Below are 57250 nucleotides of genomic sequence, written 5' to 3' on the forward strand. Positions count from 1 at the left end.
CTGGCGGCAGCATAATCAGGGCGGAAATCCACTTAAGCAGACGCCCGAAACTGTTCAGACAATCCGAACCACCTCTGGCCACCTCCGTTATCGCCGAAGGAAATGCGAAGGGCATAAGTTTTTACTTCTTGGTGGCAGTCCCCGCATTTGTAGACCGGATGCTGGTTAAGGATTTTCGTGTTCCATTGAAAATCGGCAGAACTCAGAAGGGCGCGGAAGGTACGCTCACCTTCGCATTGTCGGCAATGTAGACGTATATCGGAATACGAGACTTTCCGTCTATATGATCCACCGCTTGCGGAGATTCTTTCCCAGAAGTCATGTACTGGCTTGTTTACCGAAGGGTGCGTTCGTTCGAGAAATGCCTTTAGGGAGAGAGATTGCTCTGCCTCATTTATATTCTTTGCTGCCGCTTCTTTATCGGTATCGTCCATCTTATCGTGATCTCTCAAACGTCTGCTGTCTTTTACATGACCAATATTCCGTTAAGTGGGACGAAGCAAGCCAATGGCTCATTTCGTCACCAGTTCGTGGCGACAACTGGGATGACTTGTTTTCAGGTTGCTACCGAGCATAAAATCGTAATAGCCGCTAGATCAAACAGGAGCAGATGCGGTTCTGGTATGCCGCAGCATGCTTTTGAACTGAATCGGGTAGCCTGAGTATCTTGCAAGATGTAGGCGGTAGTGCCACGCCGTGTTGGCGGGGGTGAATTTAAAGCTGTGGTTGCACGCTTACTTTCTCACCAAACATTTCCCGTGCCTGCAACTCAGCCGCTTTCGGCACTAGGATGCGGCGAATGTAGTCGGTCGGTGACCTTTCTCGGAACTGGTTTAGCACCATTGCGCGTTCGATACGGCTGACTGCTACATTGTCGACCTGGTCTTTTCGGCTCCAAAATGCCGCATCGATCGAAAGAACCTGTTGCTTTTCAGCGTACGTCAGCGCTCTGCCTCGCGATTTGGCATTGATATCGTACCCGCCAGTAATCCGCCACTCGCGTTCCCGATAGTAAGCCAAGTCATCTTTCGCATGCTCGTTGTCAGTCGGATAGAATAGAGATTGCGTAAGCGTGAGCACACCGATCATCGAATTGAACGGAGCATTTCTGAACCCAAGATAGTTGAGGATCTCGCGAATGGTTTTCGCTGGCACCTCGGTGGACTGAACGATTTCCCCGTTGTCTCCCGAATTGCTGAGATTGAGAGTATAATCTTCGCGAACGCTCGTTACGTGCTCCGTACCAAGTAATTTCATTGCTTGCTCAGGATCGCTGAGTTGAGCGAGCTGGTGTAGTTGTTTGACCAAATATTGGGTATGGCCAAGATGACTCACCATAATAGCGCCAGTCAACGTTAATAGGTCTTCGGCGCTGCGAGCTTGAGGAACGTAGATCACTGGCATGGCACCTTCTCGCCGCAAGTCTTCTAGCTCAAACTCGAGGGCGAATGGGCCGAACATTTTGGAATGAGAACCTAGCTCGTTTTCTGAAAGCTCCGTGAATGAGATGCGAGTCTGCGGTAAAAGAATCGGCGACGGGCTTCCTATGCTGACAGGCGTTTCCCAGCGCACGATTTCTGGGGCAAGTAAGAGGCCGATTTCTTTGATAGAACGCAGAATTTCAATACCCTTCGAGGTGATGACTTCAGGGGCGTCATTTGGTCGAGGGCGTGGGAAGCTGTGATAGAAGAAGCGGCGTTCAGATGGGTTCATCCGTGTTTCCTCAATGTAAAACTTGGTCCACGTTCAACAGCGCAATGAATGAAAGTCAATCGAGCGGACCAGTGATTAGTAGCAATTATATTATATCTCCGATTCCGAGTATGGATTAGATACGGCTTTACGAGCTGCCTTGAAATCTTCGGGTTGAGGTGATTTCTACGGGAAATCACAAATTCCCTTGCAAATTCTGAACATCCCCCCCGTTCCCCACTTGATCCGCAAAAATCACTTCATCTTTTCCACACCCTTTCCGCCCATGCGATAATCCTGCCACCTTCCGTCGCAACGGATGGCCGGAGCCCACGGAGCTTTGGCCGGCGGAAGGCGGTGAGGTTTGGCGCGCGGGGCCGCATCGCGGGTCAGACGCTTGCGTTAGTATCATCCCGGCCAGCATGGACGCCCGTCAGCCAGAAGTGGAGCTGACAGAAAGGCTAGTCGTGCGAAGGCCGGAACCGGTGGCCCGGCCTGGCCGGCCCCGGCGGCGTTTGCTGTGTGTCGCACTGCCCGGCGGGCTGGCCGGTCTGCGCGGTTCGCATCCCACTTGCAACGCCGGCCTGACAAGTCCCCGGGCGCATCTGGCGGGTTGCCTCGCCATGATGCCCAGGGGAGAGGGCGGGTTCGGCCCCAGCAAGCCGAACAGGACGAAACCGCGCCAGGGCTTGAGGTGATGCGTTCGCAGGAGGAGTTGCCCGCCCGTGCCCGGAAGGCATGGGCCTCCGTCACCGGCGGGGCGCGGGAGACTGCGCCAATGCCACTTCTTCCACCACCACGGGCCAGCCGCCCGCGCCCCGCACTCCGGTTTGACCCCAAACCCCGGACTGCCCCGAACTGCCCCATACCGCCGGCGAAAAAATTTTCGCGCGCGGGGTTTTGGCGTGTCCCCCACCGTCGTCATCCTGGGGCTTGACCCTGGGACCCATTCCGCGATCTCTCCCAGCAATGTGTTGTCCGGATGGATCACGGAATGGATCCTCGGCTCGGGGGCCGAGGATGACGATTGAAAGGCCCGGGATGCCGACGGGCAGGATCCCTCAACCCCGTCATACCGGATCGGGGTCCGGCATGACGGAAATCGGGAGGCGTCCGACAATCACGGAAACAGCGTGTAGGACCGCTCGATCTGGTCTTCGCTGGCGCTGTCGTCATTGCCCTCATAGGTCGGGTCGATTTCGTAGCGCTTGAGCACGAACTGGCCTTCCGCAAACGCCCATGTTCCCGCCGACCAGGCATCGCCCAGCCCGCGCCATTTGGCAAAACTGTTCAGCGTCTGCGTGTCAGCCTCAAAGCCGGAATTGACCAGCGTCGCCGTGGTTGAATACCCGGTCACTTTTGGCGGATTTTTCAGCTCGGTCTGGGTCTCGTCGCCATCGGCATAGTCGATCTCGTACGTCGGCTGGGCAAATGTCATCAGCGACAGATCGCCATTTTCCGGCTTGAAAACATAGGCCTGCACCACATTGTAGGCACCGGCCATGCAAAACAGCTGGTACAGCGTGGCGTGGCTGTCCGGATCATCCGCACCGGCCCAGTCGGGTTTCCACGACAGCGCAATCGCCGCGTCGGCAAAGCCGTCGTCATCTCCAAATGGCGAGCTCTCGTCGCATTGTCCGGGCAGGGCGCTCAGCATGAAGCCGCGCGCAACGCCAATCGCCGTGGTGTCGGTATCATCGGCAAGTGCAGGCGCTGCAAGACACGACAGGCAGACCGCACTCCACAGTGCATGTTTCATGGCCAATCCTCCGGCGTCCGTGCGGCGCTGATCCCAGATCACCCCGCAATCATGCGCTCCGCCCCGGAATTTGGCAATATCGCCCGCAGGCCCCGCCTCAGGCCGCCTTGGTGACGTGGTATTCCTTGATCGCCACCATGTCGATCATCTTCCAGCGCTCCGCCTCGTAGCCGAGCGAGAACTGGTCGGCGGCCAGGAACACCGGGTCGCCGTCGAGATCGCGGGCAATGTCGCCGCGATGGGTGGTCACGAAGCGTTCGAGATCGGCCTTGTCGGCCGACGAGATCCAGCGGCAGACCGAGAACCGCGCCATTTCGAAACTCACCGGCAGCCCGTATTCCGCGTGCAGCCGCTCCTTCAGCACGTCAAGCTGCAAGGCGCCGACCACGCCGACAATCGCCGGCGATCCGTCCTCGGGCGAAAACAGCTGCACCACGCCTTCCTCGGCCATCTGCTGCAGCGCCTCTTTCAGCTTTTTCGCCTTCATCGCATCCTCAAGCCGCACCCGGCGCAGGATTTCCGGCGCAAAGTTCGGCACCCCCTGGAAAACCAGCGCTTCGCCCTCGGTCAGCGTGTCGCCGATCCGCAAGGTTCCGTGGTTGGGGATGCCGACCACATCGCCGGCATAGGCCGTGTCGGCGATCTGCCGCTGCGAGGCGAAGAAGAACTGCGGCGCCGACAGGCTCATCGGCTTGCCGGTGCGCGCCAGCCGCGCCTTCATGCCGCGCTCGAGCTTGCCCGAGCACACCCGCACAAAGGCAATGCGGTCGCGGTGATTGGGGTCCATATTGGCCTGGATCTTGAACACGAACGCCGTCATCTTCGGGTCGGTGGCTTCCACCGTCCGCGTGTCGGCCACCTGCGCCCGCGGCGGCGGCGCCAGCTCGCCCAGCGCGTTGATCAGATCGCGCACGCCAAACGCCTTCAGCGCCGAGCCGAAATAGACCGGCGTCAGATGCCCTTCGCGAAACGCTTCCAGATCAAACGGCCGGCAAGCTTCCACCGCCAGTGTCGCTTCCTCGATAAAGGTTTCGCGCTCGTTCTCCGGCAACAATCCGGCAACGGCGTCGGACTCCGGCCCGTTGACCGGCGTCAGTTCGGTTTCCTTGTCGGATTTGCGGATCGCCGATTTGGCCAGGTGATAGGTGCCCGCAAACGACCGGCCCTGTCCGATCGGCCAGGTCATCGGCGCGGTGTCAAGCGCCAGCTTCTGCTCGACCTCGTCAAGAATTTCAAACGGATTGCGTGCCTCGCGGTCCATCTTGTTGACAAACGTGATGATCGGAATGTCGCGCAAGCGGCAGACCTCGAACAGCTTCAGCGTCCGCGGCTCGATGCCTTTCGCCGCATCGATCACCATCACCGCCGCATCCACCGCCGTCAGCGTCCGGTAGGTGTCATCGGCAAAGTCTTCATGGCCCGGCGTGTCGAGCAGGTTGAAGACGTGGTTGTCATACTCGAACGTCATCACCGAGGTGACCACCGAGATGCCGCGCTCGCGCTCGATCTTCATCCAGTCCGAGCGGGTCTGGATCCGGTCCTTCTTGGCTTTCACTTCGCCGGCCAGCTGGATCGCACCGCCGAACAGCAGAAGCTTTTCGGTCAGCGTCGTCTTGCCCGCATCCGGGTGCGAGATGATGGCGAAGGTGCGGCGGCGGCCGACTTCCTCGGCAAGTGGTTCGGGCATCGTCTGACAATTCCTGTTGATTGCGCTGCCTTCTATCGTCTTGCCGCCCGCCATGCAATTGACCTCGGCCCGCCAAGCGTAAAAGCTTGGCCGATGACCCACCCCGTTTCCCCCTCCGGGCCCGCCCCGGAACTCCGCATTGTCCGCCTGCCGCATGGCGAAGGCCTTGACCTTCCGGCCTATGAGACCCCGGGCTCGGCAGGCATGGATCTGCGCGCCGCGGTTGGCGAGGATGCGCCGCAGGAGATCGCCCCGGGCGGCCGCTTCGCGGTGCCCACCGGGCTGGTCATGGAAATCCCGCAAGGCTTCGAAGGTCAGGTCAGGCCCCGCTCCGGTCTGGCGCTCAAATCCGGCATCACCTGCCTCAACACGCCCGGCACCATCGACAGCGATTACCGCGGCGAGGTCAAGGTGATCCTCGCCAATCTCGGTGCCGAACCTTTTACCGTCAGCCGCGGCATGCGCATCGCCCAGCTGGTCATAGCGCCGGTGGTGCAGGCCCGTGTCACTGTTCATGACAGCGTGAGTGAAACCGTCCGCGGCACCGGCGGTTTCGGCTCGACAGGAACCCGATGAACCGGCCGCTCACCGTCATCGACATGCACACCGGCGGCGAGCCGTTGCGCATCGTCACCGGCGGTTACCCGGACTTGCCAAAAGGCACCATTCTCGAAAAACGCGCCTATGTTCGCGATCACCTCGATCATCTGCGCAGGATCCTGATGTTCGAGCCGCGTGGCCACGCTGACATGTATGGCGCGCTGCTGGTCGAGCCCGATCTGCCCGGCGCCGACCTGGCGGTGCTGTTCATTCACAATGAGGGCTACTCCACCATGTGCGGCCACGCCATCATCGCGCTGGGGCGTTATGCGGTGGACCAGGGGCTGGTCCCGCCGGGCAGGGACCTAACGCAGGTCAACATCGAGTGCCCCTGCGGGCTGGTCCGTGCCGAAGTCACCATGCGTGACGGCAAACCCGCAGAGGTCGGTTTCGAGAGCGTGCCGTCCTTCCTGTTCGCCCGCGATCAGGCGCTCACGCTCGATCATTGCGGCAAGGTCAATTTCGACATTGCCTATGGCGGCGCATTTTATGCGCTGGCCGATGCAAGCCAGTTCGGTCTCGAGTTCGGCCGCGACCCCGTCTCGGCTTTCGTCGAGGCGGCCGACGCGCTGACCAAGGCTGCGCAGGCGGCAATTCCGCTCAGCCATCCCGATGCCGATGATCTGGCCTTTCTCTACGGCACCATCCTCACCGATGGCCGTGATACCTATTCTGATGTGCCGACCCGCAATGTCTGCGTCTTCGCCGACCGGCAGGTCGACCGCTCGCCCACCGGCTCCGGCGTCACCGCCCGGCTCGCAGCCATGCACGCCCGCGGCCAGATCGCGGCCGGCCAGGCGCGGGTCTTCGAAAGCATCACCGGCAGCCGGTTTTCGGGCTCGGTCGCCTCGGTGACGACATGCGGACCGCATCCGGCGGTCAGCGCAAATGTCTCGGGCCGCGCATTCTATTCCGGCAAGGCCGAATTCATTGTCGAGGATGATGATCCGCTGGCGGCGGGGTTTCTCGTCCGCTGACGGCGTCCGCCTCGGGTTGGAATTATTTTTCACGCCCAGCTTCATCCGGGGTATTATATTGCGCGAGACCGGCTGCGCTTTCGGCGGAGATGGCTCGTCTGCGCACGCTGTGCTGTCTAAAGTCACGGCAACACACAAGGAGCCTTTCCATGTCCGCCAATTCAGCTGAAACGCCCGGCCGCGGCCGCGTCTACGATTCAATCATCGACACCATCGGCAGCACGCCGATCGTCCGTCTCTCCAGACTGGCCGCCGCCGACGGCGTCAAAGCCGAAATCCTTGCCAAGCTGGAGTTTTTCAATCCGCTTGCCTCGGTCAAGGACCGGATCGGCGTCGCCATGATCGAGACGATGGAAGCCGAAGGCCGGATAGCGCCGGGCAAGACCACGCTGGTCGAGCCGACCTCGGGCAACACCGGCATCGCGCTCGCATTCGCCGCCGCCGCCAAGGGCTACCGGCTGATCCTGACCATGCCCGAAACCATGTCGGTCGAGCGCCGCAAGATGCTGGCCCTGCTTGGCGCCGAACTGGTGCTGACCGAAGGCCCCAAGGGCATGAAGGGCGCCATTGCCCGGGCCGAGGAACTGCTTGGCGAAATCCCGGATTCGGTGATGCCGCAGCAATTCGAAAATCTGGCCAATCCGGAAATCCACCGCAAGACCACTGCCGAGGAAATCTGGAACGACACCAGGGGCGGGGTCGATATCCTGGTCTCGGGCATCGGTACCGGCGGCACCATCACCGGCGTTGGCCAGGTGTTGAAGGCCAAAAAGCCGGGCGTGCAGGTCGTGGCGGTGGAACCGGCAGATTCACCGGTGCTGTCGGGCGGCAATCCCGGACCGCACAAGATCCAGGGCATTGGCGCCGGTTTCGCCCCCGGCGTGCTCGATACGAAAATCTATGACGAGATCGCCAAGGTGACCAATGACGAGGCCTTCGACATGGCCCGCCGGGTGGCAAAACTTGAAGGCGTTCCGGTCGGCATTTCCTCAGGCGCGGCACTCGCTGCCGCCGTCAGGATCGGCCAGCGGCCGGAAAACGCCGGCAAGCAGATCGTCGTCATCATCCCGTCCTTCGCCGAGCGCTATCTCTCGACCGCGCTGTTCGACGGCCTGGGTGACTGAAGCCTGTTCCGTCCTGTCTCGGAGCAAGCATACTCGAGGTATGGTTGGGCCGGAGGGCGTCAAAACACGCTGATCCGGTTCGCGCCTGCCCCGGCAGACCCGCCTCACGCCGCCGTGGACACCCGTTCGGTGCCGATGCGGTAGGAGATCGCCTCGGCCAGGTGGATACGGCCGACGGTTTGCGCGCCGTCGAGATCGGCCAGCGTTCGCGCCACCTTGAGAATGCGGTGATAGGCGCGCGCCGAAAACCGCATTTTCTCGGCCGCATCGCTGAGCAGCGCCTGTCCGCCCGCATCCGGCTGGGCGACTTGTTCGACCAGCGAGGTGGAGCATTGTGAATTGGTGCGGATATCGGCACGGCCAAGCTCGCGGTAGCGGTCCTGCTGCATGGTTCGCGCCCGCGCCACCCTGGCTGCCACATCGGCGCTTGCCTCGGTCGGCTGCGGCTTGATCAGATCCTGCGCGGTCACCGCGGGCACATCGATGCGGATGTCGATCCGGTCCATCAGCGGCCCCGAAATCCGCCCCTGGTAATCGGCCTGGCAGCGCGGGCCGCGGGCGCAGGAGTGGCCTGGCTCGCCGGCCATGCCGCAGCGGCAGGGGTTCATCGCCGCGATCAGCTGGATATTGGCCGGGTAGCTGACCCGGTGATTGGCCCGCGCAATCACGCTTTCACCATTCTCCAGCGGCTGCCTGAGTGAATCGAGCACCTGCGGGGTGAATTCGGGGAATTCGTCGAGAAACAGGATGCCGTTATGTGCCAGCGACACCTCGCCGGGACGGGCGCGCAGGCCACCGCCAACCATCGCCGCCATCGAGGCCGAATGATGCGGCGCGCGGAACGGCCGCCGGTCCGACAGCTTGCCGCCCGCCAGTTGCCCGGCGATCGAATGGATCATCGAGACTTCCAGAAGTTCAGGGGCTGACAGCGGCGGCAGGATCGACGGCAAGCGCGCCGCCAGCATCGATTTGCCGGATCCTGGAGGCCCAACCATGATCAAATTGTGCCCCCCGGCCGCCGCCACCTCAATGGCCCGCTTGGCGGTCTCCTGGCCCTTGATGTCCGTGAGGTCCGGCATGTTGGCGGGCGCCGCCCGCATCGCAGGCACCGGGCGTCCCAGCACCTGCGTGCCGCGGAAATGATTGGCAATGGCGATCAGCGAGCGCGGCGCGATGATGTCGATTTCCTCGCCGGCCCAGGCCGCTTCCGGCCCGCTTCCTGCCGGGCAGATCAACCCCTTGCCCAGTGCATTGGCGCCGATTGCCGCGGGCAGGGCGCCGGCAACGTTGGCAATGGTGCCGTCAAGTGAGAGTTCGCCCAGCACCACGTAGCCATCAAGCGCATCACCCGGAATGGCGCCAAGGGCCGCCATTAGTCCGAGCGCGATCGGCAGGTCGAAATGCGAGCCTTCCTTGGGCAGATCCGCCGGCGCCAGGTTGACGGTCACTTTCTTGGCCGGCAGCGACAGCCCGGAGGCATGAAGCGCGGCCTGCACCCGTTCGCGGCTTTCGGCCACCGCCTTGTCGGGCAGCCCGACGATGTGCATGTTCACCTTGCCCGGCGCGATCATCACCTGAACATCGACCGGCACCGCCTCGATGCCCTGGAATGAAACCGTGCTGACCCGCGCAACCATGTTTCCGGCCCCCTCATGTTGCCTTCCCATCCGCGCCCGGCACTCAAGTGTTTCCCGTTATGCGCGATCCGGAATGAATTGAAACACGACATGCGGAATAAAACAAGAACAATACGACAACGATTACACCAAATAGGTGAGAAGTGGTTGTGCCGGGTTGTGGGGAGGAGGCCCGATTGAGGTGTTCCTGTGCAATGTATCCGAAACAGATCAGTCTCTGTGCACAGCGCGTGTCCGCTTGGCACAACTAGAAATAGGCAAGCGAAATCCGGCGTTGCGGAGTGAATCCATTTTTGCGAGTCATGGGTCCAAATTATTATGATCAATTGATTCGCCAAGGAAAAATCATCATGCAGTCTGGACGAGTTGAAGCCTTTGTTCTCTCTGGCGTTGCGGCACTTGCGCTGTCTGTCTCCCCTGTAATGGCAGGCGACGCGGCCGCCACCTCCGACTGGCAGGGCTTTTATCTCGGCCTCGCATTGGGCGGCGCTCACAGTGCGGCCAAGCCTGACACCGGTGTCGTCTATGGTACGGGCTACTTTAATGATGCTGGGGGTGCGAGCGATCGGGATCAGATCAACCCGATCCTGCAACGGCGAATTGACGGGCAGGATCTGACCGGATCCGTGCTGGCCGGATATGATTTCCAGTCTGGCAACTTTACATACGGCTTGGAGGGTGATCTCACCTTCATGGGGTTTTCCCAGACCCAAAGCGCCGGCCCGGTGAATTACGATACCGCCCCGGCCAGCACATTCACCACCCGAACCACCATTGAATCCGATTTTCTGCTCAGCCTGCGCCCGAAGCTCGGTTACGTCAGCGGCCCGTTCCAGTTCTATGTGTCCGCTGGCCCGTCGGTCAGCCGGTTCAAGATGACCCATCACTATTCCGACACCCATAACGGCGGCAGCAGCGTGACATTCTCTGACAGCAAGACCGCGCTGGGCGTTTCAAGCAGCATTGGCGTGGGCTACATGCTGTCCGATGGCTGGGTGCTGCGCAGCGACTATGTGTTCAGCTACTATCCGGACATTGCCGGCGGCAGTTCCGAGCTCAACGGCGACGGCAAGACTGATTTCACCTATGGGTCTGATTTCCAGTCGCACAATCTGCGTCTGGCCCTGATCAAGCGCTTCTGAGCCGCCCGTCAGCGGCTCTTCGATGACAATTTGCGCGATGTGCACATGATTGTTGCCCGGGCGGGGTACAAATTCAGCGGAATCTGAATTACCTCAATGCATGGTCCGGGCGCTGCCCGGTGAATTCGGCACTAGACCGGATACCGTCTTGCAGTCAGTCCGGCGCGGAGCAGTAGAATGGCCTTTCTCGAAAATGGCGAGCATCTTTTTGTCATTGACCTGACCTACATCACGGCGCTCGAGAACATTGACCCGCTGGTGGCACCCCATATGGCTTTCATTGAGCGCAACTATGCGGCAGGCCTGTTCCTGGCTTCGGGCGCCAAGGTTCCGCGTACCGGTGGCGTCATCATTGCCCGCGGCCGCTCGGTCAAGGATATCGAGGAACTGATCACCGCCGACCCGTTTCACATGGCAGGCGTGGCCCACTACAAGATCACCGAGTTCGAGCCCGGCAGTGTCGCCGCCGCGCTGAAATAGCCGGTTTGCCGCGCGCTGCGGGCCTTAGCGGCGCTTTGATTCCACAGCATCCCAGAACAGTGCAGCCACGTCCGCGCCGCCGAAATTCCTGATTTCGCGAAGCCCGGTGGGCGAGGTCACGTTGATCTCGGTCATCAGGTCGCCGATGATGTCGATACCGACCAGAATGAAGCCGCGCTGTTTCAGCGACGGGCCGATGCGGGCGCAGATTTCCTTCTCGCGCTCGGTCAGTTCGCTGTGCTCGGCACGGCCGCCGGCATGCATGTTGGAGCGCGCATCCGTCTCCGCCGGCACCCGGTTGATCGCGCCGACAGGCTCGCCGTCGATCAGGATGATGCGCTTGTCGCCGGCGCGCACCGAGGAGAGGTATTCCTGGGCGATGAACGGCTCGCGGTACATCTGCGCGAACATTTCCAGAAGCGAGGCGAGATTGCGGTCGTCGGGTTTGATGTGGAACACCCCGGCGCCGCCATTGCCATAAAGCGGCTTGAGGATCATGTCGCCGACCTCGGCGCGGAAATCATTGATCGTCGCCGGATCACGGCTGATCAGGGTCTTCGGCATCAGGTCGGGAAATTCGGTAACGAAGATCTTCTCCGGCGAGTTGCGAACCCAGGCCGGATCATTGACCACCAGCGTTTTCGGGTGAACCCGCTCCAGGAGGTGCGTCGAGGTGATGTAGGCCATGTCAAACGGCGGGTCCTGCCTGAGCAGCACCACATCCATGTCGGCGAGGTTGATCTTTTCCTGCGGTCCGAGCTCGAAATGATCGCCCTCGACATCACGCAGGATCATCGGTTCGGCAACCGCCTGCACAACCCCGTCGCGCATCGACAGCTGGTCCGGCGTGTAGTGAAACAGCTTGTAGCCGCGGTTCTGCGCCTCCAGCGACATGGCGAAGGTGGAATCGCCGGCAATCTTGATCGAGCGCACATGGTCCATCTGGACCGCAACATTCCGGATCTTGCTCATGGGTAGGGTGTCTCCGCCAATCTGATGCACTCACATAGGGCGTGGGTGGGGGGGATTGCAACGGGGGAGGCGGATGGAATTGGGGAAGGCATGGAGGCGCCGCAGGATGAATTGGTGGGACAAAGGTCAAGCGACGGGCAACTCGTCTGCGTGACACCCGACGGTTCCCGGACATCCTCAAAGCAAGGCCAAGAATCCAGAACGCTTGCGAAAGCTGTCAACGGATGGCGTGCGGAAAAATGCCGGTTACCGGTTTGTGTAGGTGTATCTACCTTGAATAAAAGCCGAGGAATTGTGTGGGTATGTGAATAAAGCGTGAATAGTCGCATTATCAATTGTCTTCTGGTTGACCGGCCAGCTGTTTGGATTGAGTGATATTCAGAACAAAAGAATTGATTACCATGCATACTTAGAAACAGAAAGCAGTTCTGACTATATGGGAGTTGGTTATGAACAAGCACCGAGTGAATGCTTGGGTGAAGAGGGCCATCAGGAAACAGCTGCAGGCTGATACGGGCAACCACGCCCTCAACCAGTATCAGCCGGGCCTGTCGGAAAACCTGGAAACGGAATACGGGATGAACGCTGCGATGCGTCACGGTTCCCACGCCTATATCAACGCGGAATTCAGCAATGCGGACGAGCCCGAACCCATCATGCCTCCATTGCTGGGCCACGAGACAAAGGCCGAAAAGACGGCTGGCGGTATGGCCGGCATTGTCAAGAAGCGATTTGGCCTTGGTATCCTGCTCGCGCTGGTGCTCGTGGGCTGGGATACAGGTTCCGCAAAGGCAGCGTTCCATCTGCAGGACTTCGATACGGACGGGAATCCGGAAGCTGTGAGCTACCAGGAACTCCGTCTTTTCCTGACCTACAATCTGAACATGAGTATCGCGGAATTTGACGCAGCCGGAAATCAGAACGGCGTGCTGGATGGAGCCGAGGTCGATGCATACAACCGCGTCCTGGATGCAAACATCGATGATGCCTTGGGAGCGTTTTTCTACTCCGATGAAGAGGACCGGATTCTCACATCGGGCAAGACGGTCCCTCTCGACACGGTGCTGGGAAATTTCAACCTCAAACGGAAGAACGCACCGAAGCCTCTCACGCCGGAGGAAATTGCAGAAAAGGAAAAGGCTGCCCGGCTGGCCAAGACACGACGGTTTGTCCGCGACAATCACGGCCTTTACATCCGTGGTAGCGGCAAGGACGTCTCGATCCGCGAGAGCGCACTGGATGCCGCGGGGGCCAAGGTGACCTATACCAACAACAATGTAACCGACATTGATGTCGGCCGTATCAAGGGAGCCGTCGGCTATCTGTTTTCAGGTACGTTGAAACCCGGCAAGGCAAAGTCCGGTGGCGGCCCTGTTCTGGATTCCTATTCATACGGCGGTTCAATTGAGTTGGACCGGTTCTTTGATAGCCGCGGCAGGGCGTTCGAGAAGGATGCGCTGACGCTCCGGCTGGGCGGAGATCTGCAGTTTTCGGGGATCATGCCCGGCAACATTCCAACCCAGTACCTAACGAACTGGGTCCGCTATCAAACCGACACGAGGTTCGAGGAGCAGACATACGGTCTGGAGACGATATATGAACCCTACATCGGCGTGTTCAACAGGTTGTACTCCCTTGATAACAACCTGAAGCTCATCGCGCGCTTTACCCCCACGCTGCGCTCCGACTACACGATTGTCGGAAAGGATCCCAACAGCCGTTTCCTGGTTGATAGGTTCTGGAACTTGGGATTCGGCGCAAGCTTTCGGCTTGACCTGACCGACGATGACAAGACGCTCGCCTATTTCACCACGACCTATGAAAACTATTGGGACGTTCTGGGTGGAATCGGGCGGACATACTCTTGGGAAAACCAGCTTTCGTTCCCCTTGGCGCGGGACAGTGGCCTGGATGTTGCCCTTACCGCAACGCATACCCTCTCCAGGAAGGCTGCCACCGGAAAGAGGGACGACCGGTTCGAGTTGGGTCTCGGAGTGAAATTCTGACGCAAGAAGCCGGTCTTGGTTGAGCTTGCGGAAGGTTCAACAAGCCTGTGTGTTGATGAACGGCACAGCTCAACTGATCGTCCGGATCGATCAGGCGCGTTCGGCGATAGATGTCCCTCGGTGGTCTTGCCGTGCCGCAGGCGGGACATGAGTTGCCCCGCCTGCGGTTGTTGTTCCAAGGCATCACTCGGCTGGAAGCCGGAGCGTTGCCAGATCTGTTCCGACGATGACATTGCCCTCGAAACCTGCACCCTTGGCGGCATCCGCATAATCGGCTTGTGTCAGCCCGCCGCCCGGAACCTTGTAGGGCCCCTGGTTCTTGGCGCCGAGAGGCGGGATCAGGTGGGTCAGCATCAGGTGCTTGACGCCTGCTCGCTGGGACATCGCGCCAAGGTCGGATGATGTCGCCTGGCGGTAGAAGACCGGGGGCGGAAAGCCGCTGTCCTTGTCCGGCCCCATCACCGGATGAATGGTCGAGTGCACCACCACATCGGCGCCATTGGCCAGGGCTTCGACTGCGGCCGAAGTGGACGAGTCCCGTGGCGGAGCGGGCAGATCATTGCCGGCGTCTCCGCCGATGACGACGCTGCCGGCCGGGGTGTCGACACGGTAGGACGCATGTCCGGCGATGTGACGTGAGGTGACCGCTGAAACCACGACGTCGCCCGAGCGCCAGACTTCCTGACCCTCTGGCGTGCCGTCAAAGGTGCTTACGTTGAGCAAATCTGCAGGGCCGCCCGGCAGTCGCTTCGGGTTCTCCGCCAGGCGCTGGGCAATCTCGCCCGAGGCAATGTAGGAATCGCCCAGATGCGCCGCGAGATTGGCGCAGCTTGCCACGTGGCCCGGCTCGGCTTCGACATCCGCACTGCAGACCAGATCGAGTTTCGGACCGGCTGACCCGAAATGCCACCGGACCTGTACCATATCGGCCAGTCCGTCGGTGTGATCGGAGTGGATATGGGTCAGGAAGACGGCCTTGATCTTGCCGACGGGCACGTTGAGCTTGGACAATTGCTGGAGTGTGCCGCGCCCGGCATCGAACTGCAGCATCACGTCCGAACACCCGTTGGCGTCATCGCCATAGCGGACCAGTGTTCCCGCACCTGCCTGCCCATTGAACACCGGCGGGCCTCCCTGCGTGCCGGTCAGGGTGACTTCGAGACATGGAGCCGCGTTTGCCGCGATCCCGCCAGCCATCAGTCCTGCCTACACTCCGAAGACGCCGAAGATATGCCTAGGTAACAACATCATATTCCTCCCAATCGTTCGCCCGGTTGAAAGTCCGGGCAGGCCGATCTTATCAATTTGTTCAAAAAAACGATATTAATTTTCAATATGGATCAATGTCGAAATTATTAGAGGAAACGGAAAATTTTGCGAACGAAGGCGCCGACCGGAATGTCGGGTCACATGCTGCTTTCGCGGCGGTTGGGGCGTATGGCCTCGAAATGGACCAAGGGTTGGTTGGGCAGGTCAGGCTGGTTCGTCAGAACGCATCCTCAAGATGCACCGGCCAGCTCCACGGGCTGACGACGACGATGTCGTGACGCCAGGACAGCCGCGCCGAGTCCTTCTGCCGGCTGATGAACAATTCCCCTGCCGCCGCGATCCGCCGTTGCGCCGGATAGCTTACCGCATCGACGCCTGAAGCCAGGTCGCGGCGCGCCTTGACCTCGACAAAGGCGATCAGATCGCCCTTGCGCGCCACCAGGTCGATTTCACCCACCGGGGTGCGGTAACGAAGCGCCTTGATGCTGTAGCCCTTGAGCAGCAGGGCCAGCGCGGCAAACCATTCCGCACGGCGGCCCTTGCGCTCCAAGCGCCGTTTTCGAGCAAGCCTGTCGTCCGCGCTCACGCCTCACCTTTCGCGGTGAGGTCCTTCATGTCCAGAAGCCGCTGGTAGAGATCCTTGCGCGGCAATCCGGTCAGCCGTGCGGCTTCCGTCGCAGCCTTGCCGGCTGGCAGATCGGCCGCAAGCTTTACCAGCAGCGCGTCGACATCATCGTCCGATGGCACTGGTGTCGAGCCGGGGCCTATCACCAGTACGATCTCGCCGCGCACATTCTCGTCCTGGTACGAGGCGGCAAGCTCGCCCAGCGTGCCGCGCCGGATTTCCTCGTAAGCCTTGGTCAGCTCCCGGCAGACGGCAGCCGGACGATCAGTGCCAAGCACGTCGGCAGCGGACTTCAGCGAGGCCGCCAGCCGGTTAGGGCTTTCAAAGAACATCAGTGTCGCCTCGGTGGTGGCGAAGCCCGCATATCGGTCACGCCGTGCCTTGTCCTTGGACGGGAGAAATCCTGCAAACAGGAACGTGTCGCTGGGCAGGCCCGAGGCGACAAGTGCCGCCATCGGCGCCGAGGCCCCGGGGATCGGAATGACCGGGACACCGGCTTCAATCGCGGTCTGCGAGATCCGGTAACCGGGGTCGGAGACCAGCGGCGTGCCGGCATCGGAAATCAGCGCCACGCTCTTGCCCGCTTCCAGCGCCTCCATCAGCTTCGGCCCGACGCGCTCGGCATTGTGTTCGTGATAGGCATAGGGCCGCGTGACGATACCGAAGCGGTCGAGCAACACCCGGCTGACGCGTGTGTCCTCGCAGGCGATGATATCGGCGCCGGCGAGCGTCTCCAGCCCGCGAATGGTCATGTCGCCCAGGTTGCCGATCGGGGTGGAAACCAGATAGAGGCCCGGCTCGAGCGGCCGCGCGGCGATCTCGTGCATACCGATGCGGAAAGACCGCGCCGGTTGGTCAGTGGCCACGGCTTCGCCGGTCTCTGCGTCGCCCGGAGCTTTGGTTTTCTTGCGTGTCATCGCTGCCCTGCCGCTTGCTTGAATGTGTGCCACGCAAACAAGCCAAGTTTCCGTCTCACGCCGGTGTAGCAGAGTTTTCAAAAAGGGTGTGAGAGGCATCCGGCCGGAAATTCAGCAGCGGTCATGGCCTTGAGGCCGGCCAGTTGTGGCGTGAGCCCGGTATGGGCCGGATGTTGTGCCCGGTTCGCCCATGGCACTGAACCGATTTTCGGTTATGCAGCACTCCTGACAGTTTTCGCCCCATCGCAGTGCCATTGCCGACAACAACCAAGAGGCGTCCATGAGACCATCCCTGAGACAGAAAGCCATCGCAATCTGCGACGCCAAGATTGCGCAAAAGGGTGAGGGCGTCGGACTGTCCTTCTATGCATTCTTTGCAAACAGGAACGACGATCCGGAGCTGCTGATGGAAGCTGCGACCTGGTGGATCAAGACCCACCGGCTGGATCATTTCGAAAAGGCGGCCAAGATCCGGAGCATGCTGCTGGACCGGCAGTAAAATCGCGGCAGACCGGGATTTTCACCACAAACTTCTGTAAGTCTGAGGCACACGTAATGAAAGATGGGACCTGAATTCTCATGAGTGTTTTGCTGAAACTGGCGGATGATATCTGGCTCGCTGAGGGGGAAATCGTCGATTTCTACGGATTTCCCTACCCGACACGCAGTGTTGTGGTCCGGCTTCCCGACGGCGGGCTGTGGGTGTGGTCGCCAATTGCCCTGAGCGCTGAATTGAAGGCTCAAATTGAAGAGCTGGGCACACCTGCGCATCTGGTCAGCCCCAACAAGATCCATCATCTCTATTTGCAGGACTGGAAAGCCGCCTATCCCGAAGCCCGGTTGTGGGGGCCGCAATCGACGATCAGCAAGCGCACCGACCTGGAATTCGAGGCGCCGCTTGAAAACCACTCGCCCCAAGCCTGGCAGGGCGCGTTCGATCAGGCCTGGTTCCACGGATCAAGGTTCCTCGACGAGATCGTTTTCTTTCACTCCCAATCAGAGACGGCGATCCTTGCCGACATGTCTGAGAATTTCTCCGACGAGTTCCTGCGCAAGCATTGGTCTGGCTGGAAACGCTGGATTGCGCGTGTATGGGGCATTGTAGAGGGGAAGGGCTACGCCCCGCTGGAGGTGCGCTGGTCGTTTCTATCCAGAGGTCCATTGCGCGCCGCGCGCGACAAGGTTCTGGGCTGGAATCCCAGGCGGGTGATCATGGCACATGGCAAATGGCAGGACAGCGATGGCAGAAACTATCTGGCCAGGGCTTTCGAATGGATTGGCTGACGCGCGTGGGATCCCGTGGGTGAAGATGGTCCAGTCAGAGCATCTGACTGATCAGGCCGGTGGCTGACAGCAGCGTCAAAAGCAGCAGGCAGGCGTTCTTGTACAAATGCTCGTAAGCCGGGCGAAACAGCCAGATCCCGGCAAAGACACCGAGCAGCACCACCGGCGACATCAGCACACCGCGCCAGACCGCCTGTGTGGTCATCACGTCGTAGGCGACCAGCCAGACCAGCGACGTCACCATGCTGATGCACAGGAACATCACCAGCGAGGCCCGCATCTGTTTTGGCGGCGTGTCGCCCGCCAGAACATAGAGCGCGATCACCATGCCGCCGACGGAGGCGAGCCCGGTCGCGATCCCGGCAGTCAGTCCGCTGGCATAAAGACCCTTCGGGGTTGCCAGGAATTTCGGCCTCAGCCTGAAGAATTGCGCCAGCGTCAATGCCAGGATGAGGCTCAGCGCCAGTTTCTTGGACAGTGCGACGTCGATATTCGTGGTGGCAAGCAGGCCGATGGGCATGCCGATGGCCGAGCAGATCACCAGCCCCCAGACAATCTTCATGTTGGCATGTGCCATGCCGCCCCTGAACATGGCGAGGCTTGCCGCACCCTCGAGCAGGTAGCACATCGGGATCAGTTCGACCGGTGGAATGAGGATGGCCACGCCAGCCATGACCACCGCCGAAAGGCCAAACCCGGCAAAGCCCCTGATCAGGCCGGCGGTGAAAACCACAGCCAGAACGATTGCCAGGTCAGTCAGGGCAAGCCCGGTCTCGTAGGTCAGGGTGGTAATCAAGAGGCGGCCGGTTCCATTGCGCGTGTGACCGCGACCATAAAGGATAACAGTTCGGTTTGGGTCAGATATTTCCGCACCTGGGTGATCCGGATGCACTCGGGCTGGCCCGCGCCTCGGAAACCTAAATTTAATATGCCTTATGTATCAATTGAGAAATGTCACAGGTAGCTCTTGGAGATTATACAGATGACGGCGTCTTGAAGTGTTGAAAACAGCATTCTCTCACTTGAGGCGTTTGGTGTCCGTTCCTTCGGGCAACACTGAGCTGCTCAAGGCTCAGTTCAAGGTTTTCTCAAGCCACGTCCCGTTGATGTACAGCATCATCATCATCAACGCATGGGCGCTCGCCTTTACGTTCTGGTCAGCGGCGCCGGTGTGGCTGTCGGTCCATATTCCAGCCTTCCTGACATTGATATGTGCCGGCCGCCTGGTTCTGTGGTGGCGCTCGAGGCACAAGGTGCCGACCCCGGAGCAAGCCCACAAGGCGTTAACCCGGACCAACCAGTTTGCCTTCCTGCTGACCTCCGGACTCACCATCTGGGCCTTGTCGCTCTATCCCTATGGCGATGCCTACATGCAGGGCAATATCGCCTTTTTCCTCGCCATTACCGGCCTCGGCGTCATCATCTGCTTTCAGCCGTTGCCGTCGACCGCCTTCATCGTCGCAATTGTCCTCAACACCGCGTTTGTTTCCTATTTCAGCCTTGCCGGCATCACCGCGTTCGTCGGTATGGCGCTCAACCTGTTGCTGGTCTCGATCGGCCTGCTGCTGATGCTGATGGTGCAGTTCAGGCATTTTTCCGGCGCAGTCAGTGCCCAGACCAAGCTTGAGGCAGCCAACCGGGAAAACGCCCGTTTAGCCAATCTTGACAGCCTGACCGGTCTTGCCAATCGCCGTCAGTTCTTCACCCAGCTTGACACCTTGTTCTCTGAAGCCGGGGGACGGCGGCTCGCCGTTGGCGTTATCGATCTGGATGGCTTCAAGCCGATCAATGACCTCTATGGACACAAGGTTGGTGATGCCTTGCTGCGCGAAGTCGGGCAACGTCTTTCTGACCTCGCGGAAAGCAAAACCTTCATTTCCCGGCTAGGCGGTGACGAATTCGCCCTGACCGTGGCCGATTGCCCCGATGATGCCCGGCTGCTGAGCCTGGGCGAACAGATCTGTGCGGCATTGCGCACTCCGTTCGTGCTGCAGGATGCGACCGTGCAGATTTCCGGATCGATCGGATTGTCGGTCTATCCGCAACAGGCGACCGATGTGCAGCAGCTTTATGAACGGGCCGATTACGCCCTTTACCAGAGCAAGCGCACCAACCGCGGTCACGCGCTTTTGTTCAGCACCGAGCACGTTCTCGCCATCGAGGAAAACCACCGCCTCGAGCAGGTGTTGAGCAAGGCGGATCTCGAGACGGAACTTGCCGTCTTCTTCCAGCCCATCATCGACATCCGGAATCAGAAAACGATGGCTTTTGAAGCCCTCGCGCGCTGGAGCAGCCCGGTATTGGGGCGCGTGTCGCCGGGCGACTTCATACCGGTTGCCGAGCGCATCGGGCTGATCAGCGAGCTGACATGCGTGTTGCTCAAGAAGGCGCTTGCCGCAGCCTGTCATTGGCCGGAGGACGTCGGGCTTTCCTTCAATCTGTCGACCCATGACATCAGCTCGTCCGACGGTGTGGCGACCATTGCCGGCATTATCCTGTCGAGCGGAATCGATCCCAGGCGGATCGATTTCGAGATCACGGAAACGGCGATGATGTATGATTTCAAGCAGGCCAAGGCGTCAATCGAAACCATCAAGGGGCTTGGCTGCGGCATAGCGCTCGACGATTTCGGGACCGGCTATTCCAGCCTCAGCCAGCTGCATGCCCTGCCTCTGACCAAGATCAAGATCGACCGCAGCTTCGTTTCCGGCCTGCACGAGAACCCGGCCAGCTACAAGATCGTGAAGTCGCTGCTGGCGCTCAGTTCCGACATGGGACTGGGTTGCGTCATAGAAGGAGTCGAGACCAGGGAAGAACTCGATGCTTTGGAAAAACTCGGCGGGATCCTGGTCCAGGGCTATTTCTATTCTCCCCCTGTTCCCGAAACGGAAATTGCCAGATTTCTCCCCGCCGACAGCCAGATCCGCAAGGCAGGATAGGCCGCAGGTTCGCCACCCAAACGCATCGCCCGTAGATTTTTTTGCAGGACAAGCCAAGCCGGGCCGGCCGGCAACGTTAGCGCTGTCCGTCGCAAACTGAATGGACAGATGGCCCCGGCTCAGGCCGAGCGCACCTCGGAGACCGGTTGGGACCGGGCGATGAACTTGACCACTTCCGGTATCAGCAGCGCGGGCGCCGGCCGGGAATAATAGAACCCCTGAATGGCGTCACAGCCCATATCCCGGATCACGGCCACTTCTTCGCCGGTCTCTGCTCCCTCGATCACGATGTTGAAGCCAAGCCCGCGGCTGAGCTCGAGAATCCCGCGCAGAACCTTCTGCTTGCGCAGGTCCGTGTCGATGTCGGAGATGAAGCTCCTGTCGACCTTCAGCTGGTCGAACGGCAAGCGATTGAGATAGCCCAGCGATGAATAACCGGTGCCGAAATCGTCAAGCGACAGCAGCACGCCGAGCTCCCGGATCGCCGAGAGAACCTTTTCGATCCGCTGTTCGCTCTGGTCGACAAACACCCCTTCGGTGATTTCGATGCAGATCTCGTTGCCTGACAGGTTGTGACGTTTGAGCGCGTCTTTCACCACCGCAACAAAGTTAGGCTGCCAAAGCTGGATTGGCGAGACGTTCACCGAGATGTGCTTGAAATCGAATTTTTTCTCGCGCCATTTCGCCGCCTGTTCGCACGCCAGGTCAAGGATAAGCGTGCCCAGGTCGACAATCTGGCCGCTGTTCTCGGCTATCGGAATGAAGAGTCCCGGCGGAACTGGCCCTTCCACCGGATGGGTCCATCGGGCGAGGGCTTCGACACCGGCCAGCTGGTTTGTTGACGGGTCGATCTGCGGCTGGAAATGGATCTCTATTTCGCGTTCGTGAATCGCCAGCCGAAGCATGCGCTCCATCCGGATGTTGTTCTGAAACTCGTCATACAATTTCGAGGAGAAGAACACGGCCCGGTCACCCTTGGCCTTTGCCTTGCGCAAGGCCAGCCCGGCATTGCGGTGGGCTTCATCCGCATCCTTGGCGTCATGTTTCAGCAAGACGATCCCCGCAGATCCGGTGACGCGAAATTCGCCGGCGCTGAGCTGAACTGGTTGATGAACCGCTGTCAGCATTTTCCGGGCAAGTTCGGAAACGTCCTCGGCCGGCCTGCCATCACCGATCAGAACCGTGAAATGATCTCCGGACAGACGGGCGATCCGCACTCCGTCTCCCGCGGCCTCCTTGATCCTCGTGGCAACCGTCTTGAGCAGGTCGTCCCCGGTTTTCTGCCCGTAGGCATCGTTGATCTGCCTGAACTTGTCGAGATCGAGGTGCACAAGTGTCCATTTGCGTTTGCCTGAAAGGCTTTCGGCCAGGGCGGTATCGAGATCGTTGAGATACCGGCCCCGGTTGGAGAGCCCGGTCAGCGTGTCGGTATAGGCGAGATGGGCAAGCTTGCTCTGCAGCGCCACGACCCGTTCGAGCCCCTGGGCCAGCGCGCCGATCTCGTCGCCTCTGCTCCTGTAGGGCACCGCGCCGCTCGGAGCGCCGGCTGCCAGGTCATCGGCATATTTTGCCAAAACCCGCAGCGGTTTGAGTTCTGCGCCCATGCTGAACGCACCGAAGGCGGCGACAAGTGCAAGGATGAGGCTGCTCGCAATGATGATTTGCAAGCTCAATTCATTCTTTGCCGCGACCAGGTCATCGACCCAGCCGACATCGACGGCAAGAGCCCCGGCTATGGCGCCGGAGGCGGCCTGGATCGGTGTCAGATAGGCCAGCCGCATACGCCCCATCACCGGCACTTCACCAAGGTGCGGCCGGTTGTTGATCAGGTTGTCATAGGCAGGATGCATGATGCCGATCGACATCGGCGGCGGCATCGAGCCGTCCGGTTTCCGGAAAGTCGTGGCAAAACGGTCAAACGCCTGGGTCTCGGCATTGAGCCTGAACAGGTTGGCCGCCCCCTGGTTGATGGCCCCGATTTCCTTGAGAAGCGCATCGTGTGCTTCCCGGAAGGAAAGGGCCTTGGCGGTGTCGCTTCCCTTGAGGCGAAGCGCCTGCGGCCGTCCGTCCTCATCGCGGACGGCGGCAAATTCAGACGCCAGGCGGTCGGCAAACAACGCCGCTGCAGCCCGCGCCGCCCGGTCGATGCGGACCGAAGAGTTCGCCGCCGTTACCTCGTAGAGCTTGAAGTAACCCAGGGTTGCAGTAATCAGAATTGAAACAGAAACGATCAGGACGAGTAGGGACGTCACTCTGCCGGTTGTCCCTTTTAGAAATGAAAACAGTATGGACATATTAGATTGTCCTAACAATAAATCTAAATAATACAGGAATTTCTAGCGGTTAAAGCTTGCGCGAAAGTGAAGAGATAAGATTCAATTTTTAACGATTGTTATGGTGACGAGTCTACTTGATTCTGCAAGCTTGTTCATCCGGCTATGCTGCAGGAGCGCGCCGTCAGTCGGAAGAAATGCTTTTCGTAAATCTCGGAGCCTGCTCCCGGCAGGCCGGATTGGGCATATTTCAAGCCGGTTGCGGGGATGGAAACAACAATTGCTGACGGGACTGTCAGAACGCCAGATCGGCCACCACCGCATCAAGCACCAGCATCCCGGCAGGCGTGCAGCGGATCCGGTCCGCATCCATTTGTTCGATCATGCCGTGATGGATCAGGAAATCGGTGCGATCGGGATCAAGGCCGCGGCCGGCCAGTGCGCCCCAGCGCTTCAGGTTGATGCCTTCGCGCAGCCTCAGCCCCATCAGCAGCAGCTCGTCCGCCTGTTCCGAGGCGGTCAGCTCGGTGGTCTCGATCATGCCATGGCCGTTTTCCGCCACCAGCTTGAGCCATGTCTCCGGCGTGCGCTCGGTCGCCGTGGCGATCTTGCCGGTTTTGGTGGACAGCCGGCCATGCGCGCCGGGACCGATCCCGGCATAGTCGCCATAGCGCCAGTAGGTCAGGTTGTGGCGGCTCTCGGCGCCGGGCCGGGCATGGTTGGAGACTTCATAGGCCGGCAGCCCGTGGCTTTCGCACACCTGCCGGGTCAATTCATAAAGCTCGGCCGACAGTTCGCCATCCGGCACGATCAGCTTGCCGGCCTTGTGCAGGCCGTAAAAAGGTGTGCCTTCCTCGATCGTCAGCTGGTAGAGCGACAAATGATCGGCGGCCAGCGAAATCGCCTCTTTGAGTTCGGACGCCCAGGCTGCGGCCGTCTGGTCCGGACGCGCGTAGATCAGGTCGAACGACATGCGCGGGAAGATGTCACGCGCCAGGCCAATCGCCTTCAGCGCGTCGGCCCGGTCATGCAACCGCCCAAGCCGCTTGAGATCGGGGTCGTTGAGCGCCTGCACGCCCATCGAGACCCGGTTGACCCCTGCCTGCCGGTAGCCGCGAAACCGGCCCGCCTCGACGCTTGATGGGTTGGCTTCGAGCGTGATCTCGATGCCGTCGGGCACCGACCAGGCATCGCGCACGGCATCAAGGATGGCGCCGACAGTATTCGGTGACATCAGCGACGGCGTTCCCCCGCCGAAGAAGATGCTGGTGACAACCCGCGGGCCGGAGAGGGCCCGCATCGCCGCGATTTCACGGGTGAAGGCAGCGACATAGGCCTGCTGGTCAATCCCGGCGTGGCGGACGTGGCTGTTGAAATCGCAATAGGGGCATTTGGCGGCGCAGAACGGCCAATGCAGATAGACGCCGAAACCGGGTTTTCCGGTGTCGGGCAGGATCGCGCCGGACGCGTTTGCGTCAGTGGGGAGGGATGGTGTGGTCACGTTGCAGGTACACCGAGGCGCTGCTCCGCAAACAGCTTGAAGGCGCGCGCCCGGTGCGAAAGGGCTGTCGCCTGGCCGGGTTTCCAGCCGTGCTTTTCCTCGGCCGGCATCTCGCCGAAAGTGCGGCTATGGCCATCGGGGCGGAACATCGGATCATAGCCGAAGCCGAGAGAGCCGCGGGCCGGCCAGACCAGCACGCCCGGCGCCTCGCCGCGGAAGAAGCTGACCTCGCCTTCCGGCGTTGCCAGGCACAAGACGCTGACGAAGCGGCCGGTGCGCTGCGCATCGCTGTCCGCGCCGCGCGCCTGAAGCGCATCCTCGACCTTCTGCATGGCGACGGTGAAATCGCGGCTGCCGTCTTCAAGCGTCGCCCAGTCGGCGGTGTACACGCCCGGCGCGCCGCCGAGCGCGTCGACCACCAGTCCGGAATCATCCGACAATGCAATCAGCCCGGACGCCGTTGCCGCGGCAAGCGCCTTGGTTGCGGCATTGGCCTCGAAGGTGTCACCGGTTTCCTCGGGCTCGGGCAGGCCAAGTTCGGCCGCCGAGGTCACCTCGACTCCGAGCGGGCCGCACAGGTCGCGGATCTCCGAGATCTTGCCGGCATTGTGGCTGGCGACCAGGAGCTTGGTCAGGGGCGCGTTCGACATGTCTGTTACAGCGGTCCTGCGACCGCTTCCTTCTGCATGGTGACCAGATCTGCGATGCCGTTCTTGGCCAGTTCCAGGAGCTCCAGCAACTGCGCTTGCGTGAACGGCTCGGCTTCGGCCGTGCCCTGGATCTCGACGATCCCGCCCGATCCGGTCATGACGAAATTCGCATCCGTCTCGGCTGCCGAATCCTCGAGATAATCAAGATCGATCACCGGCTGGGAAGCGAAGATCCCGCACGACACTGCCGCGACATGATCCTTGAGCACCCGCTCGGTGCGCACCATGGCGCGCGCTTCCATCCATTTCAGGCAGTCGTGCAACGCGATCCATGCACCCGTGATTGCAGCCGTGCGGGTGCCGCCATCGGCCTGGATGACATCGCAATCGATGGTGATCTGGCGTTCGCCGAGTTCCTGCAGGTTGACCACGGCACGAAGCGAGCGGCCGATCAGGCGCTGGATTTCGAGCGTCCGGCCACCTTGCTTGCCCGCGGTCGCTTCACGGCGCATGCGATCGCCGGTCGAGCGCGGCAGCATGCCGTACTCAGCCGTAACCCAGCCCTTTCCGCCGTTGCGCAACCATGGTGGAACCCGCTCTTCGAGGCTCGCGGTGCAAAGCACATGGGTGTCGCCGAACTTGACCAGGCAGGAGCCTTCTGCGTGCTTGGATACGTTACGTTCAAAGCTGACCGCCCGCATTTTGTCTGTGTTCCGTCCCGAGGGCCGCATCGTGTCTCTCCTGATTTCAGTGTTGCCGCCTTCTATCGGCGCGCGCAGCACGATGCAAAGAAAAAGCGTTTCTCTCTCCTCTATTGCATAACGGTCCGTCAATCCGGAGCCCGGCTTGCGCTGCCCCTTCCGTGTTGATGCGCAAATCCCTATATTCCGGCTAGGCACCGTTACCGGTGGCCTGTAGGACAATACGCATGACCATGACAAAGACATGACCATGAATACGCCATCCATACCGGCTGATCTTGTCGGAGCGCTTGATGAACGCTCGCGGGAGATTTTCCGCGCGCTTGTGGAAAGCTACATGGAATCCGGCGATCCGCTCGGCTCCCGCAGCCTCTCGCGCATGTTGCCGATGTCGCTGTCGCCAGCTTCCATCCGCAATGTCATGAGCGATCTCGAGGACCTGGGACTGATCTATGCGCCCCATGTCAGCGCTGGCCGGTTGCCCACCCAGAAGGGCCTGCGGTTTTTCGTCGACGCCTTCATGCAGGTTGGTGACCTGCAGCCGGAGATGCGCCAGACAATCGAGCGCCAGGTTCATTCGGAAGATGCCAGCCGTCCGGTTGAGACACTGCTGACCGAGGCCAGCCAGATGCTGTCGGGCATGACCCGCGGCGCCGGCCTCGTCATTGCCGCCAAGCAGGATTCGACCATCCGCCACATCGAGTTCATCCGGCTTGATCAGAAACGGGCGCTGGTGGTGCTGGTCGGCGGCAATGATCAGGTCGAGAACCGGGTGATGGAACTGCCGGACGGGGTTACCGCCGGGCAATTGACCGAGGCCGCGAATTTCCTCAATGCCCATCTTGCCGGCCGGACAATGAGTGAGGTGCGCAGCGAACTTGAGCGGATCACTGCCGAGGTCCGTTCCGAACTCGATGTGCTGTCGCGGGATCTGGTCGAGCGCGGCCTGGCCGTCTGGGCCGGCAGCCGCGACAGTGCGAACGCGGCACGGCTGATCGTGCGTGGCCGCGGCAACCTGCTGGAAGGCCTTTCTGCGGGCGAGGAACTCGATCGCCTCAAGCTGCTGTTTGACGAACTTGAACGCAAGGAAAGCCTGATCGAACTGATGACGCTGGCCGAAGAGGGATCCGGTGTCCGCATTTTCATCGGCTCGGAGAACAAGCTGTTTTCGCTGTCGGGGTCGTCGCTGATCGTGGCGCCCTGGCGTGATGGCGAGGACAAGGTCGTCGGCGCTGTCGGCATCATCGGTCCGACACGGCTCAACTATGCCCGCATCGTTCCGATGGTCGATTACACGGCGCAACTGGTCTCACGCCTGGTGCGCAAATAGCGCCAGTGTGAAACCGGACGGGATATCGGGCATACTGACCCGATATATATGCATATCTTCCGATTTTCGCAGCGTGGATTGCGCGTCAGATCGATTGTCAGGCGGTGTTGGGCCTTGATTTTTACCACCCGAACGTCGATATGCGAGGCATATCCCCGGGTCACATCTGGAATTGGTGACCCTATGACATCCATCACAACAGTCAGGACATGCACAACATGAGCGATGAAAGCCAGGGCCGCGAACAGGATAACCCGCAGGCAGACGCCGCACCCAAGGCTGATGAGGCTGCCAACCAGGCGCAGGCACAAGAACAAGGACAGGAACTGGATCCGATGCAGGTGCTTATGGCCGAAGTTGCCGATCTCAAGGATCAGCGGCTGCGCATGGCAGCCGAGATGGAGAACCTGCGCCGGCGCACGGCCCGCGAGATCAAGGATGCAAAGAGCTACGCCATATCCGGGTTCGCCCGTGACATGCTGCAGGTCTCTGACAATCTTCAGCGCGCCCTTGCCGCCGTGCCGGAACAGGCCGACAGTGCCGCCGACAACGGTCTCAAGACCCTGGTCGAGGGCGTCGAGCTGACCGAGCGGGCCATGCTGGCAACGCTTGAGCGCCACGGCGTGCGCAAGCTCGAGCCGATGGGCCAGAAGTTCGACCCGAACTATCATCAGGCAATGTACGAAGTCCCCAACACCGAAGTGCCCAACAACACCGTTGTTGAGGTGGTTCAGCCCGGTTACGTGATCGGTGACCGGATGTTGCGTCCGGCCATGGTCGGCGTCTCCAAGGGTGGCCCGAAGGAGGTGGCGCAGCCCGAATCCGACGGACCGGATCCGGCATCCGGCTACGACGTTTAAAACCGTGCCCGGCGGGGAAAGGAAGCTCCCATGACCCCGCTTGAAGGTCTCGATTATGCCGGTGTCGCGGTTTTTGCCGCCACCGGCGCTCTGGCCGCTTCGCGCAAGCAGCTCGACATGATCGGATTTGTCTTCCTGGCAGCCGTCACCGGTATCGGCGGCGGCACGTTCCGCGACATCGTGCTTGGCGCCACGCCGGTCTTCTGGGTCGCAAAACCGGCCTATCTGGTTGTTTGCGTGCTGGTCGCGGTGATCGTCTATTTCACCGCCCACCTGGTCGAATCCCGCTACCGCCTGCTGCTCTGGCTCGATGCCATCGGCCTTTCGGCCTACGCGGTGATGGGGGCTGCGAAGGGGCTTGCACTGAGCGGTTCCCCGATCGTTGCCCTGGTCACCGGCATGATGACCGCGACCCTGGGCGGCATCCTGCGTGATCTTCTCTCTGGTGAGCCTTCAGTGCTGATGCGTCCGGAAATCTATGTCTCCGCAGCGCTTGTCGGCGCCGGCGGCTTTGTTGCCGCGAGCCTGCTTGGGGCCCCGTTGATCGTGGCCTCCGGGGTTGGCGTTTTCGCGGCCTTTGCAGTGCGTGGCGGCGCGATCCGCTACAGCTGGGCGTTCTCGCCCTACCGTTCACGCGCCGGCCGGCCGCCCGAAGACGTGATGTGAGACCGGCAGGTTTCAGTTGAACCCGGCGTCGCGCGCGGCGTCCTTGAGCGACAACTGCGGCCGCGGCCCGATCTGCTGGATCACCAGCCCGGCGGCAAGGCTGCCAAGTCTTCCACACTCATCCAGCGGCTTGCCATTGGCATAGCCATGCAGGAAGCCCGCGGCATAGAGATCGCCCGCACCGGTGGTATCGACAACCTCGTCGATGTCGATGGCGTCGATGTCATGACGCTCGTCACCGCGCACAATCACCGATCCGTGCTCGGAGCGGGTGATGGCGGCGAGCTTGCAGTCCTTGCGCAGCAGCGACACCGCATGTTCGAAATTGTCGGTCTCGTAGAGCGACTTGGCTTCTTCCGCATTGGCGAACACGATGTCGATCGTGCCCGAGCGCATCAGCTCGAGGAATTCCGCGCGGTAGCGGCCGACGCAGAACGGGTCCGACAGCGTCATCGACATTTCGCGACCGTGCTTGTGACCGATTTCGGCGCACAGGCGGATGGCGTCCTTCGCCCGCGGCGGATCCCACAGATAGCCTTCGAAATAGGTGACCTTCGAATCGGCCACCACATCGGCTTCGATGTCCTCGGGCCCAAGTTCGACGCAGGCACCGAGATAGGTGTTCATCGAGCGTTCGCCATCGGGCGTGACAAAGATCATCGAGCGCGCGGTCGGCGGCGTGCCGTCAAGCGGCTTGGTGTCGAAATGCACGCCCAGGGCGCGGATGTCATGGCTGAAGATCTTGCCGAGCTGGTCGGCCGAGACCTTGCCGAAATAGGCTGACCGGCTACCGAAACTGGCAAGTCCCGCCGCCGTGTTGCCCGCACTGCCGCCCGAGGCCTCGATTGCCGGGCCCATGCGCGAATACAGGAGTTCGGCGCGCTCGGCATCGATCAGGTTCATCGCACCCTTGATAATCTCGTTGTCGACAAGAAAACTCTCGTCGCACCGTGCGATGATATCGACAATTGCATTGCCGATGCAAAGAACATCAAATTTGCTCATAAGGGTACTTACCTGTTGGCGGACAAGGGTTCGGGGGTGTCTTAAAGCTTTTCCGCCGGATTGGAAGGCTGAAATGACGGCAGGAGAGCCAACTGGCGGGTAATGAAGGCCACGCGCTCGCCGACCGGAAGGCGGGGAACCTCCACCAAGTCATAGCCGGCGGCGAGGTATGCTTCCACATTGGCCTGGTAATCACGGGCCGCGAACGCGAAATCGTGCCGCCGTTCCTCATCGGTTGTGAAGATCTCCTTCCACGGCGGGCAGACGAAAACCGGGCTGTCGAATGTCCGGGTGGCGGCCGCCTCAAGCATTGCGGGTGGCACGGGTTGCCCGATCACCGTCGCGTAGGCGATCGCCTCGATAAAACTGCGGTCAAAAAACACGGCTTCGTTGGCCCCGTCGCTGATCCGGTCGAATGCCATGATCGAGCGCTCGAAGAGCAACTCCATGAATGCACCCCGGTCCAGCCATGGCAGCGCCGTGCCGTTTGAACCCACTTGTTCGGAGACGATCTGGCGGCCTGCCTCCGGCACAGTGGCGTATCCCTCCGCCATAAGCGCAGCGATCAGTGTGGATTTGCCGGCGCCGGAAGCGCCGGTGATCACGAATTTCGGCATCGCGTCTTGCCCTTTGGAAAGCCGGGCGCACCAGGCAGGACGCGCAAGGGCCGCAGCATCAGGCCTTGTCTTTCCCCGGATCCGCCATCCGCCGCTTGAGCTCGTAAAGCGCCTCGAGCGCATCGCGTGGCGTCATTTCATCCGGGTTCAGTGCCGAGAGATAGGCATCGGACTCCGACGGTCCGCTGGCCGTCTTGGCTTGCTCCCGTGCCACCGGCACGGCAAACAGCGGCAGATCGTCGACAAGCCGTGCCGCCGGGTTTTCCCGCTCGCTGGTCTCAAGCAATTGCAGCACCTCGCGGGCGCGCGCCACCACGGCATCGGGCAGGCCTGCAAGTCGCGCCACCTGGATGCCGTAAGACCGGTCGGCAGCACCTGCGCCAACCTCGTGCAGGAACACCACTTCGCCCTCCCATTCCTTGACCTTCATGGTGGCGTTGGAAAGCCGCGGCAGCTTTTCCGACAATGCGGTGAGTTCATGGAAATGCGTGGCGAACAGGCCGCGGCAGCGGTTTTGTGCATGCAGATGCTCGACTGCCGCCCAGGCAATCGACAACCCGTCGAAGGTCGCCGTGCCGCGGCCGATCTCGTCGAGGATCACCAGCGAATGCGGACCGGCCTGGTTGAGAATGGCCGCGGTCTCCACCATTTCGACCATGAAGGTCGAGCGCCCGCGCGCCAGGTCATCCGATGCCCCGACCCGGGAGAACAGCCGGTCGACCACGCCGATATGGGCCGCTCCCGCAGGCACGAACGACCCCATCTGCGCCAGGATGGCAATCAGCGCGTTCTGTCTCAGGAAGGTCGACTTGCCGCCCATGTTGGGACCGGTCAGCAGCCAGATTGCGCCGCCGTCATCGCTTTCGGTCGGTGGCGACAGGTTGCAGTCATTGGCCACAAAAGGCTGCGCCGCCTGTTTTCGCAGCGCCTGCTCGACCACCGGATGCCGTCCGGCGACGATCTCGAAGGCGAGGCTGTCATCGACCTTAGGCCGCGCATAGCCCTGTTCCTGGGCGAGCTCGGCGAGGGCGGCGGTCACGTCGATCACCGACAGTGCATCCGCCGCCGCCTTGATTGCATCGGCGTGGGCGACAGCCATTGTCACCAGTTCGTCAAAGGCGGCAAGCTCGATGCTCAGCGCTTCGCCGGCAGCATTGGCAATGCGGGTTTCCAGGTCGGAAAGTTCTGTGGTGGTGAACCGCATGGCGTTGGCCATCGATTGCCGGTGGATGAACCGCGCCTTGGCCTCGTCGCTTTCCGTCAGCGGCCCGGCATTGAGCGCCGTCACCTCGATGAAATAGCCCAGCACATTGTTGTGCTTGATCTTCAGCGAACGAACCCCGGTCTCCTCGGCGTAGGAGAGCTGCAGCCCGGCAATCACCCGGCGTGACTGGTCCCTGAGCGCCCTGAGTTCATCCAGTTCCGGGGAGTGCCCGGCCCGCACGAAACCACCGTCACGCTTGAGCAGCGGCAACTCGTCGTCGAGCGCCGCAGCCAGCCGCGCGCCGATCTCGCCGGGAACCGCCCTGAGCGCGGTGACCGCCTTTTGCAGGTGCGCCGGCGTCTCCTCGCCGCCAAACAGCGCGGCGATGTCGTTCGCAGCCTGAAGCCCTGCCTGGATCGCACCGAGATCGCGGGGGCCGCCGCGGTTGAGCGCCAGCCGCGACAGGGCGCGCGGCATGTCGGCCACCCCCTTGAGCGCGCGGCGCAACTGGTCGGTCAGTGCCGGATTGGCGATCAGGTGCGAGACGCCGTCGAGCCGCGCATTGATGGCAACCGGATCGGTCAGCGGCGCCATCAGCCATTCGGCAAGCTTGCGTCCTCCACCGCCGGTGACCGTGCGGTCGACCGCCTTGATCAGGCTGCCCTGCCTGTCGCCCGAAAGCGTGCGCACCAGCTCGAGGCTGGCCCGCGTCGCCGGGTCGATGAACATCCGCGCCCCGTCGCTTTCACGCTCCGGCCGTCCAAGCGGCGGCCGCTCGGAAATCTGGGTTTTCTCGACATAGGCAATGACTGCCGCCGCCGCCGCCAGTTCGGCGCGGGAAAAACTGCCGAAGCCGTCGAGCGAGCCGACCTCGAAGAACCGGGCAATCCGGCCCTCGGCAGAGGCACTGTCAAACAGCACCGCAGGCTGCGGCGCTGCCACCCGGCCGATCTGGTCGATCAGCGGCCGGATCTCGGGATCGTGAAACACGTTGTCGGCCAGGATCAGTTCGCGCGGTTCAACCCGGGCGATATCGGCCATCAGCCGCGCCAGCCGGCTCTCGCCGACGTGGAAAGCTCCTGTGGAAATATCGATCCAGGCAAGGCCATACTGCGCTTCGCCCGCTCCCTTGACCCGTGCCAGGGCCATCAGGAAATTCGACTGCGACGGATCGAGCAGCTTTTCCTCGGTCAGCGTGCCCGGTGTCACCAGCCGGGTCACGTCGCGCCGCACCACCGATTTGGAACCGCGTTTCTTGGCCTCCGCCGGGTCCTCGGTCTGCTCGCAGACGGCGACCCGGAACCCCAGCGAGATCAGTTTCTGCAGGTAATCATCCGCCGCGTGCACCGGCACGCCGCACATCGGAATGTCCTTGCCCAGGTGCTGGCCGCGCTTGGTCAGGGTGATGCCGAGCGCCCGGGATGCATCGACCGCATCCTCGAAGAACAGCTCGTAAAAATCACCCATCCGGTAGAACAGCAGCGAGTCCGGATTGTTCGCCTTGATCTCGATGAATTGCTCCATCATCGGCGTCGCCGAGGCGCGGCTTTCGGCTGTCGCGAGTTGGGCGGTCGTCAGTATGGCAGAGTTTAGCGGGGATTCGGCGTTCAAGAGGAAATGCCTGTCTTGGTTTTTCAATCGTTTGCGATGTAAGCTTTACCGGATGCGCGGCTTTACAGCCCGCCGCCGCCACCCTAACGGTGGGGGTGTGTCAAAGACAACAGGTACGAGGCGCCATACACAAGGTCGCCCACAACGGGATGGAAAATATGCCAGGGACGGACAAGTCAGATCGCTCGATTTCAGCAGTGACCGATCAGGAGGCGCTCGACTTTCACGCCCGTGGCCGGCCCGGCAAGCTTGAAATCAATCCGACCAAGCCGATGGCGACGCAGCGCGACCTGTCGCTGGCCTATTCGCCCGGCGTCGCGGTGCCGGTCAAGGCCATCGCCGAGGATCCGTCCCGCGCCTTCGATTACACTGCCAAGGGCAACCTGGTGGCAGTGATTTCCAACGGCACCGCCATTCTCGGGATGGGCAATCTCGGCGCACTCGCCTCCAAGCCGGTGATGGAAGGCAAGGCGGTGTTGTTCAAGCGCTTTGCCGATGTCGATTCCATCGACCTTGAAGTCGACACCGAGAACGTCGAGGAATTCATCAACTCTGTCCGCTACCTCGGCCCCAGCTTCGGCGGCATCAACCTCGAGGACATCAAGGCGCCGGATTGCTTCATCATCGAGCAGCGGTTGCGTGAGCTCATGGACATTCCGGTGTTCCATGACGACCAGCACGGCACCGCCATCATTGCCGTCGCCGGCCTGATCAACGCGCTGCATCTGACCAACCGGGATCTCAAGACCACCAAGCTCGTCTGCAATGGCGCGGGTGCCGCGGCCATCGCCTGCGTCGAACTGGTCAAGGCGATGGGTTTCTCGCCCCAGAACATCACCCTGTGCGACACCAAGGGCGTGATCTACAAGGGCCGCACCGAAGGCATGAACCAGTGGAAATCGGGGCATGCGGTCGATACCAAGGCGCGCTCGCTGGCTGACGCCATGGAGGGGGCCGACGTTGTTTTCGGGCTTTCCGCCAAGGGCGCGCTGACGCCAGAGATGATCGCCTCGATGGCCAAGAATCCGATCATTTTCGCCATGGCCAACCCGGATCCGGAAATCACGCCGGAAGAGGTCGCCTCGATCCGCAACGACGCCATCATGGCGACCGGCCGCTCGGATTATCCCAACCAGGTCAACAATGTCCTGGGCTTTCCCTACATCTTCCGCGGTGCGCTCGACGTCCGCGCCACGACCATCAACGAGGACATGAAGATTGCCGCCGCCAATGCGCTGGCCGAGCTTGCGCGCGAGGACGTGCCCGACGATGTTGCCGCCGCCTACCAGGGCGTGCGTCCGCGCTTCGGTCCGCAATACATCATTCCCGTGCCGTTCGACCCGCGGCTGATCTCCGCCATTCCGGTCGCCGTCGCCAAGGCCGCGATGGATTCGGGCGTGGCGCAGAAGCCGATCCTCAACATGGATGCCTATGCCCAGGAGCTCTCGGCCCGGCGCGACCCGATCGCCTCGACGCTGCAGCGGCTCTATGAACGCGTCCGCCGCCATCCGCGCCGTGTCGTCTTTGCCGAGGGCGAGGAAGAACAGGTCATGCGCGCCGCCGTCTCCTATGTGAACCAGCGGCTTGGCACTGCCTGCCTGCTGGGCCGCGAGGAGCAGATGCGCGAAACCGCCAAGCTCGCCGGCATCGATCTCGACCGCCCCGGCATCGAACTGGTCAATGCCCGCGTCTCGCGCCGCGTCGAGGCCTACACCGACTATCTCTATGCAAGGCTGCAGCGCAAAGGCTACCTGCATCGCGATTGCCAGCGGCTGATCAACACCGACCGCAACCATTTCGGCGCCTGCATGGTCGCTCTCGGCGACGCCGATGCGATGGTGACCGGCACCACCCGCAATTACTCCACGGCACTCGAGGACATCCGCCGCTGCGTTGACGTCAAGCTGGGACACCGGATGATCGGCGTGTCGCTGGCGCTCTGCCGCGGCCGCACCGTGTTTGTCGCCGACACCGCCGTCATCGACATGCCGAACTCGGAGGAACTGGCCGATATCGCCGAGGAAGCCGCGGGGATGGCCCGGCGGCTTGGCTACGAGCCGCGGGTGGCGATGTTGGCCTATTCCACCTTCGGTCATCCGACCGGCGAACGCTCCGAGCGGGTGCGCGACGCGGTCAAGATCCTCGACAAGCGCCGGGTCGATTTCGAGTATGATGGCGAGATGGCCGCAGACGTGGCGCTCAACGCCACGGTGCTCGAGCAATATCCGTTCTGCCGCCTGTCGGGCACCGCCAACGTGCTGGTCATGCCGGCGTTCCATTCGGCCTCGATCTCGACCAAGATGCTGCAGGAACTCGGCGGCTCAACCGTCATCGGCCCGCTGCTGGTCGGCCTCGACAAGTCGATCCAGATCGTCTCGATGGGCGCCAAGGATTCCGACATCGTCAACATGGCCGCAATCGCAGCCTACAACGCTTCAAGCTGAGTGTTCATGGGCTTGGCAAAGCCGCAGCAGCTCACTTTGCTGCGGCGGCATCAAGGTAACGTTCGAACGCCTTGAGCGTGACCTCCGAGACATGATGCTCCAGTCCTTCCGCGTCCATTTCGGCGGTTTCAGGGGGGACGCCGACGGCAACAAGCAGGTCGACAACTGTACGGTGCCGCGCCCGGACACGATCCGCAAGCTCTGCGCCCTCATCGGTCAGGAAAACACCGCGATAGGGGCGGGAGACTGCCAGCCCTTCGCGCTTCAGCCGAGCCACGGCCTTGGTGGCAGTCGGATGGGTGACACCCATGCGGCTGGCAATATCGGTGATCCGGGCTTCGCCCATTTCCTCGATCAGGTCGCTGATCATTTCCGCATAGTCTTCAAGGATCGCCATGGCCTGCGCCGCGCGCGCCTGCTGGAACCGCTCAGGCTGAATCGGGGGAGGTGCGGCGCCTTCTGCGTCTTTTGTCATTCTGTCTGCTCCTCCTCTGTAATACGGCTTTTAAACCGCAAACTCAGAATACAGGCATGGCTACATTTTGCAAAGAAGATGCAACTTTTGTCGCCGGAATTGGGGCTGGTCGACGGTCAACTGAACCTTGTTGACACAAATGAAGCCAAGGCTATAAAATATTTACTTCGCACCATATCTAAGGTTGGTGCACGGTATCAAGGATTGTAAGGATGAGTTCGACCATAACGGGACGGACACAAGCGGCATTTGCGGATGTTCTCGCAGGTAAGGGCCGACGTGGCGCATGGCTGTTCGCCGGGCCGGCTGTCGTTGCCTCGGTTGCCTATATGGACCCTGGCAACTACGCCACCAACATTCAGGCCGGCGCCGGCTATGGCTATGGATTGCTATGGGTGGTTCTGGTTGCCAACCTGATTGCGATGTTGTTTCAGGCGCTTTCGGCCCGGCTTGGGATTGTTACCGGACGAAACCTTGCCGAGTTGTGCCGGGAGCATTTTCCGGCACCCGTTGTCTGGATAATGTGGATCGTCAGTGAAATCGCCGCCATGGCCACCGATCTCGCCGAATTTCTCGGTGGTGCGATAGGGCTTTCGCTGCTGTTTGGTATGCCGCTGATGGCCGGCATGGTGGTCACCGCGATCGTCACCTACGGTATTTTGCTATTCGAGGCGCGGGGGTTCAGAACCATGGAGCTGATCATCGGGGCCCTCGTCTCCATCATCGGCCTGAGCTTTATCATCGAGATCTTCATTGCGCCGATTGCGTGGGGAGATGCTGTTCACGGCATGGTGACGCCGCAGCTGGCAGATATCAATGCGCTGACCATTGCCGTGGGGATTATCGGTGCGACGGTCATGCCGCATGCAATCTACCTTCATTCGGGTCTGACGCAGGATCGGGTGGCCATCCCCGATCAGGCTGCGCGCCGCAAGGTCGTGCACTTTTCCAATGTCGAAGTCGTGCTGGCGCTTGCGGTTGCAGGCATGGTCAACATGGCGATGGTGATGATGGCCGCGAGCGCATTCCATGCCGGCCACAGCGAAGTGGCTGAAATCGAGACCGCCTATCACCTGCTCACTCCGTTGCTCGGAGGTGCAGCAGCCAGCGTTTTTCTCGTCTCGCTGATTGCGTCGGGCGTCTCGAGTTCGGTGGTTGGCACGATGGCCGGACAGATGATCATGCAGGGCTTTACCACCTGGCGCCTGCCGGTCTGGTTCCGCAGGCTGGTGACCATGATCCCGGCTTTCGTGGTCGTGGCGCTGGGCGTCAATGCGACCAGCGCGCTGGTGATGAGCCAGGTGGTGCTCAGCATCGCGCTGCCGGTTCCGATGGTGGCTTTGATCCTGTTTGCTGGTCGCAAGGATATCATGGGAGAGTTTGCGACCGGGCCTCTGCTGCGCCTATTGGCAATTCTCGGAGCGACGATCGTGCTGCTGCTGAACTTCGTGCTTTTGGCGCAGGTTTTCGGCATCGACCTGCCGGGTTTCGCGACAGGCTAACAGGGCTGCCCAGCGGAAACTCCGCTGCCGCAGTGTCCCAGGCCGGACAGGCCGTGTCAGCCGTAAAGCCGCAACGGTTCAGGGCTCGCGACGCCCTCTTCCCCGGCAAGCGGCTTGCGCACGAACCAGAGCGGCTTTTGTCCGCCGTCGAGCCGTTCCGGCTTGACCGGCTGACTTGAAAAGAACTCGTCCACCGCGCGCGAGGCACCGGGCCATTTCGGTTCGGCGTAGTCATCGAACACCACAATGCCGCCCGGGACCAGTTGGTCGTAAAGCACATCGAGGCAGTCGAGATGCGATTTATAGATGTCGCAATCGATGAACATGAAGCAGTATTGGCGCACCGGCATCTTGGGCAAGGTGTCGGAAAAGAAGCCCTTCACCACGTGCCCGTTGACGCCATAGGCGTCGAAATAGGCAATCAGCCGCTCGGGCACGTCGGATGCGTGCCTGAACTTTCGCCGGATCTTGAACCGGAAGCGGAACAGGCCGAGGTCGGCGTCGAGTATCCGGTCAGACGGAAACCCTTCGAAGCTGTCGCAGGCGAAAAGCGCCTTTGAGGGCGCCAAATCATGCATCCTGCGGCCCATTAGCCGCGTGGTGCTGCCACGGTAAACCCCGCATTCGATAACATCGCCTTCAAGCTTCAGGCTCTCTTCGAGAAGTTCGATCAGCGGGCTCTGACGGCAGTCGGCATCGAGCCTGCGCCAGTAATCGGCGCGGCCTGCTTCTGTCTCCATTTCCCTGGCGATCATGTCGTCGAGGCGGATCCGTAGCCGGTCAACCCGCTTCATGGCCGTCTCGCGGCTGGTGCAGACCAGTCTCCAGGCTGCCGGTTGTTTTGCAAATGCTGCACGAACTCAAACCTTCACATCGCTTTCATGGACTTGCAGCAGACGCAGCGGATTGGTTCCGTGCTGGATCGCATACATCAGGACACCCCAGAGTGGCTGTTTATGGTTAATTATCTTTTAAATACAGACAGTCAGCCGACGGAATCCGGCCTGTGAAACGCGCAGGCGGGAGATGCCCGTGCATCGATTGCGCACAAACCGTCGATAACCCGGCCACTGCCCTAGCCCTCGTTGCCTGATTTTGATATTTCACCCTTGAACTCCCGGGGGGCGGGATTGAGCTTGGGTCCTGAATTCAGGCGAGGGGACAATCGGCGGGTTGCTTGAAAGAGTTGGCAGCTCCGGGACAAGGCTTGGCAATGCACAGTGAAAAGCCATTCAAGACATACCTGATCAATCTTGATCGGGCGGTCGATCGCTTCAGGTTCATGGATACGCAGCTTCGCGATATCGGGATCGACTATGAACGCATCGCGGCCGTCGACCGGATGAAGATCGATGCATCCGTTTCCGAATTTGATGCCACCGGTTACAGGCTGCTGCATGGCCGCGCTTTCCACGATGGCGAGATTGCCTGTTATCTCAGCCATATCGCCTGCCTGCGTGCCTTCCTTGCCAGCTCTGCCGATCACGCATTGATCCTGGAGGATGATTGCCGGCTTCCCGCCGATCTTTCGGCCATTGTCCATGCTGCCATCGCCAATGGCGGCGAATGGGATATCTTAAGGCTGTCGACGGTGAATTCCGGGATCCGGATCCCGTACCGCAAATTCGATGAGACCCATTCCTTCGCCATCGCCCTGACGCGCGAGAAGGGTGCCGGCGGTTACGTGGTCAACCGCCGCTGCGCCGAGGTTTTCCTCAAGCGGCTGCTGCCGATACGTGTCGCCTGGGACATCGCGTTCGACATCGAATACCTGATGGGGCTGCGATCCGTCTTCGTCGAGCCGGTGCCGATTGACCAGAACACCGGCATGGAAACCCAGATCCAGTTCACGGCCAAGCGCGTCAAGCTTTCGCCCGTCCGTTACCTGACGGTCTTCCCCTATCGTGCCCATCTCGAGATCAACCGGTTTTTCCGCCGTGGCCTGCGGTTGCTTGGCAAGAAACTCGGCCGAAACACAGGTTGAGGCCATCACCGGTTGAAGGTGGTCGCCTCAAGCGTTGCTCTCCGTGAGACGCAGCCGGCTGCTCAGGCGGCAAACCGCGAGGCGTCGGCGCCGTAGTGATTGATATAGCGGCCGTTGATCTGCTTGACCGGCAGGATTACCAGCACGTCGGTGGTTCCGAAGGCCGGGTCAACCACCGCTTCTTCCGAAACCAGCGCACCGATCCGCAAATAGCCTTTGACCAGCGGCGGCATCGCCGCAAGTGCAGCCCGCGGATTGATCGCCTCGACCGGCATCATGTCTATCGACAGGCCACGCCCGGCAACGGCCCTGACGGCCCAGTCGTCACTGGCCGCGGCGGTCTGGTTGAGAAACGACAGCGCCAGTGCATGCGCATATGGCTGGTTGCCGGGAAACGAGGCGCACCCGAACATCACGTCGATGCCATGGGCAAGCGCATAGGCCCAGTTGCCCTGCCACAGCGCTTCCAGTGTGCGGCGGGTGCGGTAGCTGCTCAGCACGCAGGACCGGCCGAGTTCAAGGAACCGCTTGTCCGGATTGCGCGCGGCCAGATCGACCACGTCGAATTCGCTTTGCGAATAGAACCCGTCATGGCGGGCGGCGACTTCCTGCCTGAGCAGCCGGTAGGTGCCGACGATCTGCTCTTCGACATCGCCCGTCAGCGCGGTGTCGAGCACCAGAAGGTGATCGCAATAGCGGTCTATGCTGTCGAAATCGCGTTTCAGCTGCATGGCGTCTTCGGGAAGGCGGGCGCCCATTTCCTCGACGAACACCCGGTAGCGCAGCGCCTGCGCAGCCTCGACTTCGCTGCGCGTGGCGGCAAGCCGCACTTCCAGTGATCCGATGCGGCCGAGAACCTGGCTTGCCGGCTTGTAGTCGGCAAACTCAGCGAGGAATGGTTTGGACAGGGGCCGATGCACGTGTGTTTCCATGGTAATCTCCCGCTTGGTGATGTCGGGGTTCAACCACGATTCTGCGACATCCGAGTGACATTTGCCATCCCGCATGTGGTAATTTGGGGGTGATTTTGTGTCCGGGACACAGTGGCCCCGCCGGTGCCGCCCGCATTGCGCTGCGAAACAGGCCCGGCTTCGCACTCCGGACGGCGGACATCACCCCGTTGCGCGCAATCTCTTTCCGGCGGTCATCGTCACCAGTTGCAGAAGCCACTCCGGATCGACCGGTTTCTCTGCATGTCCGTCAGCCCCGGCAGCCAGCAGGTCGTCGCGGGTCGAGGCCTGGCCATCGGCGGTCAGCACGATGATCGGCAGACGGGCGAGCTGGCCCGCGGCTTCCTCTGCGCGGATCTTCTCGATGGCGCTGCGTCCATCGAGTTCCGGCATCGACAAATCGGTGATGACCAGATCGTAGCTTGCCACGCCGCCGGCTCGGTCCATCGCCTGGGTGACGAGCTCGCGGCCGTTGACCACAACGCTCACACGGTGGCCCTGACGGGCGAGGTTGGTGCGCACCACGAGCGCATTGACCGGGTCGTCCTCGGCAAGAAGGATGTCCAGCGTCGGATTGTCGGAAGAGCGTTCCAGCATCACCGGCCTCGGTTTGCTGTACAGCCGGTCACGATCCTCGCGGTCGTCGCGCCGGGTCAGCACATTGATCAGCGAGGCCCTGCGCACCGGCCGCACCAGCCAGGCGTTGGCGCCGTGGCCGGAATGGCTTTCCAGGTCGCGGCTGTCTTCCGGTGCGATCACCAGTGTGCGTTCGATCCCGGCCGGCAATTCCGTCGGTGCCGCCGCCAGCAGGCTGTCTGCACGGTCGGCAAGCCTGCGGTCGACCACGATGTCGCTGAGCTCTGCACCGGAGCGGTACAGGCGGGTCAATGCCGCGATCATGCTGTCCGCGTCATCGGCGGATTCCGCGATGCCGCCGAGATCCCGGATGGTCCACAAAAGCGCGGTCGAGACCGGGCCGCGCGGCGCGATCACCAGCACGGCGCGGTCGGCCAGCGGGCCGCGCACCGGCGGACCGTTTTCCGGGACCGCCAGTTCCTTGACCGGCACGGTGAAGCGAAAGGTGCTGCCCTGGCCGGCTGCCGACGTCACGCCGATTTCCCCGCCGAGCGCCTCGACGATGCGGGCTGAAATGGATAGCCCCAGGCCGGCCCCGCCATGCTTGCGGGTGGGGCCGTTGCTGGCGCGTTCGAATTCGCCGAAAATACGCGCCTGGTCGGCTTCCTTCAGCCCCGGGCCGGTGTCGGAAACGATGAAGGCCAGTTGCCCGTCTTCGCGCGTCACCTCGATCAGCACGCCGCCGGTCTCGGTGAACTTGATGGCGTTGCCGACAAGGTTGAACAGCACCTGTCTCAACCGGCCGATATCGGAGGTGATCTCGCGCGGCGCCTCGGGTGCGATATGGACCGCGATCTCGATGCCTTTTTCATGGGCACGCGAGGCCATCAGTTCCGAAACCCCATTGACCAAATCGTCGAGATTGCCCTTCTCATGCCGCAGGTGCAGCCGGCCCGCTTCGATCGACGTCACATCGAGCAGATCCTCGATCAGCGCCAGCAGCGCCATGCCGGATTCGCTCGCAGTCTTCAGATAGCTTGCCTGTTCCGGCGTTGTCTGGGTTTGCTCGAGCAGATGTGTCATGCCGAGAATGCCGTTGAGCGGTGTGCGGATTTCATGGCTGACGGTGGCCAGGAAACGCGATTTGGCGTGGTTGGCAGCTTCCGCCTTCTCGCGCGAATCCACCAGTTCGGCCTCGGTGCGTCTTGCAGCGGTGATGTTGCGGCCAATGCATTGCCGGGTCAGCGCGCCGGAGACGGGATCGCGGGCCGTGGTTTCGTGCCAGGTCCAGATCGTTTGTTCGCAGCCTTCGCCAAGCAGCAGCTCGGGCGCACCGCTGTCGGTGGCTTCCACCGGTTCGATGCCGGCCATGGCGAGCGTCAGGCCAACCGGATTGTCAAACCCTGTCGCCGATCTGAATGTTTCGTTGGCATAGATGATCTGGCCGTTGAGACCGCAGACAACCACCATGTCGCCCAAGGCATCAAATAGGCTGGCAAGCTGGTCGGAAAACTCGCCCAGTTCCCATCGCCGGTCGATCTCGTGTTCGGAATACCCGCTCGTATGCGGTTTGGGATGTGCAGGGCCTGCCGCCGCCGGGCTGCGGAACGAACGCCGCAGCAGGGGGGCCGCCGCGAAGATGGCAATGCCTGCGACCGAGGCCATCAGCAGCGCCGGTGCGTTGAAGGCCACGGAGACCGCCGCCGCGGTCAGCGCGGTGGCAACCGCGAACAATGGCCGCGCGGCAGACAATGGCTGCGAGGCGGATTGAACAGAGCTCTCCTGTGCCCGCTCCCTGTCCACGAAAACGTCGGGAACCGGGTATCTCTCCACCGGATCGGCGTGCAGCGTGCCCGAAGGTGCCGCCGTCTGATCGCTCAGGGCTTGCTGGAGGGTTTGTTGAAGTCGAAGCGGTTCTGTCATCATGGACCCGTGATACCACGGGCCCCGTGAGCAAAGACTTCAGCGAAAATGTCAAATTTTAGCGATTGCGCATCAGGCCTTTTTCAGGTCGACAACCACCCGTCCACGGACCTTGCCGTCGATGATCGAATGGGCCGCGTCGATGATGCCGTCAAAGCCGATTTCGGTCGACAGCGCCTCGAGCTTGCCGAGATCGAGATCCGTGACCAGGCGCGACCAGGCTTCCTGTCTCAGCGCCAGCGGCGCCATGACGGAATCGATGCCAAGCAGCGATACGCCGCGCAGGATGAACGGCGCCACCGATGTCGGCAGATCCATGCCCTGAGCCAGGCCGCAGGCAGTCACCGCACCGCCATAGGAGGTCATCGACAGGACGTTGGCCAGCGTGTGGCTGCCCACGGCATCCACCGCACCGGCCCAGCGCTCCTTGGCAAGCGGCTTGGCCGGACCCGAGAGTTCATCGCGGTGGATGACTTCGGAAGCGCCCAGGCTTTTGAGGAAATCGGCTTCCTCGGTGCGCCCGGTCGAGGCGATGACTTCGTAGCCGAGCTTGCCCAGCACGGCGATTGCCACGGTGCCGACGCCGCCATTGGCGCCGGTGACCACCACGGGACCACGTCCGGGGGTGATGCCGTGGCGCTCGAGCGCCATCACCGACAGCATGGCTGTGTAACCTGCAGTACCGATCGCCATCGCCGAGCGGCCATCCATGCCTTCGGGCATCGGGATCAGCCAATCGCCCTTCAGCCGCGCATAGGCGGCATAGGTGCCTGTGTGCACCTCGCCGACACCGAAGCCGTTGAGGATCACCTTGTCGCCGGCCTTGAAGCGTTCGTTTTCGGAGCTGACCACCGTGCCGGCACAGTCGATGCCCGGAACCATCGGCCAGCGCCGCACCACCGGTCCCTTGCCGGTGATCGCCAGGCCGTCCTTGTAGTTGACGGTGGTCCAATCGACCTCGACGACCACGTCGCCTTCCATCAGATCATCAAGGCCGAGCTCGGTTACATTGACCGACATAACCTTGTTTTCGTCACGGGTGAGCAGAATGCCCTTGAAACGGTCTTGCATGGAAACTCCTCTACTGATGTTGATTCAGACTGGCCCGCCCGGCCCTCAAGATCAAGGGCCGCACGCGGGGTGGATTTTCAGGTTGGCTTTTTCCGCTCGTTCACGGTTGCAATCACCTCGTCGAGCACGATCAGGCCTGCACCGATGCTGATGAAGCTGTCGGCCAGGTTGAAGACCGCAAACGACCAGTTCTCGGTGTGAAACAGGATATAGTCGACCACATGGCCATAGACCGCCCGGTCGATCAGGTTGCCGAGCGCCCCGCCGATGATCAGCGCATAGCCCAGGTGGGCAATGCCGCGCCCTGCCGGTGTGCGCCACCACAGGTAAAGCACGAACACGATCACCAGCGCCGTCAGCGCCAGCAGCGCCGTATCGGGCAATCCGCCCAGCATCGAAAACGCGATCCCCTCGTTCCAGGTCCGGTAGAGCGCGAACATCGGCATTACCGGTACCAGTTCGTGAAACGGCAGCCGCGTTTCGACCAGCCACTTGATTCCCTGGTCCAGCGCCACGGCGCCGCCGACAAGCCAGGCCATGGGGATGATCCGGCTCAGCGCGGATGGTTTGGGCAGGCTCTGGTTCATGCGCCGGGCTCGCCAAGTTCGAGCAGGTGCCTGCGCGCCTCGAACAGCATCACCCCGGTGGCAATCGCCAGGTTGAGCGAATCCGCCCGGCCGGTCTGCGGGATGCGGGCAAGCTTGCCACAGGCCTTGGCCAGCGTATCGGGCAGGCCTTGTTGCTCATTGCCCATCAGCAGCACCACCGGCTGGCCCTTGTAGCCGATGGTCCGGTAGTCGACGCTGCCCTTGAGGTGACTGCCAACCACCAGCGCGGAGGATTTCTTCGACCAGCTCAGGAACTCGGATTCCGTGGCCCGCACCAGAGGAACCGCGAACACCGATCCCATGGTGGCGCGCACGGTTTCCATCGAGAACGGATCGACCGTTTCGCCGATCAGGATCACGCCAGATGCGCCGGCAGCGTCGGCAGTGCGGATGATGGTGCCCAGGTTGCCCGGATCGCGGACCCGGTCGAGCGCAATCCAGGTGTCGTCCCTGGTCGGCGTTATGCCGCCAAGCGGCGCCAGTTTCTGGTCGAAGACCGCAATAACCGCCTGCGGATTGTCACGCCGCGTGATCGCGGTCAGCACCTTTTCGCTGACTTCCAGCACCAGCCCTCCACGTGCCACCGTCAGCGCCGCGATCTTCTCGACCTGTTCCTTGCCGCGCTGGTTCTTGGCGTAGATCAGCGTCCGGATGGCCCAGCCGAGGTCGATTGCGTCGATCACCAGCTTCAGCCCTTCGGCGAGAAACGTACCGGTCTCGTCGCGGTGCTTCTTCATCGACAGCGCGCGGATGTCCTTGATCACCGGATTGGAAAGGCTGGTGATCTCCTTGACCTGTCCGACCCTTGCCGTGCCGCTTCCCGGATTGTTGTCGTCACTCATTTCGGCAGCCACCTGGAATAAAGCGAGGTCGACAGCGCCCGGCACTCGTCAGGGTCGGGCTTGCCGCTCTCGCGGATGATCAGTTCGCCCGATTCCACCCGGCCGCCGGCGCCGCGCATGGTTTCGCGCATCAATTCGTGCGTTGCGTAGAACGAGGCCCGGATCGAGTAGGCGGTCAGCACCAGCCCGACCGGCTTGTCGCTCATCAATTCGCGGCAGATGTCGAGCATCAGCGGCAGATGCTCGAACAGATGCCAGACTTCGCCATTCGGCCCGCGGCCGAATTTCGGCGGATCGGTGAGGATGATGTCGTATGTGTTGCCGCGGCGTTCCTCGCGCGCGATGAATTTCATCGCATCCTCGCAAATCCAGCGGATCGGCTTGTCATCAAGCCGCGCCAGTGCCTGGTTTTCCCGCGCCCAGCCGATCGCCTTTTTCGAAGCGTCGACATGGGTGACCTCGGCCCCGGCCTTGGCCGCGACCAGCGAGGCAACCCCGGTATAGCCGAACAGGTTGAGCACCTTCAGCGGTCGTCGGGCCTCGGTGATCCGGTCTGCCATCCAGCGCCAGTGGGCAATCTGCTCGGGAAACACCCCGACATGCCTGAACGAGGTCAGCCGGCCATGAAAATCGACGCCGAGCAGCTTCATCGGCCAGGTTTCGCCCAAGGGCACGGCTGGAAACGCCCAGCGGCCGATGCCATCCTCGTCGGTATCGCCGGTGAACACCGCGTCCGCCTTGTTCCATTCCGAATCCGGCAATCCGCGGCCCCACAGCGCCTGCGCTTCCGGACGCACGATGCGCAGGCTGCCATATTGCTCGAGCTTCTCGCCCTGGCCGGCCTCGTTCAGCCCCATGTCGAGAAGCTGGTAGCCATCCTCGTTTCCGGTCTCCAGGATCAGCGGCGCGGTCTGTTGCGGCAGCGCGCCGTGGCGCCTGTTGAGCGGCCTGAGCGGCGTTTGCGGCTGCGCCTCGGCCTTGCGGTCCGGCGTCTGCCGGTCAGCAGGTTTTCTGTCGGATCTCGTGTGCTTGTCCGCATGCGGTCCGGCATGGGCCGGCTTTGCCCTTGGCTTGCCGTCCCTGGGCCTGTCATCACGAGGCTTGCCACTTCCGGGCCTGCCGGCCTTCGGCCTGGCTTCTCCGGGCTTGGTGGAGCCGCCGCGTCGTGGCTTTTGGGTGCGCTTGTCCGCCAAAGTCCGAAATGTCCAGTTTATGTGCGTGGTCAGGTTCCCGGCGGAGCCGTGACCCGGCGATTTCATGAGAGATTGGACATAGCAATCCGATATGCACTTGGCAAAGCCGTTTTCGCTTTGCATAGATAGGGCAGCATTCAAGGAGGAACGTATCCAATGGAAATGAACGGCGAAGAACGCATTGCTGCTCCGCGTCAGCTTGTCTGGGAGGCACTCAATGATCCTGACGTGCTGCGCGAATGCATTCCGGGCTGCCAGGAATTGGAGAAAAGCTCCGACACGGAAATGTCGGCGACCGTGAAGATCAAGATCGGCCCGGTTTCGGCCAAGTTTTCCGGAGAAGTGACGCTCGAAAACATCAATGCGCCCGAGAGTTACACCATCGCCGGCGAAGGCAAGGGCGGCATCGCCGGTTTCGCCAAGGGCGGTGCCGATGTGAAGCTCGTCGAGGATGGCGCCGAAACCGTGCTGAGCTACGTTGTCAACGCGCAGGTCGGCGGCAAGATCGCCCAGCTCGGCTCCCGTCTGATCGATTCAACCTCGAAGAAACTCGCCGGCCAGTTTTTCACCAAGTTCAACGAGGTGGTCAGCGCCAAGGCCGCCGGGGTGTAAGGGCAGGGCGCCGCGGGGATGAAATGAAGCGGAGGCGCGTGGTAGATGTGGTTGCCATCGGAGAGCTGAGGTTCGGGATCTGCATGTCATGCAGCCTTGGGGGACTGCTCTAAGGTCAGGTTGCCCTAACATCGGGAGTTGGGAGAGTGCAGCCGGCCTTGGTGTTTCGCAGCAACGCGCCACAACTTCTTTCTGATTCCGGCGGGCTCAAGATGTCGGTAGGCACCGCCCGAGAATTTTGCCCAATCCAGCGCCAGCCCCTGTTCGACCAAAGCTGCCGAAAGGTCAGTGCCGTCCGGAAGGAAGCATTTTGCAACGATACGATCATAACTTTCTCCCTCCTGCACCTCGGCAGTAATCACCTTGCCTTTGCACAAGGCGATCATCGCAAATTTGGCGGATTTCCCCCAGGGCTGATCAAGTTCCGGGGCGTCAATTCCTGCTAAACGAATGCGGGTGTTGCGAATTACAATCGTGTCACCGTCAATGACGTAGCACTTGCCTTGCAAGACCTTTGTGCAGAGATTGTTGCTCGGCACCTTCTGTTCTCTGGAAGTCCAGGAACCTTCAAATCGCCAACCAGAGTACTGGTTTCGTGGTCTTCGGCGCGGAGTACGTGGTGGCCTTGGTGGTGTAAAAAAGAAACGAAGAAATGCTCTGAAGATGCGCACTGTTAGATATCCTGATCGCATGCTCTAACGTTTCCAGCCCGCAAGGATGGAGCTGGTTTTGTTGCAGGATATTTGCCGAATATATGCTTCGCGGCAACGCCCAAAACTGCGGATAGACTGAGCAGCAACCAAATTTGAGGTTGATTACCTCTCGGCGGGAGGCCGCATGGCGTTCCAACCCGGCTTCCCGCTCAGTGATCCGTCTCGCATAAACTGTGATCCGCCAGCGTCTCGATCACCGCGCAATGGGCTACGGTGTTCGCATCACAATCTGAAATACGTTTCAACTCCCGTTCCAGACGCCTGAGCTTGGCAATTCTTGCCCGGACATCCTCGAGCCGGCGTGCCGCCAGGTTGTGCGCATCGTGGCACGGTTTTTCGGGGTGCTGGCTGAGCTCCAGCAAGCCTTTGATATCCTCGATCGAAAAACCCAGGGCGCGGGAGTGGCGGATGAACGAAAGGCGTTTCAGCCCGTCTTGCGAATAGCGGCGCTGGTTGCCGCCGGAGCGTTCCGGCGCATCAATCAATCCCATTTGCTCGTAGTAGCGAATGGTCGGGATTTTCACGCCGGTGCGTTTGGAAAGCTCGCCGATGGAAAACATCGAAAACACCTCTTGAAGCTATAGCTGCTAGAGGGATTATATTTCCTGCCGACTGTAAGGCAAGGAACATGAAATGACAGACAGCCCCTCATTGGACGTCCCCGCATGCGGCACGGAAACCCAAGCCTGTGGATGCTCCGGAAACCCCCGGTTTGACGGCATGGATGCTTCCTACAAACGCGTCTTGTGGACGGTGATCCTCATCAACGCCGCCATGTTCCTTGTCGAAATGTCGGCGGGCAAACTGGCGGGTTCTCAAGCCTTGCAGGCCGATGCGCTCGATTTTCTCGGAGATGCGCTCACCTATGGTCTAAGCCTCGCCGTGATCGGCATGAGCATCAAGGTCCGCTCCACCGCCGCACTGTTGAAGGGCGTCAGCCTGCTGGCGATGGGCCTGTGGGTGTTCGGGTCTACCGTCTACCAGATCCTCATTCTCGGCGTGCCCCGGGCCGAGATCATGGGCTCGATCGGCCTGCTGGCGCTGGCAGCAAATCTGGCCAGCGTGTTCTTGCTGATGCGCTACAAGGATGGTGATGCCAACGTGCGCTCGGTCTGGCTCTGCTCGCGCAACGATGCCATTGGCAACGTCGCCGTCATGATCGCAAGTGCGGCTGTCTGGCTCACCGCATCGGCATGGCCCGACCTCATCGTCGCCCTCATGATGGCCGGCCTGTTCCTGCGCTCGGCCCAGCTCATTCTCGTGCAGGCCTGGAAGGAATACCGCTCCGGCGAGGATCCGGGCGCATTGCAGAGCCACGGACACGAGCATGTCCACTGATTTGGAAAGCAAAGCCTGTTCTCGTCAAGGCCAAGGATGAGGCGGGGTGAACGGCCGGTAACAGGGCGTATCCGCATATGAACACAAGCCGTTGCAAAACACGCGTTCTGCAACGGCTCTTGCGGCCATGTTCGGGATTGCTCGCGATTGCGATTCAGGCCTGTTTGCGGCTGGCTTTCATCATCCAGAGTTGCTGTTCATGCCACTCAAGGCGATCGGTCAGCATGCCTGCCGATGGTTCATCGCCAGCCTCCTGGGAAAGGACGATAGCCTCGCGCAGGTCTGCCGCCATTGCATCATGTGCCACGATCAGGGCGTCCATCATCTCGGTTGCGGAATGAACTGGTGCGGGGCCGTCCCCGGCCAGCGCGACCAGTTCCGTGAGCGAGCCCGGGGCATATGCGTCCATCGCGCGGATGCGTTCGGCAACTGGGTCGAGTGCTTGCCAGAGGTTCTGGTACTGCTCTTCGAACAGGGTGTGGAATTGGCGGAATTGTGGGCCTTCCACGTTCCAGTGATAGCCATGGGTTTGCACGTAGAGGCCGAAGGTGCGCCCCAGGATGCGGCTCATGCTGTCGATATGGGAATTTGTCATGGTTCGGGTCCTTTCAGGATGTCGGTGAATTCGGTCTGAATGGCCGTGGCCCACCAGGCAGGCCACGGCAGAGTGCTCAAAGCTCGCGAGTTGAGAAATACCAGTCGACGGTCTTGTATCCCTCGCCGGCGCGGGCCATCGCGGCCTCCGGTGTTGCCGGTGTCGGCACGATAACGGCATCGCCCGGGACCCAGTTTTCAGGCATCGCGCAGCTGTTCTCGTCCGCGGTCTGCATCGCGACCAGCAGTCGGTAGATTTCGGCCACCGACCGGCCTGCGTTCATCGGGTAATAGACCATGGCACGCAGCACGCCGTCGGGGTCTATCAGGAAGGTGGCGCGCACCGCGGCAGTGTCAGAGGCGCCGGGCTGAATCATGCCGTAGGACTGCGCCACCTTCATGTTGAGGTCGGCGATGATCGGAAACTTGATCTCGACGCCGAATTTCTCCTTGATGTTGAGCATCCAGGCGATGTGCGAGTAGTGGCTGTCGATCGACAGGCCCAGCAGTTCGGTGTTGCGCGCCTTGAAGTCTTCATGGCGCTTTGCAAAGGCAATGAACTCGGTCGTGCAGACCGGTGTGAAATCGGCCGGATGCGAAAACAGCACCAGCCATTTGCCCTTGTAGTCTTCAAGTGTCTTGCGTCCGTCGGTGGTCGGCGCATCAAAAGCCGGGGCCGGTTCGTTCAGCCGGGGCATCTGGACTTGGTTGGCTTCGGTCATGTCGGTGTCTCCTTTGTTTGATTGGAATTTGATGACCGATAAGTAGCGGCTTGCTTTAAATTGTAGAAATCAATAATAATTCGAAAAATAATAGAGAAAATCTATAAATGAGCTTGACGATCACACTTCGCCAACTTGGTTTCCTAGTCGCTGTCGCCGACGAGTTGAATTTTTCGCGCGCCGCTGAGGCTTGCTATGTCACGCAACCCACCTTGAGCGCCGGGATCAAGGAGTTGGAGAACCGCCTGGGTGTGATCCTGATTGAGCGAACCAAGCGCTCTGTCCTGCTCACCCCGTTGGGTCAGGAGATCACGCTGCGGGCGCGAGCGCTGTTGCTGGATGCGGGTGAGATCGAGAAACTGGCGATGTCAGGGGCCAATCCGGAAGAGGGGGATCTCCGTCTCGGCGCGATTCCGACAATCGGTCCCTTCCTCATCCCGAAAGCCTTGCCGGTCATCCGCCACAGTTTCCCAGGCCTTCGCCTTTATCTGCGCGAGGCGATGACCGAGCAATTGCTCGAAGGGCTGCATGCAGGCCTGCTTGACCTAGTGCTGTTTGCCCAGCCTTTTGATGCGACCGGGCTTGAGACCATGCATCTGTTCGATGACGGCTATCACTTGGCAACGCGCGCCGGAACGCTTGATCAGCGTCCGGCCAACGGCTCCGAACTTCAGGGGACCCGGCTCATGCTGTTGGAAAAGGGCCACTGTCTGCAACGCCATGCGTTGGAGGCCTATCCAGATCTCGACATCGAGCAGGATGAAAGCTTTGCCGCCAGTTCCCTGGCGACCTTGATTTCGATGGTCAGTGAGGGGCTGGGGATCACGCTTCTGCCTGATCTTTCCATCGACGCAGGCGTGCTGACCGGCCATGACGTGGCAATTTCGCCCTTGCCGGACGCATGCCCCCGTCGCGTCGTGTTGGCCTGGCGCCCGTCCACCACGCGAGGAAAACTGTTCGAGCAGATCGGCGCTATCCTGAAGACAACGCGTGGCTCAATTCATGATCCGTCAATGAACTAGGTGGTTTTACGACGCCGCGCGTCAGCCTCAGGCAGCCGTCCGCTTGTCCGGGGCGGGCAGGGCGGATGCGATCTGCTGCGCCTTGGCCTTTTCGCGGTCTGCTTCGGTGTGCCATTTCACCGCTTCATTGGCGTTGACGCGTGCCTGCTTGCGGTGCTTGCCCTGCTTGAACCATGTCGCCAGCGAACCGATGATCATGCCGATGATCAGCGCTATGAACAGGAACACGAAGAACGGCAAGGTCACCGACAGAACGGTGTCCGTCGGATCGAACGGATTGAGCGCCAGCGTCACGGCCTGGCGGTTGGCCACCGACAGCATGATGAGAACGATGCCCAGGGGCACGAAAATTGCCAATGCGATGATGCGCTTGATCATGTCTTGATCCAGTCTTGTGAGAGCCCGGGATTCCCTGGGATTGCCCGGGTCTTTACGTCGTTCATGCAATCCGTTGCGGCAAACACGATGACACCGTCACCGTTCAGGCCGCCGGGCTGATCCGCATCAGATAGGTCCGTACCGTTGCCGGTGCAAGCTCGGCCCTTGCCGCCGGGTCCTGGTTCTTGTCGTCCGGCCCTAGTCCTTGTCGTCCGGCCCTAGCCCTTGTCGTCCGGATTGAGCCGTTCGCGCAGTTCCTTGCCGGTCTTGAAGAACGGCACCCACTTTTCTTCGACGAACACCGGCTCGCCGGTGCGTGGGTTGCGGCCGGAACGCGGCGGACGGTTCTTCACCGAAAATGCGCCAAATCCGCGCAATTCGACACGATTGCCCTCCGAAAGCGCGTCCGTGATCTCATCCAGTATGGCATTGACGATATTCTCGACATCCCGGTGATAGAGATGCGGGTTGCGCGCCGCAACCGCTTGAACCAATTCCGATTTGATCATTTTCCTCGCCCCAACTCGAAACTCTCCGACTGGCCGCCAACCTGCCAAACAGACACAAGGCCGTCAAGGAACAACTTGCCGCCCGACAGCCGGTCGATTTCACCCGACAGAGATGCCGGCAGGCCCAGGAACTGCTGCACGATGCTCGCAAGGCGGGCGCCGAAGATCATGTTCGCGGTCTTGTCCGGCCGTTTCCAGTCCACGAAGTCCAGCGTGTCGTCGACATCGCGGCTTTTCAGATAGGCGCGGATTTCCGCCTCGCCGCCAAGCGCGTCGACAAGCCCGTTCTTCAGCGCCTGCCGGCCGGTGAAGATCGAGCCATCGGCCAGCGCCAGCACCTGCGTGCGGTCCATCTCGCGCCGTGCGGCGACCAGGTCGACAAACCAGTCATAGCTGTCGAGCACCATCGACCGGATCATTGCCTTGGCCTCGTCGCTGGCATCATGGAACGGCGAGGGTTCGGCCTTCAGTGGCGAGGATTTGATTTCCTCGAGCCGCACCCCGATCTTGTCCAGCAGTTCGCGGGCCTGCGCATACTGGAAAATCACCCCGATCGAGCCGACGATCGAGCTTTCGCCGGCAACGATATGATCTGTCGATGCGGCGATCATGTAGCCCGCCGAGGCCGCCAACGTGTGAATGTCGGCGACCACCGGTTTCGATTTTCCGGCCTCGACCAGCGCCTTGTGAATGCGTTCGCCGCCATAGGTGGTGCCGCCGGGCGAGGAGATGGAGACCACCAGCGCCTTTGCCGAGTCGTTTTCCGCGGCGTCCGCGATCAGGTCGAGCAGCGGCTGGTCATCGGTGATGACGCCGCTGATGTCGATCCGGGCGATGTGGTCGCTGTTCCGGCCAGACCCCTGGAAACGCGCAAACAGCCCTGCCACCAGGGCGATTGCGACCACAACGGTCATGAAACGCCAGAAACTGAGCTTGCGCCGGATCCGGCGTCGATCGGCAAGAATGTCCGGGTCGGTCACGTGGTCCTCCGATTGTGGGTTGGCTCGCAAGCCTGTTGCGGGCAGACAGGTACGGCAGCTTTGATGGTGCCCCGTATAAGCAATGTATCAGCTTTGCTTTTGCCATTGTCGGCGCGGCGTGGCAATCTCTGTCAACTGCTTCGTAAAATCACCATATTGGCATGCGAAGCCGACCGCAACCGACACCCGGGCAAGCAACGGGCCCATGCTGGACCGGCGCCCTATCCGGTGCTGACAGCCATCAGGACTGCAGGAACGAATGACAGCATCGACAGTATCTGAAATGCCGGATAACGGCAGTTATGCCGGGCGTTCGCATGCCGAATATCAGCGCGCGCGGGCGCACTCGAGGCTGGTCAGGGTGCTCAAGATCCTGTTGCCGCTGGCCGCTGCCTTCATTGTTGCGGCCTTCGTCGTGGTGTCATGGCTCGACAATCTCGTGCCTGAAGGCGTCGGCATCGAGTCCGTGGTGATCAAGGATGGAAAGCTTGTCATGCAAAGCCCGGTGATGAGCGGCCAGGGCCCGGGCGCGCGGCCCTACACCATGCGCGCGGCACAGGCGATTCAGGATCTGACCACGCCGGATGTCATCGCGCTCGAGGATATTTACGCGGACCTGCCTGTATCCAATGGTGATCAGGCCGTTCTCAACGCGGCCAGCGGCACCTACAACAGGACGGCGCAGACCTTGCTGTTCGACAAGCCCTTCTCCGTAACCAGCGAGAGCGGCATGTCGGCGCAATTGCAGTCGGCCAGCATCGATCTGGCCAATGGCGGAATGATTTCGGATGCGCCGGTCTCGATCAGTTCGGGCGAAGCCTCCGTGGTTGCGCAATCCATGCAGATGACAGATAAGGGCCGCGTCATCATCTTTCAGGACCAGGTCCGCATGACGATCAACCCCTCGGCGATAAAGCCGAAGGATGGAGCGACGAACTGACATGGCAACAACACCTTTGCATTTCATGCGGATTGCTGCGGTCATGATCGCGGCCGGCGCGCTTTTGCCCGTTTGCGGCGCCTCGGCCCAGACCACCGAGAGCCGCATGTCCGGCCTTGCCTTGTCGAGCGACGAGCCGATCCAGATCGAAAGCGACCTGCTCAAGATCAACGAGGAAACCAGCCAGGCCACCTTCACCGGCAACGTCAAGGTGGTTCAGGGCGATACCGTGCTGCAGGCAGGCGAAATGATCGTCAACTATTCCAAGGGCGGCGGTTCCGTTGCCTCGGGTTCGGCCGACATTCGGGAGATCGAACTCTACAAGAAGGTGCTGATCCGTTCCGGCACCCAGACCGCCACCGCCGACACCGGAAATTTCAACATGGCTGAAGAGGTGCTTGTCCTCTCCGGTGAAAAGGTTGTGCTCACCGATGCCGACAACGTCTTCATCGGTTGCAAGCTCACCGTGCAGATGAAGAACGGCCAGGCCAAGCTCGACAGCTGCGGCCGCCGCGTCATGATCCAGCTTGACCCCAAATCGCGACCCAAGCAGTGATCCGCGCGCTCTTCAAATCATTCAGCGAAAGCGAAGCCGGCACCGATGTCGCCCAGACGACCGGTGACAAGGCGCGCTATGACGGAACGCTGATCGCCCGCAATCTGACCAAGTCCTACAAGTCGCGTCGGGTGGTCGACGGTGTCTCGCTCGGCGTCCGCCGCGGCGAGGCGGTGGGCCTGCTGGGGCCGAACGGCGCCGGCAAGACCACCTGCTTCTACATGATCACCGGCCTGGTCCCTGTGGACGCCGGATCGATCGAGATCGACGGGCATGATGTCTCCAGCCTGCCGATGTACCGCCGTGCCCGGCTTGGCGTCGGTTACCTGCCGCAGGAAGCCTCGATCTTCCGGGGCCTGAGCGTCGAGGCCAATATCCGCGCCGTGCTGGAAGTGGTGGAGAAGGATCGCGCCAAGCGTGAGGAAAAGCTCGACAGCCTGCTTGAGGAATTCCACATCTCGCATCTGCGCAAGTCACCCTCCATCGCCTTGTCCGGCGGTGAGCGCCGCAGGCTGGAGATTGCCCGCGCACTTGCCTCCGACCCGACCTTCATGCTGCTGGACGAGCCCTTCGCCGGTGTCGACCCGATCGCGGTTTCCGACATCCAGGACCTTGTCCGCCATCTCACCCGCCGCGGCATCGGCGTACTGATCACCGATCACAATGTGCGCGAGACCCTGGGTCTCATCGACCGCGCCTACATCATGAATGCAGGCGTGCTGCTGACCCATGGCCGGCCGCAGGACATCGTTGCCAACCCCGATGTGCGCCGGCTCTACCTCGGTGAGCAATTCTCCCTGTGACGGGCCTGAACCCGGCTGCGTAGCCCGGTGCTGCCTTCCCTTGGGCAATTTGCTGCCGGCGGGAGGCATTTTTACCCTGTCCGCAGGTCGGACTTGACCCGAAGAGATAAAAAAGCAATTTTCGGGCCAGATGGGTCGAAGGGGTGCCGATGCAGGCATCCCGAATCCGGACAGAATGGAAACGGCACGGCTGAATTCCAGACTGACGGCGATCCGAGCCGGGAGTAGCGCGTCGCCATGGCCTTGTCAGCCGGTCTTCAAATGCGTCAAAACCAGTCGCTGGTCATGACGCCACAACTGATGCAGTCGATCCGTCTGCTGCAGTTCAGTCATATCGAGCTGACGCGCTTCATCGAGCAGGAGGTGGAACGCAATCCGCTGCTTGAACTGGTGAGCTCCGACAACGATCAGGCTGAAGCCGGCCCTGAAGCTCCAGTCGAGCCGCCGGTGGCGCAGGCCGCAGTCGGTGAAGTCGACGACGTCGGCGGGGATGCTGCCTGGGCCGGATCGGCTGAAAGTCAGGCCGAGCGCATGACCTCCGAGATCGATGTCCGATATGAGAATGTCTTTCCCGACGATCACGGCACCGAACGCGTGGACCAGCCCGAATTCATCGACAACTGGAAATCCATGCCCGGCAGCGAGGGCGGTCATTCGGGCGAAGGCTATGATCTTGATGATTTCGCCGCCCGTGCGCCGACCCTGCGCGATCATGTGACCGAGCAGATTGCTTTCGCCTTTTCCGATCCCGCCGAAAGGCTGATCGCCACCGAGCTTGCCGATCAGCTTGATGCCGCCGGATACATGGTTGGCGACATGGCCGAAACCGTCGAGCGGCTGGGCGCCGATCCGGAGCAGGTCGAGGCCGTGCTGACCCGGCTGCAGGAGTTCGAGCCCGCCGGCCTGTTCGCCCGCTCGCTGTCCGAGTGCCTTGGCTTGCAGCTGGCGCGTAAGGACCGGCTTGACCCGGCGATGGCGGCGCTGGTC

53 protein-coding genes and 1 pseudogene (1 of these 54 cut by a window edge) are annotated in these 57250 nt (G+C 61.3%); 23 read left to right on the top strand and 31 right to left on the bottom strand.

The window, feature by feature from the left end:
- Positions 1 to 251 (top strand): hypothetical protein (locus tag WNY80_RS21110; RefSeq protein WP_342889388.1); only part of this gene is annotated, 251 nt, incomplete at its 5' end.
- Positions 252 to 714: 463 nt separating this feature from the next.
- On the opposite strand, the gene WNY80_RS21115 is transcribed toward WNY80_RS21110, so the two are convergent.
- The 3 genes from WNY80_RS21115 to WNY80_RS21125 form a co-directional block, all read right to left on the bottom strand.
- The gene (locus tag WNY80_RS21115) at positions 715 to 1713 is read right to left on the bottom strand and encodes an abortive infection system antitoxin AbiGi family protein (protein ID WP_342889389.1); all 999 of its coding nucleotides are present in this window, start codon (positions 1711 to 1713) and stop codon (positions 715 to 717) included.
- Between the two features lie 1099 nt (positions 1714 to 2812).
- On the bottom strand, positions 2813 to 3451 hold the full coding sequence (locus WNY80_RS21120; RefSeq protein ID WP_342889390.1) for a DUF1176 domain-containing protein: 639 nt from the start codon (positions 3449 to 3451) through the stop codon (positions 2813 to 2815).
- Positions 3452 to 3548: 97 nt separating this feature from the next.
- A complete protein-coding gene (locus WNY80_RS21125) occupies positions 3549 to 5138 on the bottom strand; it encodes a peptide chain release factor 3 (protein ID WP_342889391.1) in 1590 nt (529 codons plus the stop codon).
- Between the two features lie 93 nt (positions 5139 to 5231).
- Between WNY80_RS21125 and dut the strand changes: the two genes are divergently transcribed.
- The 3 genes from dut (at position 5232) to cysK (ending at position 7839) form a co-directional block, all read left to right on the top strand.
- Positions 5232 to 5714, top strand: coding sequence for a dUTP diphosphatase (gene dut / locus WNY80_RS21130; protein WP_342889392.1), 483 nt, complete (start codon positions 5232 to 5234; stop codon positions 5712 to 5714).
- Entirely contained in the window at positions 5711 to 6715 is a 1005-nt protein-coding gene (locus WNY80_RS21135) for a proline racemase family protein (RefSeq protein ID WP_342889393.1), read from the top strand. The genes dut and WNY80_RS21135 overlap by 4 nt, the downstream gene beginning before the upstream one ends.
- Positions 6716 to 6864: 149 nt before the next feature.
- Positions 6865 to 7839 carry a cysteine synthase A gene (cysK, locus tag WNY80_RS21140; RefSeq protein ID WP_342889394.1) on the top strand — a complete coding sequence of 325 codons (975 nt, stop codon included), beginning with the start codon at positions 6865 to 6867 and terminating at the stop codon, positions 7837 to 7839.
- Between the two features lie 104 nt (positions 7840 to 7943).
- Here cysK and WNY80_RS21145 read toward each other — a convergent pair whose 3' ends face one another.
- Complete coding sequence (locus WNY80_RS21145; RefSeq protein WP_342889395.1) at positions 7944 to 9476, bottom strand: YifB family Mg chelatase-like AAA ATPase; 1533 nt, start codon at positions 9474 to 9476, stop codon at positions 7944 to 7946.
- 281 nt (positions 9477 to 9757) lie between these two features.
- Here WNY80_RS21145 and WNY80_RS21150 point away from each other — a divergent pair, with 281 nt between their 5' ends.
- Complete coding sequence (locus WNY80_RS21150; protein WP_342889396.1) at positions 9758 to 10618, top strand: outer membrane beta-barrel protein; 861 nt, start codon at positions 9758 to 9760, stop codon at positions 10616 to 10618.
- Between the two features lie 177 nt (positions 10619 to 10795).
- On the top strand, positions 10796 to 11098 hold the full coding sequence (locus WNY80_RS21155; protein WP_342889397.1) for a YciI family protein: 303 nt from the start codon (positions 10796 to 10798) through the stop codon (positions 11096 to 11098).
- Between the two features lie 24 nt (positions 11099 to 11122).
- On the opposite strand, the gene gshB is transcribed toward WNY80_RS21155, so the two are convergent.
- Entirely contained in the window at positions 11123 to 12070 is a 948-nt protein-coding gene (gene gshB / locus WNY80_RS21160; protein ID WP_342889398.1) for a glutathione synthase, read from the bottom strand.
- Between the two features lie 443 nt (positions 12071 to 12513).
- Here gshB and WNY80_RS21165 point away from each other — a divergent pair, with 443 nt between their 5' ends.
- The gene (locus tag WNY80_RS21165; protein ID WP_342889399.1) at positions 12514 to 14076 is read left to right on the top strand and encodes a hypothetical protein; all 1563 of its coding nucleotides are present in this window, start codon (positions 12514 to 12516) and stop codon (positions 14074 to 14076) included.
- A gap of 183 nt (positions 14077 to 14259) precedes the next feature.
- Here WNY80_RS21165 and WNY80_RS21170 read toward each other — a convergent pair whose 3' ends face one another.
- The 3 genes from WNY80_RS21170 to rsmI form a co-directional block, all read right to left on the bottom strand.
- Positions 14260 to 15273 (bottom strand): MBL fold metallo-hydrolase, encoded by a 1014-nt coding sequence (locus tag WNY80_RS21170; RefSeq protein WP_342889400.1) that lies wholly within the window; start codon positions 15271 to 15273, stop codon positions 14260 to 14262.
- Between the two features lie 289 nt (positions 15274 to 15562).
- On the bottom strand, positions 15563 to 15931 hold the full coding sequence (locus WNY80_RS21175) for a YraN family protein (RefSeq protein WP_342889401.1): 369 nt from the start codon (positions 15929 to 15931) through the stop codon (positions 15563 to 15565).
- Positions 15928 to 16797, bottom strand: coding sequence for a 16S rRNA (cytidine(1402)-2'-O)-methyltransferase (gene rsmI / locus WNY80_RS21180; protein ID WP_342889479.1), 870 nt, complete (start codon positions 16795 to 16797; stop codon positions 15928 to 15930). Before rsmI ends, WNY80_RS21175 begins: the two co-directional genes overlap by 4 nt.
- A 370-nt stretch (positions 16798 to 17167) precedes the next feature.
- Between rsmI and WNY80_RS21185 the strand changes: the two genes are divergently transcribed.
- Both WNY80_RS21185 and WNY80_RS21190 read left to right on the top strand, forming a co-directional pair.
- Positions 17168 to 17386: a DUF6500 family protein gene (locus WNY80_RS21185; protein ID WP_342889402.1), complete on the top strand. Its 219-nt coding sequence runs from the start codon at positions 17168 to 17170 to the stop codon at positions 17384 to 17386.
- Between the two features lie 80 nt (positions 17387 to 17466).
- A complete protein-coding gene (locus tag WNY80_RS21190) occupies positions 17467 to 18171 on the top strand; it encodes a DUF4336 domain-containing protein (protein WP_342889403.1) in 705 nt (234 codons plus the stop codon).
- A gap of 34 nt (positions 18172 to 18205) precedes the next feature.
- Here WNY80_RS21190 and WNY80_RS21195 read toward each other — a convergent pair whose 3' ends face one another.
- Positions 18206 to 18967 carry a sulfite exporter TauE/SafE family protein gene (locus WNY80_RS21195; RefSeq protein ID WP_342889404.1) on the bottom strand — a complete coding sequence of 254 codons (762 nt, stop codon included), beginning with the start codon at positions 18965 to 18967 and terminating at the stop codon, positions 18206 to 18208.
- Between the two features lie 238 nt (positions 18968 to 19205).
- On the opposite strand from WNY80_RS21195, the gene WNY80_RS21200 reads away from it, so the two are divergent.
- Positions 19206 to 21110, top strand: a complete 1905-nt coding sequence (locus WNY80_RS21200; protein ID WP_342889405.1) for an EAL domain-containing protein — start codon at positions 19206 to 19208, stop codon at positions 21108 to 21110.
- A 119-nt stretch (positions 21111 to 21229) separates the two neighbouring features.
- On the opposite strand, the gene WNY80_RS21205 is transcribed toward WNY80_RS21200, so the two are convergent.
- The 4 genes from WNY80_RS21205 to rph form a co-directional block, all read right to left on the bottom strand.
- Positions 21230 to 23362 (bottom strand): EAL domain-containing protein, encoded by a 2133-nt coding sequence (locus WNY80_RS21205; RefSeq protein ID WP_342889406.1) that lies wholly within the window; start codon positions 23360 to 23362, stop codon positions 21230 to 21232.
- A gap of 316 nt (positions 23363 to 23678) precedes the next feature.
- Positions 23679 to 24884: a radical SAM family heme chaperone HemW gene (gene hemW / locus WNY80_RS21210; protein WP_342889407.1), complete on the bottom strand. Its 1206-nt coding sequence runs from the start codon at positions 24882 to 24884 to the stop codon at positions 23679 to 23681.
- Positions 24881 to 25534, bottom strand: coding sequence for a non-canonical purine NTP pyrophosphatase (locus tag WNY80_RS21215; protein ID WP_342889408.1), 654 nt, complete (start codon positions 25532 to 25534; stop codon positions 24881 to 24883). Before WNY80_RS21215 ends, hemW begins: the two co-directional genes overlap by 4 nt.
- Positions 25535 to 25539: 5 nt before the next feature.
- Positions 25540 to 26265 (bottom strand): ribonuclease PH, encoded by a 726-nt coding sequence (gene rph, locus WNY80_RS21220; protein ID WP_342889409.1) that lies wholly within the window; start codon positions 26263 to 26265, stop codon positions 25540 to 25542.
- Positions 26266 to 26479: 214 nt separating this feature from the next.
- On the opposite strand from rph, the gene hrcA reads away from it, so the two are divergent.
- The 3 genes from hrcA (at position 26480) to WNY80_RS21235 (ending at position 29091) form a co-directional block, all read left to right on the top strand.
- Positions 26480 to 27565, top strand: coding sequence for a heat-inducible transcriptional repressor HrcA (gene hrcA, locus WNY80_RS21225; protein ID WP_342889410.1), 1086 nt, complete (start codon positions 26480 to 26482; stop codon positions 27563 to 27565).
- Between the two features lie 218 nt (positions 27566 to 27783).
- Entirely contained in the window at positions 27784 to 28425 is a 642-nt protein-coding gene (grpE, locus tag WNY80_RS21230; RefSeq protein WP_342889411.1) for a nucleotide exchange factor GrpE, read from the top strand.
- Between the two features lie 30 nt (positions 28426 to 28455).
- Positions 28456 to 29091: a trimeric intracellular cation channel family protein gene (locus WNY80_RS21235; protein WP_342889412.1), complete on the top strand. Its 636-nt coding sequence runs from the start codon at positions 28456 to 28458 to the stop codon at positions 29089 to 29091.
- A gap of 12 nt (positions 29092 to 29103) precedes the next feature.
- Here the strand turns inward: WNY80_RS21235 and WNY80_RS21240 are convergent, their stop codons facing one another.
- The 3 genes from WNY80_RS21240 to mutS are packed head-to-tail and all read right to left on the bottom strand — an operon-like array spanning position 29104 to position 33528.
- A complete protein-coding gene (locus WNY80_RS21240) occupies positions 29104 to 30096 on the bottom strand; it encodes an adenosine kinase (protein WP_342889413.1) in 993 nt (330 codons plus the stop codon).
- 41 nt (positions 30097 to 30137) lie between these two features.
- Positions 30138 to 30713 (bottom strand): AAA family ATPase, encoded by a 576-nt coding sequence (locus WNY80_RS21245; protein WP_342889414.1) that lies wholly within the window; start codon positions 30711 to 30713, stop codon positions 30138 to 30140.
- 58 nt (positions 30714 to 30771) lie between these two features.
- Positions 30772 to 33528, bottom strand: a complete 2757-nt coding sequence (mutS, locus tag WNY80_RS21250; RefSeq protein ID WP_342889415.1) for a DNA mismatch repair protein MutS — start codon at positions 33526 to 33528, stop codon at positions 30772 to 30774.
- A gap of 158 nt (positions 33529 to 33686) precedes the next feature.
- On the opposite strand from mutS, the gene WNY80_RS21255 reads away from it, so the two are divergent.
- Positions 33687 to 35972: an NADP-dependent malic enzyme gene (locus WNY80_RS21255; RefSeq protein ID WP_342889416.1), complete on the top strand. Its 2286-nt coding sequence runs from the start codon at positions 33687 to 33689 to the stop codon at positions 35970 to 35972.
- A gap of 31 nt (positions 35973 to 36003) precedes the next feature.
- On the opposite strand, the gene mntR is transcribed toward WNY80_RS21255, so the two are convergent.
- Positions 36004 to 36447 (bottom strand): manganese-binding transcriptional regulator MntR, encoded by a 444-nt coding sequence (gene mntR, locus WNY80_RS21260; protein ID WP_342889417.1) that lies wholly within the window; start codon positions 36445 to 36447, stop codon positions 36004 to 36006.
- 212 nt (positions 36448 to 36659) lie between these two features.
- Between mntR and WNY80_RS21265 the strand changes: the two genes are divergently transcribed.
- Positions 36660 to 37949, top strand: a complete 1290-nt coding sequence (locus WNY80_RS21265) for an Nramp family divalent metal transporter (RefSeq protein ID WP_342889418.1) — start codon at positions 36660 to 36662, stop codon at positions 37947 to 37949.
- A gap of 56 nt (positions 37950 to 38005) precedes the next feature.
- On the opposite strand, the gene WNY80_RS21270 is transcribed toward WNY80_RS21265, so the two are convergent.
- Positions 38006 to 38743, bottom strand: coding sequence for a TylF/MycF/NovP-related O-methyltransferase (locus tag WNY80_RS21270; protein WP_342889419.1), 738 nt, complete (start codon positions 38741 to 38743; stop codon positions 38006 to 38008).
- Positions 38744 to 39162: 419 nt separating this feature from the next.
- Between WNY80_RS21270 and WNY80_RS21275 the strand changes: the two genes are divergently transcribed.
- A complete protein-coding gene (locus WNY80_RS21275) occupies positions 39163 to 39933 on the top strand; it encodes a glycosyltransferase family 25 protein (protein ID WP_342889480.1) in 771 nt (256 codons plus the stop codon).
- A gap of 62 nt (positions 39934 to 39995) precedes the next feature.
- Here the strand turns inward: WNY80_RS21275 and WNY80_RS21280 are convergent, their stop codons facing one another.
- The 6 genes from WNY80_RS21280 to WNY80_RS21305 form a co-directional block, all read right to left on the bottom strand.
- Positions 39996 to 40865, bottom strand: a complete 870-nt coding sequence (locus WNY80_RS21280; protein ID WP_342889420.1) for a GNAT family N-acetyltransferase — start codon at positions 40863 to 40865, stop codon at positions 39996 to 39998.
- A 180-nt stretch (positions 40866 to 41045) separates the two neighbouring features.
- Complete coding sequence (locus WNY80_RS21285; protein ID WP_342889421.1) at positions 41046 to 43382, bottom strand: ATP-binding protein; 2337 nt, start codon at positions 43380 to 43382, stop codon at positions 41046 to 41048.
- A gap of 72 nt (positions 43383 to 43454) precedes the next feature.
- On the bottom strand, positions 43455 to 44453 hold the full coding sequence (locus WNY80_RS21290) for an MDR family oxidoreductase (protein ID WP_342889422.1): 999 nt from the start codon (positions 44451 to 44453) through the stop codon (positions 43455 to 43457).
- Positions 44454 to 44530: 77 nt separating this feature from the next.
- Positions 44531 to 45040 carry a signal peptidase II gene (lspA, locus tag WNY80_RS21295; RefSeq protein ID WP_342889423.1) on the bottom strand — a complete coding sequence of 170 codons (510 nt, stop codon included), beginning with the start codon at positions 45038 to 45040 and terminating at the stop codon, positions 44531 to 44533.
- On the bottom strand, positions 45037 to 45903 hold the full coding sequence (locus WNY80_RS21300) for an RNA methyltransferase (RefSeq protein ID WP_342889424.1): 867 nt from the start codon (positions 45901 to 45903) through the stop codon (positions 45037 to 45039). Before WNY80_RS21300 ends, lspA begins: the two co-directional genes overlap by 4 nt.
- Positions 45900 to 47096 (bottom strand): class I SAM-dependent methyltransferase, encoded by a 1197-nt coding sequence (locus tag WNY80_RS21305; protein WP_342889425.1) that lies wholly within the window; start codon positions 47094 to 47096, stop codon positions 45900 to 45902. The genes WNY80_RS21300 and WNY80_RS21305 overlap by 4 nt, the downstream gene beginning before the upstream one ends.
- A gap of 156 nt (positions 47097 to 47252) precedes the next feature.
- Here WNY80_RS21305 and WNY80_RS21310 point away from each other — a divergent pair, with 156 nt between their 5' ends.
- Positions 47253 to 47708, top strand: a complete 456-nt coding sequence (locus tag WNY80_RS21310) for a carbon monoxide dehydrogenase subunit G (protein ID WP_342889426.1) — start codon at positions 47253 to 47255, stop codon at positions 47706 to 47708.
- A gap of 125 nt (positions 47709 to 47833) precedes the next feature.
- Here WNY80_RS21310 and WNY80_RS21315 read toward each other — a convergent pair whose 3' ends face one another.
- Positions 47834 to 48247, bottom strand: coding sequence for a thermonuclease family protein (locus tag WNY80_RS21315; protein WP_342889427.1), 414 nt, complete (start codon positions 48245 to 48247; stop codon positions 47834 to 47836).
- 323 nt (positions 48248 to 48570) lie between these two features.
- On the bottom strand, positions 48571 to 48981 hold the full coding sequence (locus WNY80_RS21320) for a helix-turn-helix domain-containing protein (protein WP_342889428.1): 411 nt from the start codon (positions 48979 to 48981) through the stop codon (positions 48571 to 48573).
- Between the two features lie 73 nt (positions 48982 to 49054).
- Between WNY80_RS21320 and WNY80_RS21325 the strand changes: the two genes are divergently transcribed.
- Positions 49055 to 49759 (top strand): cation transporter, encoded by a 705-nt coding sequence (locus WNY80_RS21325; RefSeq protein ID WP_342889429.1) that lies wholly within the window; start codon positions 49055 to 49057, stop codon positions 49757 to 49759.
- Between the two features lie 154 nt (positions 49760 to 49913).
- Here the strand turns inward: WNY80_RS21325 and WNY80_RS21330 are convergent, their stop codons facing one another.
- A complete protein-coding gene (locus WNY80_RS21330) occupies positions 49914 to 50354 on the bottom strand; it encodes a DNA starvation/stationary phase protection protein (RefSeq protein ID WP_342889430.1) in 441 nt (146 codons plus the stop codon).
- A 76-nt stretch (positions 50355 to 50430) separates the two neighbouring features.
- Complete coding sequence (locus WNY80_RS21335) at positions 50431 to 51075, bottom strand: peroxiredoxin (RefSeq protein WP_342889431.1); 645 nt, start codon at positions 51073 to 51075, stop codon at positions 50431 to 50433.
- Between the two features lie 107 nt (positions 51076 to 51182).
- Between WNY80_RS21335 and WNY80_RS21340 the strand changes: the two genes are divergently transcribed.
- On the top strand, positions 51183 to 52097 hold the full coding sequence (locus tag WNY80_RS21340; RefSeq protein ID WP_342889432.1) for a LysR substrate-binding domain-containing protein: 915 nt from the start codon (positions 51183 to 51185) through the stop codon (positions 52095 to 52097).
- 27 nt (positions 52098 to 52124) lie between these two features.
- Here WNY80_RS21340 and WNY80_RS21345 read toward each other — a convergent pair whose 3' ends face one another.
- The 3 genes from WNY80_RS21345 to sppA all read right to left on the bottom strand — a co-directional run bounded on the left by WNY80_RS21345 (position 52125) and on the right by sppA (position 53964).
- Complete coding sequence (locus tag WNY80_RS21345) at positions 52125 to 52475, bottom strand: LapA family protein (RefSeq protein ID WP_342889433.1); 351 nt, start codon at positions 52473 to 52475, stop codon at positions 52125 to 52127.
- A 218-nt stretch (positions 52476 to 52693) separates the two neighbouring features.
- Positions 52694 to 52984, bottom strand: a complete 291-nt coding sequence (locus WNY80_RS21350) for an integration host factor subunit beta (RefSeq protein WP_342889434.1) — start codon at positions 52982 to 52984, stop codon at positions 52694 to 52696.
- Positions 52981 to 53964: a signal peptide peptidase SppA gene (gene sppA / locus WNY80_RS21355; protein ID WP_342889435.1), complete on the bottom strand. Its 984-nt coding sequence runs from the start codon at positions 53962 to 53964 to the stop codon at positions 52981 to 52983. The genes WNY80_RS21350 and sppA overlap by 4 nt, the downstream gene beginning before the upstream one ends.
- 259 nt (positions 53965 to 54223) lie before the next feature.
- Between sppA and lptC the strand changes: the two genes are divergently transcribed.
- The 4 genes and pseudogenes from lptC to rpoN all read left to right on the top strand — a co-directional run.
- Positions 54224 to 54904, top strand: coding sequence for an LPS export ABC transporter periplasmic protein LptC (gene lptC, locus WNY80_RS21360; protein ID WP_342889436.1), 681 nt, complete (start codon positions 54224 to 54226; stop codon positions 54902 to 54904).
- Between the two features lie 25 nt (positions 54905 to 54929).
- Positions 54930 to 55460: an LptA/OstA family protein gene (locus WNY80_RS21365; protein ID WP_342889481.1), complete on the top strand. Its 531-nt coding sequence runs from the start codon at positions 54930 to 54932 to the stop codon at positions 55458 to 55460.
- A gap of 65 nt (positions 55461 to 55525) precedes the next feature.
- Positions 55526 to 56263, top strand: a pseudogene (lptB, locus tag WNY80_RS21370) (LPS export ABC transporter ATP-binding protein); the annotation flags it as partial.
- Positions 56264 to 56500: 237 nt separating this feature from the next.
- Positions 56501 to 57250: the start of an RNA polymerase factor sigma-54 gene (gene rpoN / locus WNY80_RS21375; RefSeq protein WP_342889437.1), read on the top strand. The gene runs 813 nt beyond the window's last position; the window shows 750 of its 1563 coding nt (coding positions 1-750); the start codon lies at positions 56501 to 56503; its stop codon lies beyond the right edge, outside the window.

The organism is Hoeflea sp. AS16, assembly GCF_038900095.1.
Taxonomy (GTDB): Bacteria; Pseudomonadota; Alphaproteobacteria; order Rhizobiales; family Rhizobiaceae; genus Hoeflea.

Bases quoted from the DNA above. Each gene is read 5' to 3' on its own strand.
- WNY80_RS21185 (WP_342889402.1), top strand. From the start codon at position 17,168: ATGAGACCATCCCTGAGACAGAAAGCCATCGCAATCTGCGACGCCAAG.
- WNY80_RS21265 (WP_342889418.1), top strand. From the start codon at position 36,660: ATGAGTTCGACCATAACGGGACGGACACAAGCGGCATTTGCGGATGTT.
- WNY80_RS21330 (WP_342889430.1), bottom strand. From the start codon at position 50,354: ATGACAAATTCCCATATCGACAGCATGAGCCGCATCCTGGGGCGCACC.
- mntR (WP_342889417.1), bottom strand. From the start codon at position 36,447: ATGACAAAAGACGCAGAAGGCGCCGCACCTCCCCCGATTCAGCCTGAG.
- WNY80_RS21235 (WP_342889412.1), top strand. From the start codon at position 28,456: ATGACCCCGCTTGAAGGTCTCGATTATGCCGGTGTCGCGGTTTTTGCC.
- WNY80_RS21255 (WP_342889416.1), top strand. From the start codon at position 33,687: ATGCCAGGGACGGACAAGTCAGATCGCTCGATTTCAGCAGTGACCGAT.
- WNY80_RS21300 (WP_342889424.1), bottom strand. From the start codon at position 45,903: ATGAGTGACGACAACAATCCGGGAAGCGGCACGGCAAGGGTCGGACAG.
- WNY80_RS21310 (WP_342889426.1), top strand. From the start codon at position 47,253: ATGGAAATGAACGGCGAAGAACGCATTGCTGCTCCGCGTCAGCTTGTC.
- WNY80_RS21350 (WP_342889434.1), bottom strand. From the start codon at position 52,984: ATGATCAAATCGGAATTGGTTCAAGCGGTTGCGGCGCGCAACCCGCAT.
- WNY80_RS21325 (WP_342889429.1), top strand. From the start codon at position 49,055: ATGACAGACAGCCCCTCATTGGACGTCCCCGCATGCGGCACGGAAACC.
- WNY80_RS21245 (WP_342889414.1), bottom strand. From the start codon at position 30,713: ATGCCGAAATTCGTGATCACCGGCGCTTCCGGCGCCGGCAAATCCACA.
- WNY80_RS21340 (WP_342889432.1), top strand. From the start codon at position 51,183: ATGAGCTTGACGATCACACTTCGCCAACTTGGTTTCCTAGTCGCTGTC.
- WNY80_RS21285 (WP_342889421.1), bottom strand. From the start codon at position 43,382: ATGACAGAACCGCTTCGACTTCAACAAACCCTCCAGCAAGCCCTGAGC.
- hrcA (WP_342889410.1), top strand. From the start codon at position 26,480: ATGACCATGAATACGCCATCCATACCGGCTGATCTTGTCGGAGCGCTT.
- WNY80_RS21365 (WP_342889481.1), top strand. From the start codon at position 54,930: ATGCGGATTGCTGCGGTCATGATCGCGGCCGGCGCGCTTTTGCCCGTT.
- WNY80_RS21290 (WP_342889422.1), bottom strand. From the start codon at position 44,453: ATGCAAGACCGTTTCAAGGGCATTCTGCTCACCCGTGACGAAAACAAG.
- WNY80_RS21215 (WP_342889408.1), bottom strand. From the start codon at position 25,534: ATGTCGAACGCGCCCCTGACCAAGCTCCTGGTCGCCAGCCACAATGCC.
- WNY80_RS21335 (WP_342889431.1), bottom strand. From the start codon at position 51,075: ATGACCGAAGCCAACCAAGTCCAGATGCCCCGGCTGAACGAACCGGCC.
- WNY80_RS21190 (WP_342889403.1), top strand. From the start codon at position 17,467: ATGAGTGTTTTGCTGAAACTGGCGGATGATATCTGGCTCGCTGAGGGG.
- grpE (WP_342889411.1), top strand. From the start codon at position 27,784: ATGAGCGATGAAAGCCAGGGCCGCGAACAGGATAACCCGCAGGCAGAC.
- WNY80_RS21275 (WP_342889480.1), top strand. From the start codon at position 39,163: ATGCACAGTGAAAAGCCATTCAAGACATACCTGATCAATCTTGATCGG.
- WNY80_RS21115 (WP_342889389.1), bottom strand. From the start codon at position 1,713: ATGAACCCATCTGAACGCCGCTTCTTCTATCACAGCTTCCCACGCCCT.
- WNY80_RS21120 (WP_342889390.1), bottom strand. From the start codon at position 3,451: ATGAAACATGCACTGTGGAGTGCGGTCTGCCTGTCGTGTCTTGCAGCG.
- WNY80_RS21155 (WP_342889397.1), top strand. From the start codon at position 10,796: ATGGCCTTTCTCGAAAATGGCGAGCATCTTTTTGTCATTGACCTGACC.
- WNY80_RS21240 (WP_342889413.1), bottom strand. From the start codon at position 30,096: ATGAGCAAATTTGATGTTCTTTGCATCGGCAATGCAATTGTCGATATC.
- rph (WP_342889409.1), bottom strand. From the start codon at position 26,265: ATGCGGCCCTCGGGACGGAACACAGACAAAATGCGGGCGGTCAGCTTT.
- gshB (WP_342889398.1), bottom strand. From the start codon at position 12,070: ATGAGCAAGATCCGGAATGTTGCGGTCCAGATGGACCATGTGCGCTCG.
- rsmI (WP_342889479.1), bottom strand. From the start codon at position 16,797: ATGCACGAGATCGCCGCGCGGCCGCTCGAGCCGGGCCTCTATCTGGTT.
- dut (WP_342889392.1), top strand. From the start codon at position 5,232: ATGACCCACCCCGTTTCCCCCTCCGGGCCCGCCCCGGAACTCCGCATT.
- lptC (WP_342889436.1), top strand. From the start codon at position 54,224: ATGACAGCATCGACAGTATCTGAAATGCCGGATAACGGCAGTTATGCC.
- WNY80_RS21345 (WP_342889433.1), bottom strand. From the start codon at position 52,475: ATGATCAAGCGCATCATCGCATTGGCAATTTTCGTGCCCCTGGGCATC.
- WNY80_RS21320 (WP_342889428.1), bottom strand. From the start codon at position 48,981: ATGTTTTCCATCGGCGAGCTTTCCAAACGCACCGGCGTGAAAATCCCG.
- WNY80_RS21145 (WP_342889395.1), bottom strand. From the start codon at position 9,476: ATGGTTGCGCGGGTCAGCACGGTTTCATTCCAGGGCATCGAGGCGGTG.
- lspA (WP_342889423.1), bottom strand. From the start codon at position 45,040: ATGAACCAGAGCCTGCCCAAACCATCCGCGCTGAGCCGGATCATCCCC.
- WNY80_RS21270 (WP_342889419.1), bottom strand. From the start codon at position 38,743: ATGAAGCGGGTTGACCGGCTACGGATCCGCCTCGACGACATGATCGCC.
- WNY80_RS21280 (WP_342889420.1), bottom strand. From the start codon at position 40,865: ATGGAAACACACGTGCATCGGCCCCTGTCCAAACCATTCCTCGCTGAG.
- WNY80_RS21135 (WP_342889393.1), top strand. From the start codon at position 5,711: ATGAACCGGCCGCTCACCGTCATCGACATGCACACCGGCGGCGAGCCG.
- cysK (WP_342889394.1), top strand. From the start codon at position 6,865: ATGTCCGCCAATTCAGCTGAAACGCCCGGCCGCGGCCGCGTCTACGAT.
- WNY80_RS21170 (WP_342889400.1), bottom strand. From the start codon at position 15,273: ATGGCTGGCGGGATCGCGGCAAACGCGGCTCCATGTCTCGAAGTCACC.
- WNY80_RS21125 (WP_342889391.1), bottom strand. From the start codon at position 5,138: ATGCCCGAACCACTTGCCGAGGAAGTCGGCCGCCGCCGCACCTTCGCC.